The sequence below is a fragment of the Arthrobacter sp. T572 genome (genome assembly GCF_056780115.1).
This window is the reverse complement of the sequence record NZ_JBRAZQ010000002.1, coordinates 3310542-3366410: the sequence shown is the minus strand read 5'-3', so window position 1 is coordinate 3366410 and position 55869 is coordinate 3310542. Positions and strand designations below refer to the sequence as shown.

General features: G+C 64.2%; 52 protein-coding genes (2 of these 52 running past the window's edge). 32 read left to right on the top strand and 20 right to left on the bottom strand.

From position 1 onward, the window contains the following. On the bottom strand, positions 1-1030 hold the start of the coding sequence (locus ACUYMZ_RS16750) for a DEAD/DEAH box helicase (RefSeq protein WP_481604649.1). Its footprint begins 1313 nt before the window's first position; only the first 1030 of its 2343 coding nucleotides appear in the window; it begins with the start codon at positions 1028-1030; the stop codon falls past the left edge of the window. A 79-nt stretch (positions 1031-1109) separates the two neighbouring features. Continuing rightward, entirely contained in the window at positions 1110-1805 is a 696-nt protein-coding gene (locus ACUYMZ_RS16745) for a GNAT family N-acetyltransferase (protein ID WP_426003955.1), read from the bottom strand. 149 nt (positions 1806-1954) lie between these two features. Here ACUYMZ_RS16745 and trhO point away from each other — a divergent pair, with 149 nt between their 5' ends. Then, positions 1955-2851 carry an oxygen-dependent tRNA uridine(34) hydroxylase TrhO gene (gene trhO, locus ACUYMZ_RS16740; protein ID WP_442424695.1) on the top strand — a complete coding sequence of 299 codons (897 nt, stop codon included), beginning with the start codon at positions 1955-1957 and terminating at the stop codon, positions 2849-2851. A 61-nt stretch (positions 2852-2912) separates the two neighbouring features. On the opposite strand, the gene ACUYMZ_RS16735 is transcribed toward trhO, so the two are convergent. Beyond that, positions 2913-3446, bottom strand: a complete 534-nt coding sequence (locus ACUYMZ_RS16735) for a hypothetical protein (protein ID WP_426003953.1) — start codon at positions 3444-3446, stop codon at positions 2913-2915. A 44-nt stretch (positions 3447-3490) separates the two neighbouring features. Then, positions 3491-3937, bottom strand: a complete 447-nt coding sequence (locus ACUYMZ_RS16730) for a hypothetical protein (RefSeq protein ID WP_426003952.1) — start codon at positions 3935-3937, stop codon at positions 3491-3493. A gap of 91 nt (positions 3938-4028) precedes the next feature. Here ACUYMZ_RS16730 and ACUYMZ_RS16725 point away from each other — a divergent pair, with 91 nt between their 5' ends. The 7 genes from ACUYMZ_RS16725 to proC all read left to right on the top strand — a co-directional run bounded on the left by ACUYMZ_RS16725 (position 4029) and on the right by proC (position 12922). Next, on the top strand, positions 4029-5675 hold the full coding sequence (locus tag ACUYMZ_RS16725; protein ID WP_481604646.1) for a DUF7059 domain-containing protein: 1647 nt from the start codon (positions 4029-4031) through the stop codon (positions 5673-5675). 68 nt (positions 5676-5743) lie between these two features. Then, complete coding sequence (locus tag ACUYMZ_RS16720) at positions 5744-6382, top strand: ArsR/SmtB family transcription factor (RefSeq protein ID WP_426003950.1); 639 nt, start codon at positions 5744-5746, stop codon at positions 6380-6382. A gap of 99 nt (positions 6383-6481) precedes the next feature. Then, a complete protein-coding gene (topA, locus tag ACUYMZ_RS16715; protein WP_481604644.1) occupies positions 6482-9205 on the top strand; it encodes a type I DNA topoisomerase in 2724 nt (907 codons plus the stop codon). 86 nt (positions 9206-9291) lie between these two features. Continuing rightward, the gene (locus ACUYMZ_RS16710) at positions 9292-9726 is read left to right on the top strand and encodes an SseB family protein (RefSeq protein WP_426003948.1); all 435 of its coding nucleotides are present in this window, start codon (positions 9292-9294) and stop codon (positions 9724-9726) included. 89 nt (positions 9727-9815) lie between these two features. Continuing rightward, on the top strand, positions 9816-10958 hold the full coding sequence (locus tag ACUYMZ_RS16705; RefSeq protein ID WP_442424697.1) for a Ppx/GppA phosphatase family protein: 1143 nt from the start codon (positions 9816-9818) through the stop codon (positions 10956-10958). Between the two features lies 1 nt (position 10959). Next, positions 10960-11793 carry a sugar phosphate isomerase/epimerase family protein gene (locus ACUYMZ_RS16700; RefSeq protein WP_481604642.1) on the top strand — a complete coding sequence of 278 codons (834 nt, stop codon included), beginning with the start codon at positions 10960-10962 and terminating at the stop codon, positions 11791-11793. A 298-nt stretch (positions 11794-12091) separates the two neighbouring features. Next, a complete protein-coding gene (gene proC, locus ACUYMZ_RS16695) occupies positions 12092-12922 on the top strand; it encodes a pyrroline-5-carboxylate reductase (RefSeq protein WP_426003945.1) in 831 nt (276 codons plus the stop codon). 12 nt (positions 12923-12934) lie between these two features. Here proC and ACUYMZ_RS16690 read toward each other — a convergent pair whose 3' ends face one another. Genes ACUYMZ_RS16690 through ACUYMZ_RS16680 form a run of 3 tightly spaced genes read right to left on the bottom strand, consistent with a single transcriptional unit; the run spans position 12935 to position 15232 of the window. Then, positions 12935-13573 (bottom strand): potassium channel family protein, encoded by a 639-nt coding sequence (locus tag ACUYMZ_RS16690; RefSeq protein ID WP_364164415.1) that lies wholly within the window; start codon positions 13571-13573, stop codon positions 12935-12937. A gap of 43 nt (positions 13574-13616) precedes the next feature. Beyond that, entirely contained in the window at positions 13617-15050 is a 1434-nt protein-coding gene (locus ACUYMZ_RS16685; protein ID WP_426003944.1) for a TrkH family potassium uptake protein, read from the bottom strand. Positions 15051-15094: 44 nt separating this feature from the next. Next, positions 15095-15232 (bottom strand): hypothetical protein, encoded by a 138-nt coding sequence (locus ACUYMZ_RS16680; RefSeq protein ID WP_426007640.1) that lies wholly within the window; start codon positions 15230-15232, stop codon positions 15095-15097. On the opposite strand from ACUYMZ_RS16680, the gene ACUYMZ_RS16675 reads away from it, so the two are divergent. After that, positions 15171-16379, top strand: a complete 1209-nt coding sequence (locus ACUYMZ_RS16675; RefSeq protein ID WP_481605913.1) for an acetoin utilization protein AcuC — start codon at positions 15171-15173, stop codon at positions 16377-16379. The two genes, ACUYMZ_RS16680 and ACUYMZ_RS16675, sit on opposite strands and share 62 nt — an antisense overlap. A 4-nt stretch (positions 16380-16383) precedes the next feature. Here ACUYMZ_RS16675 and ACUYMZ_RS16670 read toward each other — a convergent pair whose 3' ends face one another. After that, positions 16384-16854, bottom strand: a complete 471-nt coding sequence (locus tag ACUYMZ_RS16670; RefSeq protein ID WP_426003943.1) for a hypothetical protein — start codon at positions 16852-16854, stop codon at positions 16384-16386. A gap of 158 nt (positions 16855-17012) precedes the next feature. Here ACUYMZ_RS16670 and ACUYMZ_RS16665 point away from each other — a divergent pair, with 158 nt between their 5' ends. Together ACUYMZ_RS16665 and gdhA are read left to right on the top strand one after the other, a co-directional pair. Next, positions 17013-17561, top strand: coding sequence for an ArsR/SmtB family transcription factor (locus tag ACUYMZ_RS16665; protein ID WP_481604639.1), 549 nt, complete (start codon positions 17013-17015; stop codon positions 17559-17561). Positions 17562-17764: 203 nt separating this feature from the next. Further along, on the top strand, positions 17765-19102 hold the full coding sequence (gene gdhA / locus ACUYMZ_RS16660; protein ID WP_481604637.1) for an NADP-specific glutamate dehydrogenase: 1338 nt from the start codon (positions 17765-17767) through the stop codon (positions 19100-19102). A 77-nt stretch (positions 19103-19179) separates the two neighbouring features. Here the strand turns inward: gdhA and ACUYMZ_RS16655 are convergent, their stop codons facing one another. After that, positions 19180-20511: an alpha-hydroxy acid oxidase gene (locus tag ACUYMZ_RS16655; protein WP_481604635.1), complete on the bottom strand. Its 1332-nt coding sequence runs from the start codon at positions 20509-20511 to the stop codon at positions 19180-19182. Between the two features lie 77 nt (positions 20512-20588). Between ACUYMZ_RS16655 and ACUYMZ_RS16650 the strand changes: the two genes are divergently transcribed. Further along, positions 20589-21287, top strand: a complete 699-nt coding sequence (locus ACUYMZ_RS16650) for a FadR/GntR family transcriptional regulator (RefSeq protein ID WP_481604633.1) — start codon at positions 20589-20591, stop codon at positions 21285-21287. Positions 21288-21342: 55 nt separating this feature from the next. On the opposite strand, the gene ACUYMZ_RS16645 is transcribed toward ACUYMZ_RS16650, so the two are convergent. Beyond that, entirely contained in the window at positions 21343-22371 is a 1029-nt protein-coding gene (locus ACUYMZ_RS16645) for a LacI family DNA-binding transcriptional regulator (RefSeq protein WP_442424701.1), read from the bottom strand. A 180-nt stretch (positions 22372-22551) separates the two neighbouring features. Between ACUYMZ_RS16645 and ACUYMZ_RS16640 the strand changes: the two genes are divergently transcribed. The 5 genes from ACUYMZ_RS16640 to ACUYMZ_RS16620 are packed head-to-tail and all read left to right on the top strand — an operon-like array spanning position 22552 to position 28429. Beyond that, positions 22552-23961: a Gfo/Idh/MocA family protein gene (locus ACUYMZ_RS16640; protein WP_481604631.1), complete on the top strand. Its 1410-nt coding sequence runs from the start codon at positions 22552-22554 to the stop codon at positions 23959-23961. Positions 23962-23990: 29 nt separating this feature from the next. Then, positions 23991-24977 (top strand): NAD-dependent epimerase/dehydratase family protein, encoded by a 987-nt coding sequence (locus ACUYMZ_RS16635; protein ID WP_481604629.1) that lies wholly within the window; start codon positions 23991-23993, stop codon positions 24975-24977. Then, positions 24974-25879 carry a 5-dehydro-4-deoxyglucarate dehydratase gene (locus ACUYMZ_RS16630; RefSeq protein ID WP_481604627.1) on the top strand — a complete coding sequence of 302 codons (906 nt, stop codon included), beginning with the start codon at positions 24974-24976 and terminating at the stop codon, positions 25877-25879. The genes ACUYMZ_RS16635 and ACUYMZ_RS16630 overlap by 4 nt, the downstream gene beginning before the upstream one ends. Beyond that, positions 25879-26997, top strand: coding sequence for a mandelate racemase/muconate lactonizing enzyme family protein (locus tag ACUYMZ_RS16625; RefSeq protein ID WP_481604625.1), 1119 nt, complete (start codon positions 25879-25881; stop codon positions 26995-26997). The genes ACUYMZ_RS16630 and ACUYMZ_RS16625 overlap by 1 nt, the downstream gene beginning before the upstream one ends. After that, the gene (locus ACUYMZ_RS16620) at positions 26978-28429 is read left to right on the top strand and encodes an aldehyde dehydrogenase (NADP(+)) (protein ID WP_481604623.1); all 1452 of its coding nucleotides are present in this window, start codon (positions 26978-26980) and stop codon (positions 28427-28429) included. The genes ACUYMZ_RS16625 and ACUYMZ_RS16620 overlap by 20 nt, the downstream gene beginning before the upstream one ends. Before the next feature lie 149 nt (positions 28430-28578). Here ACUYMZ_RS16620 and ACUYMZ_RS16615 read toward each other — a convergent pair whose 3' ends face one another. The 3 genes from ACUYMZ_RS16615 to ACUYMZ_RS16605 are packed head-to-tail and all read right to left on the bottom strand — an operon-like array spanning position 28579 to position 32941. Beyond that, a complete protein-coding gene (locus tag ACUYMZ_RS16615; protein WP_481604621.1) occupies positions 28579-29694 on the bottom strand; it encodes a M24 family metallopeptidase in 1116 nt (371 codons plus the stop codon). Next, on the bottom strand, positions 29691-31721 hold the full coding sequence (locus ACUYMZ_RS16610) for a DUF6807 family protein (protein ID WP_481604618.1): 2031 nt from the start codon (positions 31719-31721) through the stop codon (positions 29691-29693). Before ACUYMZ_RS16610 ends, ACUYMZ_RS16615 begins: the two co-directional genes overlap by 4 nt. Next, on the bottom strand, positions 31718-32941 hold the full coding sequence (locus ACUYMZ_RS16605; protein WP_481604616.1) for an acetylxylan esterase: 1224 nt from the start codon (positions 32939-32941) through the stop codon (positions 31718-31720). The genes ACUYMZ_RS16610 and ACUYMZ_RS16605 overlap by 4 nt, the downstream gene beginning before the upstream one ends. Positions 32942-33287: 346 nt before the next feature. Here ACUYMZ_RS16605 and ACUYMZ_RS16600 point away from each other — a divergent pair, with 346 nt between their 5' ends. From ACUYMZ_RS16600 to ACUYMZ_RS16590, 3 genes are all read left to right on the top strand, one after another. Beyond that, a complete protein-coding gene (locus ACUYMZ_RS16600) occupies positions 33288-34232 on the top strand; it encodes a carbohydrate ABC transporter permease (protein ID WP_481604614.1) in 945 nt (314 codons plus the stop codon). Further along, positions 34225-35157: a carbohydrate ABC transporter permease gene (locus ACUYMZ_RS16595; protein WP_426003925.1), complete on the top strand. Its 933-nt coding sequence runs from the start codon at positions 34225-34227 to the stop codon at positions 35155-35157. The genes ACUYMZ_RS16600 and ACUYMZ_RS16595 overlap by 8 nt, the downstream gene beginning before the upstream one ends. Before the next feature lie 197 nt (positions 35158-35354). Beyond that, a complete protein-coding gene (locus ACUYMZ_RS16590; protein ID WP_426003924.1) occupies positions 35355-36728 on the top strand; it encodes an ABC transporter substrate-binding protein in 1374 nt (457 codons plus the stop codon). Positions 36729-36912: 184 nt separating this feature from the next. Here ACUYMZ_RS16590 and ACUYMZ_RS16585 read toward each other — a convergent pair whose 3' ends face one another. Next, positions 36913-38937, bottom strand: coding sequence for a beta-galactosidase (locus ACUYMZ_RS16585; protein WP_481604611.1), 2025 nt, complete (start codon positions 38935-38937; stop codon positions 36913-36915). A gap of 206 nt (positions 38938-39143) precedes the next feature. Here ACUYMZ_RS16585 and ACUYMZ_RS16580 point away from each other — a divergent pair, with 206 nt between their 5' ends. Genes ACUYMZ_RS16580 through ACUYMZ_RS16560 form a run of 5 tightly spaced genes read left to right on the top strand, consistent with a single transcriptional unit; the run spans position 39144 to position 44326 of the window. Next, a complete protein-coding gene (locus ACUYMZ_RS16580; RefSeq protein ID WP_426003922.1) occupies positions 39144-40430 on the top strand; it encodes an ABC transporter substrate-binding protein in 1287 nt (428 codons plus the stop codon). Positions 40431-40461: 31 nt separating this feature from the next. Further along, the gene (locus ACUYMZ_RS16575) at positions 40462-41415 is read left to right on the top strand and encodes a carbohydrate ABC transporter permease (protein WP_481604608.1); all 954 of its coding nucleotides are present in this window, start codon (positions 40462-40464) and stop codon (positions 41413-41415) included. Beyond that, positions 41412-42332: a carbohydrate ABC transporter permease gene (locus ACUYMZ_RS16570; RefSeq protein WP_481604606.1), complete on the top strand. Its 921-nt coding sequence runs from the start codon at positions 41412-41414 to the stop codon at positions 42330-42332. Before ACUYMZ_RS16575 ends, ACUYMZ_RS16570 begins: the two co-directional genes overlap by 4 nt. A gap of 13 nt (positions 42333-42345) precedes the next feature. Then, a complete protein-coding gene (locus ACUYMZ_RS16565; RefSeq protein ID WP_481604604.1) occupies positions 42346-43026 on the top strand; it encodes a Poxvirus protein I5 in 681 nt (226 codons plus the stop codon). 13 nt (positions 43027-43039) lie between these two features. Then, complete coding sequence (locus ACUYMZ_RS16560) at positions 43040-44326, top strand: MFS transporter (protein WP_481604602.1); 1287 nt, start codon at positions 43040-43042, stop codon at positions 44324-44326. A gap of 10 nt (positions 44327-44336) precedes the next feature. On the opposite strand, the gene ACUYMZ_RS16555 is transcribed toward ACUYMZ_RS16560, so the two are convergent. After that, positions 44337-46403, bottom strand: a complete 2067-nt coding sequence (locus ACUYMZ_RS16555; RefSeq protein ID WP_481604600.1) for a DUF6807 family protein — start codon at positions 46401-46403, stop codon at positions 44337-44339. A 244-nt stretch (positions 46404-46647) separates the two neighbouring features. On the opposite strand from ACUYMZ_RS16555, the gene ACUYMZ_RS16550 reads away from it, so the two are divergent. The 4 genes from ACUYMZ_RS16550 to ACUYMZ_RS16535 all read left to right on the top strand — a co-directional run bounded on the left by ACUYMZ_RS16550 (position 46648) and on the right by ACUYMZ_RS16535 (position 49643). After that, positions 46648-47655 carry an acetylxylan esterase gene (locus ACUYMZ_RS16550; protein WP_481604598.1) on the top strand — a complete coding sequence of 336 codons (1008 nt, stop codon included), beginning with the start codon at positions 46648-46650 and terminating at the stop codon, positions 47653-47655. Positions 47656-47875: 220 nt separating this feature from the next. Further along, positions 47876-49006 carry a 3-deoxy-7-phosphoheptulonate synthase gene (locus ACUYMZ_RS16545; protein ID WP_481604596.1) on the top strand — a complete coding sequence of 377 codons (1131 nt, stop codon included), beginning with the start codon at positions 47876-47878 and terminating at the stop codon, positions 49004-49006. 152 nt (positions 49007-49158) lie between these two features. Continuing rightward, positions 49159-49371, top strand: coding sequence for a helix-turn-helix domain-containing protein (locus tag ACUYMZ_RS16540; protein ID WP_426003913.1), 213 nt, complete (start codon positions 49159-49161; stop codon positions 49369-49371). A 173-nt stretch (positions 49372-49544) separates the two neighbouring features. Further along, a complete protein-coding gene (locus tag ACUYMZ_RS16535) occupies positions 49545-49643 on the top strand; it encodes a 30S ribosomal protein bS22 (protein ID WP_003792170.1) in 99 nt (32 codons plus the stop codon). 136 nt (positions 49644-49779) lie between these two features. Here ACUYMZ_RS16535 and ACUYMZ_RS16530 read toward each other — a convergent pair whose 3' ends face one another. Both ACUYMZ_RS16530 and ACUYMZ_RS16525 read right to left on the bottom strand, forming a co-directional pair. Then, positions 49780-50742 carry an endonuclease domain-containing protein gene (locus ACUYMZ_RS16530; RefSeq protein WP_481604594.1) on the bottom strand — a complete coding sequence of 321 codons (963 nt, stop codon included), beginning with the start codon at positions 50740-50742 and terminating at the stop codon, positions 49780-49782. Positions 50743-50922: 180 nt separating this feature from the next. Next, positions 50923-51738 carry an HAD family hydrolase gene (locus tag ACUYMZ_RS16525; protein WP_481604592.1) on the bottom strand — a complete coding sequence of 272 codons (816 nt, stop codon included), beginning with the start codon at positions 51736-51738 and terminating at the stop codon, positions 50923-50925. A gap of 100 nt (positions 51739-51838) precedes the next feature. Here ACUYMZ_RS16525 and ACUYMZ_RS16520 point away from each other — a divergent pair, with 100 nt between their 5' ends. Both ACUYMZ_RS16520 and ACUYMZ_RS16515 read left to right on the top strand, forming a co-directional pair. Beyond that, positions 51839-52093 carry a glutaredoxin family protein gene (locus tag ACUYMZ_RS16520; protein WP_481604589.1) on the top strand — a complete coding sequence of 85 codons (255 nt, stop codon included), beginning with the start codon at positions 51839-51841 and terminating at the stop codon, positions 52091-52093. Positions 52094-52166: 73 nt separating this feature from the next. Then, positions 52167-52874 (top strand): redox-sensing transcriptional repressor Rex, encoded by a 708-nt coding sequence (locus ACUYMZ_RS16515; protein ID WP_426003908.1) that lies wholly within the window; start codon positions 52167-52169, stop codon positions 52872-52874. A gap of 32 nt (positions 52875-52906) precedes the next feature. Here ACUYMZ_RS16515 and ACUYMZ_RS16510 read toward each other — a convergent pair whose 3' ends face one another. The 3 genes from ACUYMZ_RS16510 to ACUYMZ_RS16500 all read right to left on the bottom strand — a co-directional run bounded on the left by ACUYMZ_RS16510 (position 52907) and on the right by ACUYMZ_RS16500 (position 55449). Continuing rightward, positions 52907-53719 carry a GtrA domain-containing protein gene (locus ACUYMZ_RS16510; protein ID WP_442424979.1) on the bottom strand — a complete coding sequence of 271 codons (813 nt, stop codon included), beginning with the start codon at positions 53717-53719 and terminating at the stop codon, positions 52907-52909. A 284-nt stretch (positions 53720-54003) separates the two neighbouring features. Then, on the bottom strand, positions 54004-54717 hold the full coding sequence (locus ACUYMZ_RS16505; RefSeq protein ID WP_481604586.1) for a hypothetical protein: 714 nt from the start codon (positions 54715-54717) through the stop codon (positions 54004-54006). A gap of 180 nt (positions 54718-54897) precedes the next feature. Next, positions 54898-55449 (bottom strand): YceI family protein, encoded by a 552-nt coding sequence (locus ACUYMZ_RS16500; protein WP_426007598.1) that lies wholly within the window; start codon positions 55447-55449, stop codon positions 54898-54900. Between the two features lie 199 nt (positions 55450-55648). On the opposite strand from ACUYMZ_RS16500, the gene ACUYMZ_RS16495 reads away from it, so the two are divergent. After that, on the top strand, positions 55649-55869 hold the start of the coding sequence (locus ACUYMZ_RS16495; RefSeq protein WP_426003905.1) for a histidine phosphatase family protein. 445 nt of this gene lie beyond the right edge of the window; 221 of the gene's 666 nt are visible here — the first part of the coding sequence; its start codon is at positions 55649-55651; the stop codon falls past the right edge of the window.

Below are 55869 nucleotides of genomic sequence, written 5' to 3'. Positions count from 1 at the left end.
CCACGCGCCCGGGCAGGCTTGGATTCACGTCATCCAGCAGCCGCTTGGTGATGGAGGAGATGGACTCAGCGCCGCGGCGGGATTTGATGAAGGCTATCGTCCTGACCCGTGCAGATACCAGGTTTGCCAGGATGTCGGCGGTTTCGGCCACTGCGGTCCTGCGCTGCTTGGCGCCGTTCTCCCCTTTGACGTCCGTCAACGAAGGCTCCCACAGCGCAACCGTGGTGGACCCGTGGGGGGACGAATCTTCGGCGACCTCACGCACCGGAGCGCCAATGAGCCGGCCAAAGGAAAGGCCGGGGTCGGAAGCAGTGGCGGAGGCGGCAATGAACACGGGCTCGGGGAAGGAATTACCCGCCCCGTAATAGGCGCAGATCCGTCGCAGCCGCCTCATCAGGTTGGCAACGTGGGATCCGAAAACACCGCGGTAGCTGTGGGCTTCATCCACAATCACGTAGCGGAGCCGGCGGAAGAAGCCAGCCCACCAGGCGTGGTTGGGAAGGATGCCAAAATGCAGCATGTCGGGGTTGGCAAGGACGAAGTTGGCGTGCTCACGGATCCACCGGCGCGACGCCATGTCGGTATCGCCGTCGTAGGTTTCCGCGCGTACGGTAGGAAGCCTGAGCGAGCGGACCGCCGCCAATTGGTCAGCAGCCAAAGCCTTGGTCGGGGAGAGATACAAGGTGACGGCGCCGTCGTCGTGAATTTTCCCCGGTTCTGCCTGGATCCGCAGCTCGGAGCGGTGGATGGCGTCCAGAGCAGGCAGCTGGTACGCCAACGACTTTCCAGAGGCCGTGCCGGTGGCGATCACCACATGCTGTCCGGAGTGGGCAAGGTCGGCGGCCTGGACCTGGTGGCGGTACGGTTCCCGGACACCCAGGGAGCCGTAGGCCTCCACAATGTCGGGGTGCACCCATGCCGGCCAGGGCTCGTTGATTGCTTTGCGGGCAGGGATCGTGTGGACGTGGCGCAGCTGCTCGGGGTCCGGGGTCCGGCCCAGCAGGTTGATCGGGGAAGTTGTTGCAGCCACCTGATCATTGTTTCATTCCGCCGGGCATGCCATCTTCGGCCGGGCGCGAGCCACAGGGGCGCGGTCCGCCGGCACGTGGCTAGGCGACGGAGAGATCCGCGCTGTCGTTGGGGCTCGCGGACATCATCAGTACGTGGCACACCACGTCCCAGCCCAGGTGCGAATACAGTTTTTGGCCGTCCAGCGACGCCAGGAGCAAACCGTTCTGCACGTCGTGTTCGAATGCTTTGGCAGCCAGCGCCTTCATGATGAAGCTGCCAAGGCCCCGGCGCTGGAACGCCGGCTCCGTTACGATCTTGTCGAAAACCGCAGTCCCGTCCACAACGTAGACCCGGCCGCTCGCAGCGACCTGTTCGCCGGAGTGCACCACGGCGTGGTGTACGCCGTTGGATTCCGAGGTTGCCAGTTCCAGGTCGTCGTCGGGAAGCCATGGATCCTCGGAGTCCTGTGTCTCCATATCCACCACCATCATGGTCTGGGAGGCGGAATTGACCGCCAGGCCATGCTGCTCGGCGAGGTATTTGTAGTGCTGGACGTCGTTGGTCAGGATCGTCAGGATGCGGGTCTCCGCTTCCTTCGTTTTCGCGGCCAGGTCAGCAAACTCCTGGTCCGACGGGTCATGGGCGAAATACTCCCAGTCACCCGTCTTGTCGGCGCGCAACGCAGCGGGGAAGCGCCCCTCCTGGCGGGCTTCATAGCCCCGGCAGCCGGTCCAGCCGGCCACCCAGACTTCAAGGAGATGCGCGATGTCTTCAACCAAGGCGTCTGGACTCATGTAGAGAGAGTATGCCAGCGCACCATGAAGCAACAGGGGCCGGTGACCGCAGCAATGGGTGCTTATGGAATTGTGACTTCCCGTACCAGGCTGCCGGGTACCGCGGTGGGCAATCCGGAGGATTTTACTGCACCCAGTACCCTTTAACAGTGGCTTTGAACCGAATTGTGCTTTTCTATGGCTTTACCCCCATCTCCGATCCCGAGGCGGTCCGGCTCTGGCAGCGCGCCTTGTGCGAGAAGCTGGGCCTGACCGGACGCATCCTGATCTCCAAGGACGGTATTAACGCCACGGTCGGCGGCGAACTGAACAACATGAAGCAGTACGTCAAGACCACTCGTGAGTACAAAGGGTTCCGGGACATCGACTTCAAGTGGTCCGAAGGCGGTGCCGACGATTTCCCCCGGCTCAGCGTCAAGGTCCGCGACGAAATCGTCTCTTTCGGCGCCCCGGGCGAACTGAAGGTGGATGACAACGGCGTGGTGGGAGGCGGCAAGCACCTCCAGCCTGAGGAACTTCACGCCCTGCTCGACCAGAAGAAGGCAGGAGGCGAGGACGTTGTCTTCTTCGATGGCCGGAACGCCTTCGAAGCGCAGATCGGCAGGTTCAAGGACGCGGTCGTTCCGGATGTGGCTACCACCCACGACTTCATCAAGGAACTTGATTCCGGGAAGTACGACTCCCTCAAGGACAAGCCGGTCGTTACGTATTGCACCGGCGGGATCCGCTGCGAAGTGTTGTCCAGCCTCATGGTGAACCGCGGGTTCAAGGAGGTGTACCAGTTGGACGGCGGAATCGTCCGGTACGGCGAAACGTTTAAGGACCAGGGGCTCTGGGAAGGCTCCCTGTATGTCTTCGACAAGCGCATGCACGTCGAGTTCAGTGACCAGGCCAAGACGATCGGACAGTGCGTGCGGTGCGAAGCTCCCACCAACAAGTTCGAGAACTGCTCAAATCCAAGTTGCCGCACCCTGACGCTCTACTGCGGCGAATGCGCTGCCAGCCCTGAAACCCTGCGGTGCCCGGAGGGATGCGACGCAGCCTGACACCCTGCAGCCTGGCACTGCCCCTGCAGCCTGGCACCGCCCCTGCAGCCTGGCACCGCCCCTACAGGCGGCTGACCCGGTAGGCGAAGTTGGCGTCCGACCTTGCCCCCACGGTGATCTCCAAGGCACCGTCGACGTCCAGCTGCACCACGCTGACGCGGGCATTTGCGCACCCCAGCGTCAGGTCAACCAGATCATTGCCCGCGAGTTTCACGGCAAAGGACATCCGCCGGGTGCCGCGGCATGCCAACGTCACGGCATAGGTTCCGACCGGCAACTGCATCGTCTGCTCGGTTTTGGACTCGCCCGGGTTGAGGTAGCCGGTACTTGAATAAAACGACTGTCCCTGGGACTGCGGCAAGGCAGCCGTTGCCCATTCCTCAAGTTCCTCGCCGCTGACAGTTTCTTCCAAAGCCGGGTCCGGTGGAAGGACGACGTTGTTGCCCGCTGTCGCGGAGGGACTGGAGCCGGCGCGCGCGCCGTCGTCGTAGGTGTATTCGCAACCTGCCAGAGTGCAGCCCGCTACCAGATAAAGCACGACGGCGGTCCTCACCGGCCGCCGTGGCCTCACCGAGCCAGCCGCTGTGCCGCCCATGATCCGACTTTACGCCGGTGCGGCGGCCGCCAATAGGGGGCCGGTCAGTTCCCTGCTGCGGCGAGGTGGTAGGCGTACATCAAGGGGGCGTCCACGCTGCTGGTGGAGATGCTCACCGGGCCCGGAACAGGGACGTTGATCTTCACCACGTCGCGGTTCCCGTTGCATGCGGCAGCAGCATCCGCGAGGTTCTTCCCGGCCGACGAAACCGCAAAGTAGGCCTTGCCTCCGCCATCACAGACCATGGTGAGCGTGTACGTACCGGCTGCCACCGGCGCCGCGTCCTTGACCAGGGGGTCGCGGTTCAGGATTTTGCCCGAGTCTTCCAAGGCAACGTCGCCTTGGGCCACGGGAAGTACTGAGTCCCTCCACGTCGGCACGTCGGCGTCCTCGATGTTGACCGGTGCCTGGCAAGCTGCGGCTGTGACAAGCACCAGCGCAGCTGCGGCCAGGGAGCACGCACGGCGTCCTGTGAAGGTTGAGTAGAGCATGGTTCCACGCTACCGGTTCCGTCGCGGCTGCTTTTCCACATACGAGGATCCGCGATCGGTGCACCGGAAGCAGCGCCCCTAGACTTGCAGGGTGACTCAGACCGCTACAGACTTCACCACCGGCAATGTCCCTGATGCTCCCCGCAGCGACCTCCCGGAGCTCCTCCTGGCTTTGTCCCGGGATCTGCGCGCCATTTCCTACACCGTGGACGGCGTCGCTGAAGCCCTGGGTCCGTCAGCCCATGCCGCCCTGGGCAGGGACCAGCTGATCCCGGCCCTGTTGGTCAGCGGGAGGTTGGCCGGATCGGATGACACATCAGTCCGGGCCTTGGCGGCAGTCGTCCAGTTGTGGTTGTTGGCTGTACCGCAAAGCGTCGATGCCATCGATGCCGCGTTGCCGCATGTCCGGACCCAGGGCCTGGCCGATCTGGGGCTCGTGGCGGTGGAATCCGGCATGGTGGCGGCCAAGGTGGATCTCCGCCCCTATGGCTGGGATCCCAACCAGGACGGCAGCGGAGGGGCTGAACTGTGGGTCGCCAGTGATCTCGCCGCCCACCAGGCCCCGGGAGTCCTGCGGCACGATCACGTCCTGGGTATTGGCCAGGCTTCCACAACCTTGGTGCAGGTGACGGTTCGCAAGCACAGCCGCCGGGCGTTGGACCTCGGTACCGGCTGCGGTATCCAGACTTTCCACTTGCTGCACCACTGCGAGCATGTCACCGCTACGGACATTTCCGAGCGGGCGTTGGCTTTCACCCGTTTCAACTTGTTGCTCAATGCGCCCCAACTCAACCTGGACCCCGCTAACCTGGAGGACCGGGTCAGCCTCCGTCTGGGATCGCTGCTGGAACCTGTGGCGGGCGAGCGCTTCGACCTTGTCGTGTCCAACCCGCCGTTCGTCATTACGCCCCGTACCAGTGGAGAAACCCCGTCCGGGCAGTTCACCTACCGCGATGGCGGACTGCCCGGCGATGAAATCGTGGCGTCCTTGGTCCGGACAATGTCCGGCGTCCTTGAGCCCGGGGGCACAACGCAAATGCTCGGAAACTGGGAAGTTGTCTCCGGCTCGGAATGGCACGACCGTCCAGCAGCCTGGCTTGAGGGCCAGGACGTCGACTCCTGGTTCATTCAGCGGGAGCAGGTGGGGCCGGAGCAATATGCGGAAACGTGGTTGCAGGACGCCTCGGAAAACAGGGACCGCGCCCACTACCGGGAGTCCTATGCTGCCTACCTGGACGACTTCGCGTCCAGGGATGTGGGGGGCATTGGTTTCGGCATGATCTGGATGCGCCGCAGGGACGCGGCGCAGGCCGCCATCAAACGCTTCGAAGAGATCACCTACCCTATCGAACAGCCCATCGGACCGCATCTGGGGGCCGCTGTCGACCGTGCTGACTGGCTGGTGGGAGCCAGCCTTCCGGACACGCGGCTCGTGGTTGCCGGTGATGTCACTGAAGAACGCCACCAACGGCCCGGAGCGCTGCATCCAGGAGTGATCCTCCTGCGGCAGGGAGCCGGACTCCGCCGCACCAACCTCCTGAGCACCGAACTGGCCGGCTTCGTCTCTGCATGCGATGGTGAGCTGACTGTCCGCCAACTCGCCGGTGCCCTGGAGGCCATCCTCGGAAATGCCGAAGACATCGATCCCGCCACGTTCCGTGAAGGGTTGCTGGCAGGGGTGGAGAATCTCGTCCTTGACGGTTTCCTCATCCCGGCCCAGGAAAAGGAGACGCCGTGACTGCCCTGTACCCGCCGCGCCCCCTGCATGCGGGCCTCCGGCCAAGTGACGCTGATTACACTGAGGAAATGACTGCGAACAACGCGCCTTCCCCTTCGGCTGACGGCACCCCACGGCGCAAGCGGGCGGAAAAGACGGTGGTCATCACCGACCCCAAGGCCATCCGCGCCCTGGCACACTCTGCCCGGCTCGAAGTCATTTCGGAGCTCTATGCCACCCAGGTCAGCCACACGGCAACGGAACTGGCCGCGCGAACGGGCCTTACCCCCAGCGCCATGAGCTACCACCTGCGTGCCCTCCAGAAGTGGGGGATCGTGGCCCCCGCAGAGAACGCCGGGGACGCCCGGGAACGCCGGTGGAAAGCCGCCGGCACCGACTTCACCATCTCCGGCGGCACTGTGGCAAGCCCGGAGATCGCGGTGGTGGATCTTGAACTCGATGCTTTCAGGCGGCGGGCCTCTGCCTTTGCCAGGGCCAGGGGAGAACGGCGCCAACGCGGCGAAACAGCGGAGGAACCGGCATCGGTGGTTCTGGCCAGTAACCTGTTGTACCTGACCAACCAGCAACGCAAGGAGCTTTCCGACCGGATCCGGGAGGTCCTGCGCGAGTACGAGCTCGAGGACCCCACCCGGATACCGCCCGGAGCCGAGCGGGTTGCTACCCTGTGGTCGATGATTCCTGACGACCGCCAGGCGCCCGGGCAGTAAGGTTCCCGCTGACCCGGCAGAACGCAGGATTCTGCAATCTATGGTGAACTAAGCCAAGATGGGCACAAGCCCAATACACATTTTTTCTGTAGGAGCACCGTGCCCAGCAAGGCAAAAACCGGCAAGAAACTCGTGATCGTGGAGTCTCCGGCCAAGAGCAAGACCATCGCCAAGTACCTTGGCGAGGGCTTCATCGTCGAGGCATCCATCGGCCACATCCGTGACCTCCCGCAGCCGTCAGACCTCCCTGCAGAACTGAAGAAGACGTCGCTGGGCAAGTTCGCCGTCGATATCGAGAACGACTTCAAGCCGTACTACGTGGTTTCGCCGGATAAGAAGAAAAAGGTTGCCGAACTCAAAGCCCAGCTGAAAGACGCTGATGCGCTTTACCTCGCAACCGATGGGGACCGCGAAGGCGAGGCCATCGCGTGGCACCTCCTGGAGGTCCTGAAGCCCAAAGTCCCCGTGTACCGGATGACCTTTGGCGAAATCACCAAAGAGGCCATTCACCGCGCCATGGACAATCTGCGCGACGTCGACACCGCACTGGTCGATGCCCAGGAGACCCGTCGTATCCTTGACCGTCTCTACGGCTATGAAATTTCCCCTGTCCTGTGGCGAAAGGTGGCCAAGGGCCTTTCGGCAGGCCGTGTGCAGTCCGTGGTGACCCGCATGGTGGTGGACCGTGAGCGCGAACGCATGGCGTTCCGTGCCGCTTCCTACTGGGACCTGACGGGCCAGTTCGGCGCGGATGCCGGATCCTTCAAGGCAAAGCTGGCCGCCGTGGACGGTGCCAAGGTTGCCAGCGGCAGGGACTTCAACGACAACGGCCAGCTCACCTCCTCCAACGTGGTGCATCTCAATGAGGAACTGGCCACCTCTCTCGCGGCAAACCTGGAGAAGTCGGACTTCCGTGTACGGTCCGTCGACACCAAACCGTACACGCGGCGGCCGGCTGCGCCGTTCACCACCTCCACGCTGCAGCAGGAGGCCGGACGAAAGCTGCGCTTCTCGTCCAAGAGCACCATGCAGGTAGCGCAGCGCCTCTACGAAAACGGCTACATCACGTATATGCGTACCGACTCGTCCGCCCTGAGCGACGAGGCAGTCACGGCTGCCCGGCGCCAGGCGGCAGAGCTGTACGGCCCGGAATACGTTCCGCAGAGCCCCCGCATCTACGCCAACAAGTCGGCCAATGCCCAGGAAGCCCACGAGGCCATCAGGCCTGCAGGAGACTCCTTCCGCACTCCGGCCCAGGTGGCGCAGCAGTTGAGCGGAGATGAGTTCCGTTTGTACGAGCTCATTTGGAAGCGGACCGTGGCCTCCCAGATGGCCGATGCCAAGGGTTCCACGGCCACCATCCGGCTTGGCGCGGTCTCCGCAGATGGCCGGGACGCGGAATTCTCCGCTTCGGGTACCGTCATCACCTTCCCCGGCTTCCTCGCTGCCTACGAAGAAGGCAAGGACGAGAGCCGCGGCGACGATGATTCCGATGAAGCCCGCCGCCTGCCCAACGTAGCCAAGGATGATCAACTGTCGGCCTCGGAAATTGTTGCAGTAGGCCACGAGACATCGCCGCCCCCGCGGTACACGGAAGCCTCCCTGACGGCAGAGCTGGAAAAGAAGGGCATTGGACGCCCGTCCACCTACGCGTCCACGATTTCCACTATCCAGGACCGCGGCTACGTGAGGAAGCAGGGCTCTGCCCTGGTCCCCAGTTGGATCGCGTTCTCGGTGATCCGCCTGCTCGAGCAGCACTTCACCGATTATGTCGATTACGAATTCACGGCCGACATGGAAGGTGACCTGGACAAGATTGCCAACGGCCAGGAGGCCGGTGCAGCGTGGTTGCGCCACTTCTACTACGGCGAGGACGCCGACCCCGGCTTGCTGAGCATCGTGAACAACCTCGGCGAGATTGATGCCCGCGAGATCAACTCCGTGCCGATCGCCGAGGGCATCACGCTCCGCGTGGGCAAGTTCGGTCCCTACCTGGAAAGCAGCATCCCCACGGTTGATGAGAAGACCGGCGAGGTGGTCGAGTCGGCACGTGCCAACGTCCCCGAGGAACTGGCACCCGATGAACTGACGGCCGCCAAGGCTATTGAACTCATGGAAACTGCGGCCCCGGAGGAACGCGTCCTCGGCACCGATCCGCACACGGGCCACACCATTGTGGCCAAGAACGGCCGCTACGGCGCTTACGTCACCGAGATCATCCCCGAGATGACCGAGGAACAACTGGCTGCGCAGCCGGTGGAGTACTACAAGAACGGCAAGCCCAAGCCCCCCAAGAAGCCCGTCAAGGCAAAGCCGCGCACGGGTTCCCTCTTCAAGTCCATGTCCGTGGACACCGTGACCCTGGACGAGGCCCTGCAGTTGATGAGCCTGCCCCGGGTTCTGGGCGAAGACGCCGAGGGCACGCCGATCACCGTCCAGAACGGCCGCTTCGGTCCGTACCTGAAGAAGGGCACGGACTCCCGGTCCATCGGGTCGGAGGAGGAAATCTTCACCATCACCCTGGACCAGGCGTTGGAAATCTACTCACAGCCCAAGCAGCGCGGAGCCCGTGCCGCCGTTCCGCCGTTGGCTGAGTTCGGACCGGATCCCGTCTCCGAGAAGAACATCGTGGTCAAGGAGGGCCGCTTCGGTCCGTACATCACCGACGGCATCACCAACATCACGGTCCCGCGCTCGACGTCACTGGAGGAACTCACCCGGGAACGCGCCGTCGAGCTTCTTGCCGAGAAGCGGGCCAAGGGACCGGTGAAGCGGACCACCACGCGCAAGGCGCCTGCCAGGAAGGCCGCTGCCAAAAAGTAGCACGCCGGCTGTCCGGACCCGGCATTCGTGCCGGGACGCCATTCCGGTGAATTGCGTCCCGGCCGGCATCATGGTCGAGTAGAAGCATGACTGAACAGACGGCTACGCCGGACAACCAGCCCCTGAACGACCTCGAGGCCAAGCTCGCCTTGGCTGACAACCCCGACGCCAATCCGGTGGACGTTATCCTCGCCTTCCTGAACAACGAGGTTTACCTGGTCAGCCCGGAAGCAGTAGAGGGACCCGATTCCTCCGTGGAGCCTCTGGTGCTTTCCAACGCCGACGGCAACCCCGTCCTTGCAGTCTTCAGCCACCCGAGCCGGGTGGACGCCCGTTTCCTGGAAGCGGCCCCGAACGTGCTCGGCACCATGGGCTCGGCCATCCTGGGCAACATCGGGGACGAACTGGGCCTGGTCATCAATCCGGGCAGCGAATACGGCTTCGAAATCGACCCCGAGGGCATCGCCAACATCCGACGCGATTTCAAGCGGGCGGACGAGGTCGGGGAGTCCGGGGAATAACCGGAACGCAGGCGGAGCGACATGCGCAACAGCGCGAAACGTCCAAGCCAAGTTGCTTCGCAGGCTTCGAATCGGTGAATAATGGCAGAATGCGTCTTGGCGTTCTAGACATCGGTTCCAACACCGTCCATCTGCTGCTTGTGGATGCGCATCCCGGCGCGCGCCCTGTGGCGTTCGCCTCGCACAAGAGGCCCCTGTCCCTGGTCCAGTACCTCGACGGCGACGGCAATATCAACGATGCCGGACAAAACGAACTCATCGAATTCGTCCTTGAGGCGTGGGAGTTTGCCGCCCGCCACAAAGCCGAAGACCTGCTCGCGTTCTGTACCTCGGCCATCAGGGAAGCGACCAACGGTGCCGAGGTCCTGGCGAGGGTCAAGCACGAAACCACCGTGACCTTGCAGGAACTGACGGGCAGCGAGGAGGCGTCCATGACGTTCTTCGCAGTGCGTCGTTGGTACGGCTGGGGTGCGGGTCCCATTCTGGACCTGGACATCGGCGGCGGGTCGTTTGAAATGGCTTTTGGAACGGACGAACTGCCGGAAATTGCCACGTCAGTTCCCTTGGGTGCCAGCCGCCTGACCAGGGACTGGCTGCACGACGATCCGCCAACGGCGAAAAGCGTCAAGGAACTCCGCCGCTACATCCGATCCACGCTGAAGCCCGTGGTTCCGACGTTCCACCAGCTGGGCAGGGCCAACCTGGTGGCGGGTACTTCCAAGACATTCCGGTCGCTGGCCCGTATCGCTGGGGCAGCACCCAGTGCCGCCGGCCCTTATGTGAAGCGGGAACTGCACGCCGCCGACCTTGGCCTCTGGGCGCAGCGCATCTCGGCCATGACGGTGGAGGACCGGCTGTACCTACCGGGGGTTTCCGACGCCCGGGCCCGCCAACTGCTGGCTGGCGCCCTGGTGGCCGAGGCCGCCCTGGAGCTCTTCGAGTTCCCCAAGATGGAGATCTGCCCGTGGGCGCTCCGGGAGGGGCTGATCCTGCGACGACTGGATCAATTGGTCTTCGAGGAAGCACTCGACCCGGCGCCGCACGTCGGTAAACGCAAGAAGGACAAGGCGAAAAAGAAAGCAGGCAAGCACACGGACACGCCAGCCACGGAGGAGAACCCGGTGCCGGTGAATACTCCGGCCCCCACGCCCATTCCGGTCCCGGTGAACAATACCGCGGTGGATACCACCGCCGTTGAGGCCACCCCGGTGGCAGGCGGGGTGGCCTCCTGAGATGAGTGCCGACGTCGAGCCCCAAGCAAACGGCCACCGCATCCCTGTGGCGCTGTCCAGCGCGTCCGTCTACCCGTTGAGCGTCCACGACGCCTTCGCCGTCGCGCAGGACCTCGGCTATGACGGCGTGGAGGTCATGGTCACCAACAATGCCGTGAGCCAGAATCCTGACGCGCTGGTGCAGTTGAGCCATCGGTACAAGCAACCGATCGTTTCCATCCACGCGCCCACCCTCCTGCTGACCCAGCAGGTGTGGGGCTCGGCCTGGAACAAGATCGAGCGGTCCTGCCAGATGGCCACGGAGGTAGGTTGTGACACCGTGGTGGTTCACCCGCCGTTCCGCTGGCAGTCCAATTACGCAGAGAACTTTGCCCAGGGCGTCCGCGATATTGCTGCCACCTACCAGGTGCATATCGCGGTGGAGAACATGTACCCCTGGCGGGTCCGGGGACGGGAGGCGGTGGCGTACCTTCCGCACTGGGACCCCTTGAACCAGGATTACGACGCCGTCACGTGGGATTTCTCGCACGCCGCCACTGCGGGGGCCAACAGTTTGGAAGCAGTCCAGGCCCTGGGCAGCAAGCTGCGGCACGTCCACCTGACGGACGGCTCAGGCTCCGGCAAGGATGAACACCTGGTTCCCGGAACAGGAACGCAGCAGTGCGCCGATGTCCTGCAGCACTTGGCTTCGAACGGGTTCAATGGCGCCGTGGTGGCTGAGATTTCCACCCGGAAAGCCAAGGTGACAGGGGAGCGTGAGGAGATGCTCGCGGAAACCTTGCGGTTTGCGCGCCAGCATCTGAGCGTTCCGCTGGTGCGCAGCCTGGACAGCTAAGGGCAGTTGGCCTTAAGACGGGCCCCATCGCCTTCAGGATTGCGGGGTCCGTCCGGGCTGTCCATTAAAAGCGAAAGCACCGGCGGCCGGATCGGGAAATGGGGGAAAACCCGCCCCGGCCACCGGTGCTGCTGGCGGACATCCCCATGCCCGCCTCATCACTCGCACCCTCAATGAGGTACTTACCAAGTTACAAAGCAAGGTTGGGTGCCGCCTGCAATAATCTTGGGAACTGGCTGGGAATCCGTCATCCGGAAGGCGTTAGACCGCCCCGACAGCCAACTGCAATGATGGATCCATGACCAACCGAATCGCATTCCTTGGCTGTGGATCCATGAACGAGGCAATTCTGGGCGGCCTGGTGGCCGCCGGAACGGACCCGTCCGACATCGTTGCCACCGTCCGCCGCGCAGAGCGGGCGGACGAACTCGCCCAGCGGCACGGCGTGATGGCGATCGCCGGCGAAGAAGATCCGGACAACAACAAGCTCGCTGCCAAAGGCTCCAGCCTGGTCATCCTGGGAGTGAAGCCGGTGGGCATCGCTGACCTTGCGCGCGAAATCAGCCCGGCCCTGTCCAAGGACACAATCGTGGTCAGCGTCGCCGCTGCCGTCTCCATCGCCCAGCTCGAAGCAGCGCTTCCGGAAGGGCAGCCGGTGATCCGCACCATGCCGAACACGCCCGCAAAGCTGGGCCGCGGCGTCGTATCCGTCACGCCTGGTTCATCCTGCACTCCGGAGCAGCTGGAGAAGGCCAAGGCCGTCCTGGCCGGTGCCGGCAAGGTGGTGGAGGTTCCCGAGGACCAGGTTGATGCGTTGTCCGCGATCAGCGGTTCCGGACCGGCGTACGCGTTCTACCTGGCCGAGGCCATGGCCGCGGCCGGCGTCGAGCTCGGCCTGGACGCTGAACTGTCCGTGATGCTCGCCCGCGAGACCGTTGCCGGTGCAGGCTTCATGCTCGCCGAGCCGGGAGCAGACCCCACCTCGCTGCGTGTCGCCGTCACCAGCCCCAACGGCACCACTGAGCGCGCCATCGCGACTTTCGACGACGGCGGGATCCCCAGGATCATCGCCGACGGCGCCCGCGCCGCAGCCGCCCGGGCAGCCGAAATCACCAAGCAGCTCGGCTAGCCAGGCACCACGTCAGGGGCGTGCGGCGAAGCGCTCCAGCAGGTCCACGTGTCCGGACACGATCAGCATGTCGTGCCCGGACACTTTGGTTTCCGGACGGGCATAGGTGAAGTCCTCACCCGGGGTCTTCACGCCCACGATCGTCACGCCGTACTTGGACCGCACCTTGGATTCCTCCAGCGTGAAGCCGACCGTCTCCTTGGGCGGGTACATTTTGACGATCGCGTAGTCGTCGTCGAACTCGATGAAGTCCAGCATGCGCCCGGACACCAGGTGCGCCGCACGGACTCCGGCATCGGCCTCGGGGTAGATCACGTGGTTGGCGCCGATGCGGCTGAGGATCTTGCCGTGGGAGGGCGTGATGGCCTTGACCCACAGGTGCTGGATACCCAGGTCCACCAGATTGACCGTAATGAGCACGGAGGATTCGATCGACGTGCCGACACCCACCACAGCCGAGCTGAACTCCTGCGCGCCCAGCTGCCGCAGGGCATCGATGTTGGTGGCGTCGGCTTCCACCACGTGGGTCAGCACGGGTGCCCACTTCTGGACCAGCGACCTGTCCCGTTCGATCGCGAGGACTTCCCGGCCCTGCTTGACCAGCTGTTCGGCCGTTGCCGACCCGAAACGGCCCAGGCCGATCACCAGCACTGGCGCATTGTGGGCTGGCCGGTTGGGGGCAGCCCCTGTGTTACTAGCCAATGATTGGCCTCTCTTCCGGGTAGTGGTACAGCTGGCTGCGTTGGTGCAGGGCCAGGCCTGCGGCCAGGGTGACGGTGCCCAGGCGGCCGGCGAACATGAGTGCGGTCAGGACGTAAACGCCCGACGGCGGCAGCTCGGCACTGAGGTTGGTGCTCAGTCCCACGGTTGCAAAGGCGGAGATAGTCTCGAAGAGCACCCGGTCCAGTGAGGCGCCGCTGATGGACAGGAGCAGGAAAGCGGCGACGGAAACCAACGTGGCTCCGGCGACGATGACCGAGATGGCCACCCGCATGGTGCCCTGTGGGATGGTGCGGCCATAGACCTTGACGTCGGCGTCGCCGCGGGCTTCGGCCACGATGGCGAGGAACATGACGGCGATGGTGGTCACCTTGATTCCGCCGGCGGTCGACGCCGAGCCGCCGCCGGCAAACATCAAGGCATCGGTCAGCAGCATGGTGGTTGATTCCATGTGGTTCTGGTCCACCAGATTGAAACCGCCGGAGCGGGTCATGACCGATGCGAAAAGGGAGTGGATGATCTTATCGCCCAGGCTCATATGCCCGATGGTCCGCAGGTTGTCCCACTCCATGAGCCCCCACAGGACTGTTCCCGCCACCAGCAGGATGAACGACACCTGGATGGTGAGCTTGGTGTGGAGGTTCCACTTCTTCCAGTTCAGGCCGTTCTGCTGCAGGACCATGACCACCGGAAAGCCCAGGCTGCCCAGGAAGACTCCGAGCATCAAGGGGACCAGGATCCACAGGTCGGTCTCGTACGGCACGATACCGTCCGAATGCGGGGTGAACCCTGCGTTGTTGAAGGCCGAAATCGAATAGAAGACTCCGTGCCACACCGCCTGCCAGAAAGGTTCGCCCAGGACCATGAACCGTGGAATGAGGGCCAGGGCCAGGGCGGCTTCGATGACCACAGAGGTGATGATCACGATCCTCAGCAGGGTACCGACTTCGCCGAGCCTGCCGGCGTTGTTCATGGCTTCCTGCGCGATGAGCTTACCCCGGACACCCAGCCGTTTGCTCACCATGAGGGCCAGCAGCGAGGCCAGGGTCAGTGTGCCAAGGCCGCCCACGAAGATGCCCACCAGGATCACCAGCTGCCCAAAGAAGGACCAGTGCGTGGCCGTTGACACCACGGTCAGCCCCGTGACGCACACACTGGATACGGCGGTGAACATGGATTGGTGCAGGGGGGTTGTTTCACCCGATGCCGCCGAGGCGGGGAGGGACAGAAGCCCGGTGAAGAGCAGGATGACCATGGAGAAGGCCACCAGCGCCAGGCGTGCAGGGGAGGAATTGGCGATGTTGTCGATGAAATCCCGGGCGCGGGTGAAGATCCACAGACCCTCACGCTCGGGCTGGCCGGGTTGCCAGTTGGCCGGGGTCCGGGACCGCGACTGGCTTTGGGACATGGCGATCTTCCTCGGTTGAACATACTTTCCTACGTAGTAAACCACTATTCGCCCGGCGTAACCCGGCGCTGGGGCCGCACGGGCTCGGGTAGCCTGTTCAGGGTGAACTCCAGGCCTGGGATGACTGCTTCCAGCATTACCCGTTCCGCACTGCCAACGACGGTGGTGTGGGATCCGGCCATGACTGCCTACAATTTCGGTCCAGGGCACCCCATGGCTCCGCAACGGCTGGAGCTGACGGCCCGCCTGGCCGGGTCCCTGGGACTCTTCGACCACAGCCACGTGGCGGTCGAGGCACCCAGGGTGGCTTCCGACGTCGAGCTTTTCACTGTCCACAGCCGCGCCTATGTGGAGGCTGTGCGCCGTGTCAGCGATGATCCGCTGGAACCTGAAGAGGACCGCGGACTGGGGACCGAGGACGATCCCGCGTTCGCGGGCATGCATGAAGCCAGCGCGCGGTTGGCCGGCGGCTCGCTGGTGGCGGCCGAGTCGATCCTGGACGGCACGGCCGTGCGGGCCGTCAACTTTGGCGGCGGAATGCACCATGCGTCGCGGGAGCGGGCCAGCGGCTTCTGCGTCTACAACGACGTCGCGCTTGCGATCCAGCGATTGCTCGACGGCGGTGTGCAGCGGATCGTCAGCATCGACGTCGACGCTCATCACGGTGACGGGACACAAAGCATTTTCTGGAACGATCCCCGGGTCATGACCATATCGCTGCACGAATCCGGGCTCACCCTCTTCCCCGGGACGGGCTTCGCCAACGAAACCGGCGGCCCCGATGCGCCGGGAACGGCGGTCAACGTGGCACTTCCGGCGTTCACCGGTGACGCTGCGTGGCTGCGGGCTTTCCACGCGGTGGTGCCACAGCTCGTGTCGGCGTTCGCTCCGGAAGTGATCGTCAGCCAGCACGGCTGCGATTCACACCGTCTTGATCCGCTGACGCACCTCAACCTGAGTGTTGACGGACAGCGGGAGGCGGCTGCCGCCGTCGGGGGCTTGGCCGCAAAGCACTGCGATAACCGGTGGATCGCCACCGGCGGCGGTGGCTACGACATCACGGGAGTCGTCCCCAGGGCGTGGACCCACCTGATAGGTATGGTGACGCAGCGTCCGGTTCCCCTGAAGACACCGGTTCCACAGGCCTGGCGCGACTACGTCCGGGAAGCCTACGGCGCCCAGACCCCGGAGCTGATGGGTGACGACGTGGACATCTGGTGGCGTTCCTGGGAGGTCGGCTATGACCCGGCGGACCAGGTTGACCGGACCGTGATGGCCACGCGCAAGGAAGTCTTCCCGCTGTACGGACTGGACCCCTGGTTCGACTGAGCGCCTAGCTTTCCTCGGTTTGGAACACCACCCCGGCTGCGCCCACCAGCCAGCCCAGGAGCGAGAGGGCGAACGCCCCGATCAGGTCGGTCGATGCTTGTCCCTTGAAAAGCCACACCACCAGCACGAGCATCCCCATGGTCATGTAGACCATGATGGCGAAGATCACCCTGCCTGAAAGCCGGGTTGCCACGGCGCCCGGACTGACCAGCTGGTTCGGCTCGCCGGCCGCGGCGCTGTCCCTTTTGACTTCCGAGATCGTGAAGCCCAGTGCCGACGCCGTCAGCGAACTCAGGGATGTCGACAGGACCCCCGCTGCCGTGACCAGGGCGCCGTTCAGTTCCGGCCGTTCTGCGCCACCGGAAGGTACCCAGGTGCCCACACGGATCAGGACGGTGGCCCACACCAGGACAAACAGGGCCAGGAACACTGCGGCGATGATGTTGAAGATGTGGCGCCGGAACAAGTCAGTCATTGCCATGCACCCCGTGCGTTGGGCGGCCGGGGCCTGGGAGCCCGGACAGACCGTGTTTTCGTTGTAGCACCGGCCGGGGGAGTGGTCAACGATCCTTTGCTTCGTCGCCGACGGAAACAGTGATGCCTTTTGGCGTATATGTCGCTAGGGTGGGAGGCATGGTGACTGACGACGTATTTGCCGTCATTGCTGAGGCAACCAGGCGCGAGATCCTGGTCTCCCTCCGCTCTGGGGACAAAGCAGTAGGCGAACTGGTGGCGGAACTGGAGGCCAGCCAGCCCACGATCTCCAAGCACCTCAAAGTGCTTCGCGAGGCCGACCTCGTGAGCATGCGGGCCCAGGGCCAGAAGCGCTACTACGCGTTGAATCCCAAGCCCCTTGCCGGCGTCGCCTCCTGGCTGGAAACGTTCGACGTCGGACCCAAGCCTCCCGCCGCCGTCGCGCCTGTTGCAGGGGCTGCTTCCGATATCCATCCGGCAGCCCCGGCGCTTGCGAACCAACCGTCCGCCCAAGCTGCCGACGTTCGTCCGGAAGCGTTGAGCCAGGCGGTCGTAGCGCAGGCCGGTGAGACCCCCGTTTCCTTGGAATTGCAGTCGGACGACACTGTGCCGCAGCAGATCGGACGCACGGTAGGCCGGGCAGCCACCAGGGCCGCGGACCTGCTGGCCAACCTTCCCAACCTCCCCAAATTTGGACGGAAGCGATAGCGTCCTAACGTGATCCTCACCACATTGTGAGGTTTTGTTAACTTCCTGTTTCCTTGTGTTTCCGGGGTTCTTGGACAGTTGTGTTAACTCCCCGGGCCGGGGTCACAAAGCCATCGGATGGAGATCCTACCTTCGTTGGTGCAACCATGAGCGGGACTGGATCGTCTCGCCGCGGGTCGGCGCACTAGTGGATAGGAAAAGTCATGGATTCGAGGCTGGAAGCCGTCCGGGACACCGTATTGGCGCGGAACCCGGGCGAAAAGGAATTCCACCAGGCCGTCACCGAGGTCTTCGAAAGCCTGGGGCCGGTCCATGACCGCCATCCCGAGTTCCTGGAGGGCGCGGTCCTGGAGCGCCTGTGCGAGCCGGAGCGCCAGATCATCTTCCGCGTCCCGTGGACCGACGACGCCGGACGTGTCCACGTCAACCGCGGTTTCCGTGTGGAGTTCAATTCCGCGCTCGGACCCTACAAGGGCGGGCTGCGGTTCCACCCGTCCGTCTACCTGGGCATCGTGAAGTTCCTCGGCTTTGAGCAGATCTTCAAGAACGCTTTGACCGGCATGCCGATCGGCGGGGGCAAAGGTGGTTCCGACTTCGATCCCCGTGGCCGTTCGGACGCCGAAATCATGCGGTTCTGCCAGTCGTTCATGACTGAGCTGTACCGCCACATCGGCGAATACACCGACGTTCCTGCCGGTGACATCGGGGTGGGCGGCCGCGAGATCGGCTACTTGTTCGGCCAGTACAAGCGCATCACCAACCGGTACGAATCCGGTGTCCTCACGGGCAAGGGAATTTCCTGGGGCGGTTCGCTGGTCCGGCCGGAGGCTACCGGCTACGGCACGGTGATTTTCGCGCAGGAGATGCTGAAGACCCGCGGGACGTCTTTCGATGGCCAGCGTGTTGTGGTGTCCGGTTCGGGCAACGTGGCCATCCACGCAATTGCCAAGGCACAGTCGCTCGGGGCGACCGTGGTGGCCTGCTCCGACTCGGCCGGCTACATCGTGGACGAGGCGGGGATCGACGTCGGGCTCTTGAGTCAGGTCAAGGAAGTTGAGCGCGCCCGCCTGACCGAGTACGCCGCCCGACGCCAGGGGTCCAGCTACGTCGCCGGTGGTTCCGTCTGGGACGTCAACGGCACCGTTGCGCTCCCTTGCGCGACGCAGAACGAGCTCGACGGCGATGCTGCCGCGAAGCTGGTCAGCAACGGGCTGATCGCCGTGGCCGAAGGCGCGAACATGCCTTCGACACAGATGGCCGTGTCGATCTTCCAGGACGCAGGCATCCTGTTCGGGCCGGGCAAAGCCGCCAACGCGGGCGGCGTTGCAACCTCCGCGTTGGAGATGCAGCAGAACGCCAGCCGTGATTCCTGGACCTTTGAACACACTGAGCAGCGGCTCACCGAGATCATGGTGGGCATCCACGACCGTTGCGCAGAGACGGCCGAAGAATATGGTGCCCCTGGCAACTACGTGGTGGGTGCCAACATCGGTGGCTTCGTGAAGGTTGCCGACGCGATGCTGGCGCAGGGCCTCATCTAACGCTCCTGGCACCCAACTGGGTCGCAGTTAAGCGCGTTTAGAGCCGTCTAAACGCGCTTAACTGCGACCTGGTTGGGCTAGCGCTGGAGCAGGCGGACGTGATCCGGGGTAAGGTCCGCTACCTTGCTGACTCCGAGCAGTGCCATGGTCCGCGTCATGTCCTTTTCGAGGATCTGGATGGTCCGGTCCACACCCTCACGCCCGCCGGCCATGAGCCCATAAAGATAGGCCCGGCCGATCAAGGCGAAGTCCGCGCCCAAGGCCAGGGCTGCCACGATGTCGGCGCCGCTCATGATGCCTGTGTCCAGCATGACCGCGGCCTTGCTGTTGTCCGCCTTCAGCGCAGCCGAGACCTCGGGCAGCAGGTGGAACGGAATGGGGGCGCGGTCCAACTGACGGCCACCGTGGTTGGACAGCACGATCCCGTCCGCGCCGTGGTCCACCACCTTCCGCGCATCCTCGACGGTCTGGATGCCCTTGACCACGAGCTTGCCCTTCCAGGTTTCGCGCAGCCAGTCGAGGTCTTCATAGGTCAGGGTGGGGTCGAACATGGAGTTGATCAGGTCGGCCACGGTGCCCGTGTAACGCGACAGCGAAGCAAAGGTCAGGGGTTCGTGGGTCAGGAAGTTGAACCACCAGGCCGGCCGGTAGGACGCATCCAGCACGGTCTTCAGCGTCAGCGCCGGTGGGATGGTCATGCCGTTGCGGACATCGCGCAGGCGGGCACCGGCCACTGCCGTATCCACTGTGACCATCAAGGTGTCGTTGCCCGCTTTAGCGGCCCGCTCGATCAGTTCCAGGGAGCGGTCCCGGTCCGTCCACAGATAGAGCTGGAACCAATTGCGGCCATTCGGCGCCGCCGCGGCGACGTCTTCGATCGAGGCCGTGCCCATGGTGGACAGGGTGTAGGGAATGCCGGCAGCCTCGGCGGCCTGCGAGCCTGCGTACTCACCTTCGGACTGCATCATGCGCGTGAACCCGGTGGGTGCGATGCCGAACGGGAGTTTGGATTCCTGACCGAGGATCTCCGTGCGGAGGTCGATCCTGGAGACGTTGCGCAGGATTCCCGGCCGGAATTCGATGTCCTGGAAAGCCTGGCGTGCCCGGCGCAGGGTGATTTCCTCTTCCGCTGCACCGTCCGTGTAGTCGAAGGGCGCTTGCGGGGTCCTGCGCTTTGCCATATCCCGCAGGTCCCAGATGGTGCTTGCCCGCTTGAGCCGCGCAGCCTTGCTGAATTCGGGCTTCTTGAATTGCATCAAGGGGGCCAGGTCCGACACCTTGGGAACGCGCCGCTTCAGGGCCGGAGGCTGTACGACGGCGGGACCCGGCTGCGGCGCGCGGCTGACGTTCTGGTCGCTGCCGGCGTCGGCGGGGGCTGCGGTGATTTTGGGATCGAGGGTGTCGGTCATGCGGTTCTCCCTTGAATTCGTGTGGTCTAACCACACTGTAGGCCATGTGGTCTGACCACATCAACTACTATTTCGGTATGCGTACGCACGAACTTGTCCTCGAATGGATCGAGAAGCAGCTGTCCAGCGGCGAACTGGCCCTCGGAGGGCGCTTGCCCGGCGAAAGGACCATGGCCGAACAGTTGCAGGTTTCCCGGACCTCTGTCCGCGAGGCCGTCCGGATCCTTGAGGCGATGGGTGTGGTCCGGGCCGGGGTGGGCTCGGGAAAGGACGCAGGCACCATCGTTATTGCCGAACCGGGGTCGGCCCTGGGGTCCACGCTCCGACTGCACGTGGCCACCAGGCACTTCCCGGTCGCAGACATCGTGGAAACCCGCGTCCTCCTGGAATCGTGGGCTGCCGAACGTGCGCAGGCCGGCGGGCCCGCGCTGGACGAGGCTGCGGACATGCTGGCGCAGATGGAGGAGGCTTCGGACATTGAGTCGTTCCTGGCTCTCGATGCGCGGTTCCATGTGGCCCTGGCCCGGGCGGCAGGCAATGCGGTGGTCAGTGCCATGATGGCCTCCCTTCGCGGGGCCATTGAGAACTATGCCGGGGAACTCACGGGCAACCTGCCGGACTGGAGCGCCACGTCAGGAAGGCTTCGGGCTGAGCACCGCGCCATCCTCGCTGCCGTCAACGCAAACGACGGCGGCAAGGCAGCGGAGCTTGTGGCCGCCCACATCCGGGGCTTCTACACGGAGGCCGGAGTGGATGCCAATCCCTCGCCGAGATGACACTTGATGACAATGTTCCACGTGGGCATTGCCATTAAGTGCCAACTCGCTGGGTTCAAACTGACTTCAATGCCGGGGCGGCAGTGCTCTTGCGGATTTCCATCCGGGGAGCGAACTCATCCTGCTGCAGGGCGGGAGTTTCGCCGCCCTGCTGGATCTGTTCCCGCATCCTGCGCCAAGCCAGGCTGCCGAGCTCGTTGATGGGGACCGCTGCCGTGGTGAGCGGGGGAGTGGTGTATTTGGCGAACGGGATATCGTCGAAGCCCGTGACGGAGATGTCCTCCGGCACCCTGATGCCACGCTCATGCAGGCCGCTGAGGAGGCCCATGGCCACCAGGTCGTTGAATGCCAGGATGCCTGTGGCACCGCTGGCGATGATGGCTTCCGTGGAGTCGTGGCCTGAATCGAAGTTCGAGCCGCCATGCAGCATCTGGAGCTCAATGTCCGGATGGTCCGAGCGGAACTGCGCCAGCCCCACCAGCCGCTGGCGGTTGGAGGCGCTGTGTTCCGGGCCTGACAGGTATGCCAGCCGTTGGTGGCCCAGGGATACCAGGTGTTGGGCGAGTTCCTGGATGCCTTGCCCATAATCGACGCTCAGGCTCGGGGTGGTGGTGTTGATGGTGGTCCGGTTGATCAGGACCAGCGGGTGGAGAGTGGGTGCCAGTTCTTCAAGTTCGGCATCGGGCATGCGGGGTGCGCAGAGCACCACGCCGTCACAGCGCCGCCGTGCCTCTCCGGCCAGGATCGCTTCTTCGCTGGTCACTTCGGAGGAGTCTGCGATCAGTACGCGGTAGCCGTCCTGGGCGGCAGCGATGCTCAAGCCGCGCAGAATGGCCTGGAAGGTGGGATTGGCCAGGTCCGGCACCACAATGCCGATGGTGTCCGTCTTGCCCAGCGCCAAACTGCGGCCCACAGGATTGGGCTGGTACTTCAACTCGGCGGCAGCTGCACGCACGCGCTCGGCAATGCCGGGGTCCACCGCGGCGTTGCCGTTCATGACGCGCGACACGGTGGCGTGCGACACGCCCGCTTTCTCCGCGACGTCGGCGATGCCAACGCGCCTGTTGGTATTCCTGCGTGCCATCCTGCCCCTTCCAATTGGCTTGTCCCGTGCTGCCCCGCCCTTGGGGTGATGGTTGACGCGACCGCCAGAGTCTTGATACAAAGCTTATAACGCTCTGAGAAAACGCTTTCTCATGATTCTTCCCAGAACAAGCCGGGCCGTCAAGCGGTTCACTCCTGCCTTTGGAAAGGGGCATCCTCCATGGTCAACGTCGACACCGCCGAGACCCACCCAACCGCCACCACAGCCACCCCTGGGACCGCCGGCCAGCGCACAAGGATTGCGCTTATCGGCACCGGCGGACGTTCGGAAATGTACATCCGGGCCATCTTCGGCCAGCACGCCGACGTCGCCGAACTCATCGCGTTGTCCGACGTCAACCCGGGCCGTGTGGAGTTCTACCAGGGACTCATCCAGGAACTCGGCGCACCGGGCCCGGTGGCCACCTTTGAGCCGGGCAAGCTGACAGAGTTCATCCAGGACAACGGCATCGAGCGGGTCATCGTGACCACTCCTGACTACACGCATGCGGACTACATCGTTGAAGCGCTCGAGGCCGGTGCCGACGTCGTGGTTGAAAAGCCTCTGACCATCGACGTTGAAGGTTGCCGCCGCATCACCGCAGCCGTGGCCGAAACCGGCCGCAACGTGGTGGTCACGTTCAACTACCGCTATTCGCCGCGTAACTCGGCCCTCAAGGAGGTCATCCAGAACGGTGTGATCGGCAAGGTGACCTCCATCGACTTCAGCTGGGTGCTGGATACGGTCCATGGAGCCGACTACTTCCGCCGCTGGCACCGCGACAAGAAAAACTCAGGCGGCCTGCTCATCCACAAGGCGTCCCATCACTTCGACCTGGTCAACTGGTGGATCAACGACGTTCCGGAGCGCGTTTTCGCCTCGGGCGGGTTACGGTTCTACGGCGACAAGAACGCCAGCGAACGCGGCCTGGGCGCACGCCCTGAGCGCGGCACCGTGGACGGCCTGGAACGGGATCCGTTCCGCTTGGACCTGCGCGACGACGAACGCTTGAAAGCCTTGTACTACGACAACGAGAAGTTCGACGGATACCGCCGTGACCAGGACGTCTTCACCGAGGGAATCACCATTGAAGACAATCTGGCCCTCGTGGTGGATTACCAGGGTGGCCCCACGCTGAGCTACTCGCTGAACGCCCACAGCCCGTGGGAGGGCTACCGCGTCACCGTGAACGGAACGGAGGGCCGCGCCGAACTCGAGGTGGTGGAGCGCGCCGCCGTCGAATTCAGTACGGACAAGAAGACGGTCGTCGACCCCAGCGCCACTCCCATCGAGGAAGAAGACGCCGTGCGCCGCAACGGTGAGCGGCTCGTGGTGCAGCGCCACTGGGAAGCAGCCTACGAGGTACCGATCATCAACGGGGAGGGTGGACACGGCGGCGGCGACAACCTGCTGCTTTCGGACCTCTTCAATGGCCCCGGTGTCGACCCACTGGGCCGTCCCTCCGGCTACATCGACGGGCTCCGTTCCGTCTCGGTGGGCATCGCCGGAAACCAGTCCCTGGAATCAGACGTGCCGGTCCGCATCAGCGGACTGGGACTCGGCGTCGACCTCGGCCGCGGCCAGGCATAGCCGCAGTCCCGTAGACGAAGGAACATCATATGAGCACGATTTTTGTCACCGGCGGGTCCGGACGGCTCGGCCGCAGTGTGGTGGCTGGCCTGGCCGCCGCAGGACACGGAGTGATCTCCGTGGACCGCGACGCCATCCCCGCAGACCAGCTGCCGGCCGGCGCCACACAGCGGACCGCAGACCTGCTGGCGCCGGGCGAGGCGGCGCGGCTGATCCAGGAAACAACCCCCGACGCCGTCATCCACCTCGCTGCTATCGCGGTACCCTTCAGCGCGCCGGAGGATGTCATCTTCAGCACGAACACACGGCTCGCCTATGCGGTGATCAGTGCTGCCACCGACGCCGGGGTCCCGAAGATCGTGACGGCAAGCAGCCCCACCGCCCTCGGTTACGGCTCACCGGCAGGTTGGCTGCCGCCGTCGTTCCCTTTGGACGAGCAGACGCCGCCCAAGCCGTGGAACGCCTACGCACTGTCCAAGCTCATCGCCGAGCAGACGGTCCAAATGTTTGCCGCCGCGCAAGGGGACAAGATCCGGTACGCGGCCTTCCGTCCCTGCTACGTGATCTCGCCCGAGGAATGGGAAGGTGCGCCGACCCAGCAGGGCCACACGGTCCACGAACGCCTGGACGATCCCGCGCTGTCCGCCCCGGCGTTGTTCAACTACGTGGATGCCCGGGACGTTGCGGAATTCCTGGACGTGCTCCTGGCCAAGATGGACACCATTCCCAACGGGCAGACCTTTTTCGTCGGCGCCAAGGACGCCTTGGCTACCGCACCGCTGGCCGAATTGTTCCCGCGGTTCCTGCCGGGCAGCGGTCCTCTGACGGAACACCTCACGGGCACCAGCCCTGCCTTCTCCGTGGACAAGGCGCGCGAACTCCTGGGCTGGGAACCGAAGCGCAGTTGGCGCACCGAACTTACCCCGGCCTATGAGGGCGAAGACACAGCATTACTCAATGACGAGACCCACCGCGGCCTGGTGCCTGCGGGAGCAACCAGCAAGGAGACAGCATGAATTTCGACGGCGTACTTTTCTTCCCCGTCACACCCTTCACCGAGGACGGCTCGGTGGATGTCGCCCTCCTGAAGGAGCACATCGCATCGCGCCTGCCGTTCGGTCCGGGCGGGGTGTTCCCGGCCTGTGGAACGGGTGAGTTCCACGCCCTGTCCCTCGACGAAATCCGCACCGTGGTGACTGCCGCCGTCGAAGTCGTTGCAGGTGCCGTGCCGGTCGTTGCCGGCGCCGGTGGCCCCTTGGGCCACGCGATCGCCGCCGCCAGGGTTGCCGAGGAAGCGGGCGCCGATGCCCTTCTGGTCCTTCCGCCGTATCTCGTCACCGGGCCCACCGACGGCGTAGTCGCCTATGTTGAAGCCGTTGCCGCAGCCAGCAGTTTGCCCGTGATCGTGTACCACCGCGGCACGGCCAAGTTCACGGCCGCTGCCATGACCCGCCTGACGGCCAACCCCAAGGTGGTGGGCTTCAAGGACGGAATCGGAGACGTCGGCCTTGCCCAGGAAATCGTCTCCGCCATCAACGCGAGCGGCCGCACGGATTTCGCACTGTTCAACGGCCTCCTGACCGCCGAACTGACGCAGGGCGCCTACCGTGGCCTGGGCATCCCGCTGTACTCCTCGGCAGCGTTCGCCATGGCTCCCGAGATCGCGAAGGCCTACTACGACGCCTACGTTTCCGGTGATGAGGAACGCCGCAACGCCCTGCTTGAGGGTTTCTACGGACCGCTGGTCAGGCTCCGCGACCAAACACCCGGCTTCGGCGTCTCGCTCATCAAGGCGGGTCTGCGGCTGTCGGGACTGCCCGTTGGCTCCGTGCGTCCGCCGCTGGTGGACCCCACCGAGGAACAGCTGCTGGAGCTCAAGGCAATCCTCGCCAAGGGCCACGAGCTGGCCGGCAACTGATGACCAGCCGAATCACCGGGCTCTCCACGCGCCTCATCACGGTCCCGCTGCTGCGCAGCTGGGGTGTGGAGGCGCCGGAGAACCACGTGATTGTCACCGAACTGACTACCGACGACGGCGGTACCGGCCACGGTTTCTCCTGGACGCCGACCATTGGCCCCCAGGCGGTACAGGCCCTCCTGGACCACGACATCGCCCCTTTCATTGCCGGACTCGAAGCCAACCCGGAGATCGTGTGGGACCAATTGTGGAAGCGCCTGCATGAGGCCGGCGGGGGAGGGCTGACCACCATTGCGATGGCCGGCGTGGACCTGGCCTTATGGGACCTCAAAGCCCGACTGGCCGGCACGTCCGTCACAGGGCTCCTGGGGCAGCGGCAGGAATCCGTTGAAGTCTACGGTTCCGGCGTAAACCTGCATTACACCTTGGACGAACTCGTGGAGCAAGCCCGGCGATGGGTCGCTGGAGGACACCACGCCGTGAAGATCAAGGTGGGCAAGCCGGAACTCCGTGAAGACGCCGAACGCGTGGCCGCCGTCCGCGAGGTCATTGGACCGGACCGGCTGCTCATGATCGACGCCAACCAGCGCTGGGACCTTGCACATACTTTCCGTGCACTGGATGTCCTGGCCGGCTACGGGCTGGAATGGTTGGAAGAACCGATCCGTGCGGATGATCTATGGGCCTACCGGAGGCTGCGCAAGCACTCGCCGGTGCCCATCGCGTTGGGGGAGAACGTCCACACCATTTACCGGTTCCGCGACTTCATCGAGGCAGAAGCCGTGGACATCATCCAGCCCAACATCGTCCGGGTCGGTGGCATTACCCCGTTCCGGCGGATTGTTGAGCTGGCCAGGGCCAACAGCATCAGGGTCGCTCCGCACCTCCTTCCCGAACTGTCCGGGCAGCTGGCTCTGACCTTGGCCGAGGCCGTCAGCGTGGAAGACGTGGAGGACGCCTCCTTCCAGGCACTCGGCATTCTTGAGGGCCCATCACCGATCAGGATCCGCAACAGCCGCCTCAGCAGTACCGGACGCCCGGGCATGGGCTTCGAATTCTCTGCCGGCCGTCCGGCACCCACGACCGAAGGACACCACATTGAGTACAGCAACTCTTGACCTGACGGCAGTAACTGCTGCCGCGGCGGCCGCCGCCAAAGTCACCGCAGCAGCGTCCGACGCCGATCGCGCAGCCTGGCTGACCGCCGTCGCGGACGCCTTGGACGCCAACGTGACGGAGCTCGTTGCCATTGCAGACTCCGAGACCAACCTGGGGACGGTCAGGCTCACCGGCGAAGTTGCACGGACCAGCGGCCAGCTGCGTTTGTTCGCGCGCGTCATCACCGAAGGTTCGTACCTCGAAGCCGTGATCGACCACGCCGATCCCCAAGCCACCCCGCCCAAGCCCGACCTGCGCCGCATCCTTAGGCCCGTTGGCCCGGTAGCTGTGTTCTCGGCGTCGAACTTTCCGTTCGCGTTCTCTGTGGCCGGCGGCGATACCGCTTCCGCGCTCGCTGTCGGATGCCCGGTGATCGTCAAGGCCCATTCCGGGCACCTCCGTCTGTCCGAGCGAACGGCGGAAATCGTCAGCGAGGCCTTGGCCGAGGCGGGCGCCCCGGAGGGCATTTTTGCTTTGGTGAGCGGTCGCGAGGCAGGTACGGCGCTGGTCCAGGACCCGGCCATCAAGGCGGTAGGCTTCACCGGTTCCATTCCCGGCGGCCGTGCCCTGTTCGATCTTGCGGTCTCACGGCCCGAGCCCATCCCGTTCTACGGCGAGCTTGGCAGCCTGAACCCCGTGGTCATCACGGCTGCGGCCCTGGCGGAACGTGGACGGGAACTCGCCGCGGGGCTCGCAGCTTCCTTCACCATGGGCGCGGGACAGTTCTGCACCAAGCCCGGCCTCATCTTCATCCCCGCCGGGACGGACTTCGCTGCGGACCTGGCCGAGGCGGGCAAGGACAAGCCAGCGGCTGCCATGCTCACCGAACGCATCGCCGAGGCCTACCCCCATGGGCTCCGCAACGTGGCCGGCCAGCCCGGTGTCACCGTGGTCAGCGGCACGCCGGACCAGGACGCCTTGGCCGATGGCGCAGCGCCCGTGGTCTTTTCCACCACAGCGGCCAACGTGCTGGAGCGGCCGGAAGAGCTCTTGGAGGAGTGCTTCGGCCCGACGACGCTGCTCATTGAGTACGCCGACCAAGCTGAGTTGTCCCAGGCCCTTGCGAAGGTCCCGGGAAGCCTGACTGCGACCATCCATGCCCAGCCCGGCGAGGACATCGGGGCGCTTGTTGAGCAGCTCAGCGGCCTGGCCGGACGCGTGCTGTTCGCCGGCTGGCCGACCGGCGTCGCAGTGAACTGGGCCCAGCAGCACGGCGGTCCGTACCCGGCCACGACCTCGCTCTTCACATCGGTGGGAGCGACGGCGGTCCGCAGGTTCCAACGCCCCGTGGCGTACCAGGACGCGCCCGAAAGCATCCTGCACCCGGCACTGCACGAAGCCAACCCGCTGGGTATCCCGCGCCGCGTCGACGGTACACTAACCCTCCCCTAACCCACACGCCGGCACCCAACTGGGTCGCAGTTAAGCGCGTTTTGAGCCGTCAAAAACGCGCTTAACTGCGACCTACTTGGGTGGGGGGACGCGAAAGGGACGGGTCACCGTGAAGGTGACCCGCCCCTTTCGTTTGTTCGGGATGAGGGCTACGGACGCAGCGTCAGAGGACGACGGCGGCCGTCCACTTCCGCTGCAGGCCACCGATCGTCAAGGCTGAGGACCTGAATGCCGCCCTCCGTGAGCAGCACAGTGTCCTCGATCTTCACCCCCGGCCCGGAGGGGTTCCACGTGAAGGGTTGGTTGAGGACGATCGTGTCTGTCACGTCGGCGGTGACCCGGGGATCCCGTCCTGCGTAACCCGCAGGGCCGCCCTGGTGGTGCTGCTTCCATTGGTCGGCGCCGAAGCCGTGCCGTTCGTAGGCTGTCTGGATCTCTGCGAAGACATCGTTGAGCCGTGCACCCGGCACGGTGGCCCGGAAGATGTCCGCCTCCACTGCAGCGATGCGGGCCTCAGCGTCCAGTTCCTGGCGGGTGCCGGCGTCGAACGCCACCCAACGGGTCACGTTGGCAACCAGGCCGTCGCGCCGGGCGCAGACCACGGCCATGGCCCGGCGGCCAAGGGGAGCATGCGTTGCCAACGGGTGGCGGAAGTCGCTGCGGCCTGAGCCGTTGCAGAGCAGGACCAGGGGCTCGGCCCCGACCGACACGATCCGGGCAGCAAGCCCGGCAACCAGCTCAAACTCGGTGGTCTCCGGTGTTGCCCCATAAAGGACATCCGTCATGGCCGCAGCTGCATCTGCGGACAGCTGCGCGTACCGGGCTGCCTCCGCAGGGAGCAGTTGCTGCCGGGCTGCACGGAGTTCGGCTGTCACCGCGGATTCGAACAGGGGGTTGCCGTCGCCTGCCAAGGCTGCCGCAGCGGCGTGCAAAGGACCGTGCCAGGGAACCGTGTGGAGGCTGACTCCTTGGGGCAGTTCCTCGGCGGCAATCCGGCCGGCCTCATTGTTGAAGGTCACAAGGTGGTCGCCTTCCCGGTCCACGAGCAAAGCCGCAATGGGATCGCCTGCCAGGCTGATGTGGACGCGGCTGCCATCGAGGTACCAGGTGAGCGCCGTGTGCGTGGTCAGCAGCAGCGAATCACGTCCTGCGGCATCGAGGATGTCCAGCACCCGGCGGCGTTTTACCTCGCGGTCGCCGGCGTTGCCGGGCGCGGTCCGCGGTGCGGCGCCGGACACGGTTGTGGACTGAGCTGGAGCGGTCATGCCGATTCCCCCATGTGAGTGATGAGCTGTTCTATGTCTTGTGTTGCCAGGAAGCCGTCAGCGATGAGGACGGTGACCGTGCGGCGGACGGGATTGCCGGGTTCGGCCTGGACCGGTTTGTCCCAGGCCAGGGACAGTCCGACGCCCGGATAGCCCGAATGCCGCACGAACCATGGGTCAGGGGCCTGCGGCGCAGCAAGGAAAACGAGCGTTGCGGGGTGGCCAAGGTGCCCACTGCCGGCGTCGAACGTTCCCGACCATGCCAGCCACGGCGCGACGCTCCCATGCACGGCGTCCTCACCGCGGGCGTCTACGGTCCAGATGGTGGCGTCTGCGACCTTCGGCAGCCGCCAGAAGAAGCCGCCGTAGCCGCCCTGCGGCCTGCCGTTCGAACCGGGGCTGCCGAGCAGCACCGTCCGGTTTACGGCCGGTTCGAGGCTGAAGTCCAAGGTCAGCGTCCACGCGGAATGCCCGACGGCGGACCACCGCCACTCGCGCTGTTCGCTGAGTAGCCGGGTGCCGTCCGGGCCGATCCAGCCGAGCTGTTCCACCCTTCTCCCGGCCAGATGTTCGGCGGCTTCCGTCACGATGCGTCCGTGGTCCTTGCGCCAGACGTAGGCCCCGGCGTCGCGGGTGTAAGTGCGGCCACCCCAGAAGTTGATGCCATCGACGTCCTGCAACGCGACGCCGGCGCCCAAGTGCCATACGTGGTCCTCGGGAACGTGATCGGTGACCACGGTTCCGGCCAAGGTGCGGATGGGGTGCAGGTAGGGCCGTGGGGATGACGTGGGCCTGATCTCGGATCCATCCCGGACAGTGGCGACCGTGGTTCCGCCCAGGCCCATGACCGGGGTTTCCGGACCGGAAGTCCACGGTGCTCCCAGTTCCTGGAATGTGGCCTGGCCCAGGGCTGCCCGTTGGATCCACGATTCGATGCCGTGCACCACCGCGTGTGCCTGGTCCCCTTCGCCCACCCAGCTCACGTGGCCGGCGCCGATGGGCTTAGGATCCTCGGCCGTGCGGATCGCCTCGAGCACCGAAACGTAGGCGCCCGCGCTGCAGAGCGGGCTCAGGAGATCCTCTTTGGACTGCGCGGTGAGGAGATTCTCCAGAAGATCTGTCCTGGCGAAACTTTCGCTCCTGGTGCCTGCTGGGGTGGTGATGTCCAAACGGTCTTCAGTGTAGGAGAAGGTGACCTGGCCCAAGGTGCCGTAGACCGTGACAAGCGGGGCAGTCTGCACGGGGGCGCACAGCGTCAGGGCACACGTCAGGACCGTTCCATTGGTTGTACGCACCCGGACCACTGAGGTGTCGTCGCTTTCGGTGTTATTGGCCCGGTAAAGGTCCGTGTCCACCTGCTCCACATTGGCCACGGTCCTGGCACCCGCAAGGCGCAGGCCGGTTGCGACGGCGTGGGCCAAGGCATTGGTTGCGACGCCGTCAACGACGTCCGTCCCGTTCAGGCTCCGTTTTCCGGCCCATCGGGATCGTGTGAAGTACCCCCGCGTGCGAAGCCACTGTCCTGTTGCACTGATCCCGCGGACCTCGCCGATCCCGCCGGAATCCACGATGTCCTGGATCGCCGGGATGGCGTGTGAACCCAGGCTCTGGAATCCGAGCTGCACCAGCTTGCCGGCTTGTGTCGCCGCGGCCAGGACGTCCTCGTACTGCGCCATGGAGGCTACCGGCGGTTTCTCCAGGTACACGTTGGCCCCGGCGGCAAGTGCTGCGAGGGCAAGCGGTGCGTGCGTCTGGATCGGCGTGGAGATGATGACCACGTCCGGGGTCTCTCCGGCTGCCAACAGATCGTCGAGGGAACCAAATACGGCAACATCTGCCGGGAGTTGGCCCTCTGCCGGCGGTACGGGATCCGCTACGGCCACGAGGTGCAGCTTTCCTGCCGTGCCCAGGCGTCGGAGGTTCTCCAGATGGCGTTCCCCGAAGCCATGCACGCCAACCAGAGCCACCGTGGGAAGGGCCGCGGGTTCGGCTGCGGTCAGTGTTTGCGTCGTTGCAAGATGGGTCATGAGGCGGTCCTAGCTGAAGCTGTTGAGGGTTGTTCTGCCATGAGATGCGAGGCGAGAAAGGCTGCCGCTTCTTCCTGCATGGCCGGCGTGAAAACGTGCCCTTCGTTCCAGAAGCTGCCGCTGTACCGGCCCGGCGCTGCGGCCAGAAGGCGCGCATCGGCGTCGCGCATTCCGTCTTCGGGGAGCAGCTCATCACGCAGGCCGTACTGCAGCAGGAAGGCATCGGCCGTGGACCGCGCCGCGAGGTCCGGCAACCCGCCCAGGCGGGGGAGTCCGGACGAGTGAAGCAGCCACGAATGGGCGTCCACGTATGCGGGAAGGAGCGATTCGAAGGTGGTCATCATGCACGCCACCACGTAGCTGCGGATCTGTGGGCTGAGCGCGGCGAGCACCATGGCCCGGCCACCGCCACCGGAGAAACCGATGCAACCAAGACGCCCCGCGTCCACTCCGGGCAGGGAAGCCAGGACGCCCAAGGCAGTGAGATCATCGTGCGCCACCGTGCCGGCGATCGTCGAGCCAAGCAGGGTGGCGGCCTTCGCCACGGTTTCTTCGTGTGCGGCCGCTGCTGCGTTGTACCTCTCCGCCGGAGAAGGTACGACGCCGGCCTCCCGCCACAGTGCCTCCTGGCCATCCAGCCAGTGGGCAGTCCGGTAGGGCAGGGCGTCCAGGTGGAATCGCCGGCTTCCCCACATGAAGGCATCGTGGGCCAGTACGGCAAATCCTTGCCGGGCCAACCAGGTAGCCAGCGGCCGCCCACCGTAGAGTTTTGCCTGCAGGCCGGGAGGAAGCGGACCGAGCCCGGGCCGGGAGGTTGTACCGCCGTCGTGCCTCGCTGCCTCACCAGGGATCCCGACCAAGCGCTCTGCGCCGTGTGACTTGATGCCGCCATGGCAGTGCAGGGCCAGCAGGCCGGGGAGCGGCCCGGCGATGCTGGTTGGCCGGACGAGCCAGGCCGACGTCCTGGGACCGAAACCCGTTTGCCAGGAAAGGCGGGACGTCACCACATTGTTGTCTTCGACTTCCCAGTCCACCGTGATTGCAGTACCAGGCGTAACGGCCGGAACACCGAGAGCGCCGGCGAGCAGCCTCGCGACTTTGGAAGCGGGCCTGTACGGGTTGTCGGCGGCGTAGCCGGGCCAATCCTCGTAGCCGGCAATCGCGCTGGGGCGTCGCTGCCTCCCGGCGATGCCAGCCGTCGTGGCTGTCTGTGGGAACAATGAGTCCTGCTTTGCTGGGGCGGATGGGTGTGCAGGACCGCACGCCGGACTTCTTCAGCGTGGGCTCGATCTGCAGTTGCGCGTTCTTAAGAAAACGCTTTCTCAAAAATTAGCAAAAGGCTGTACATGGGTCAAGAAAACGTTTACTTTGGTACGGAGCCGCTGAACGCCGGGACCCTGATCCTGGAGAATCAGGTGGTAGCGCCGGAGTACCCGGCGGTCCCGGACGGCAGCATTTCCCAGCAAGAATTCCGTGGAAGGCCACGATGACCAAAGGAGACCACATGGCCGCACAGCATCACCCCGCAACGCCGCAGGGCGTCCGGGGTCACGCAGGGAGGACGCAATGAGCGCTATTGGCGAACTCTCCACCATGACCCGCCGCAAGGGGCCCATGAGCAAGGAGGAGAAGAAGGCCAACGGCCGCGATAACAAGGCCGCCTACATCTTCCTCCTTCCGTGGCTGATTGGCCTGCTGGTCATCACCGTGGGACCCATGCTGATGTCGTTGTACTTGTCCTTCACGGATTACAACCTCCTGCAGCCGCCGGCCTGGGTGGGACTGGACAACTTTGTCCGGATGTTCAGTGATGCCCGTCTGCACAATTCGCTGGGCGTGACCTTCACCTACGTGCTGGTGGGTGTTCCGTTGCAGCTGGCCGTCGCGCTCCTGATTGCGTTGGTCCTGGACAAGGGCCTGCGCGGGTTGCCGTTCTACCGGTCCATCTTCTACTTGCCGTCGCTGCTGGGCGGCTCCGTTGCCGTCGCCATCCTCTGGAAGCAGATCTTCGGCACCACGGGCCTGGTCAACCAGGTCCTGGCCATGGTCGGCATCCAGGGGCCGGGCTGGATTTCCGATCCCAACACGGCTTTGGGCTCCATCATCCTTTTGCACGTGTGGACCTTCGGCAGCCCCATGATCATCTTCCTGGCGGGCCTGCGCCAGATCCCGCACATGTACTACGAGGCGGCCAAGGTTGACGGTGCCACCACGCTGCAGCAGTTCTGGCGGATCACGCTGCCGATGCTGAGCCCCATCATCTTCTTCAACCTGGTGCTCCAGATCATCGGATCGTTCCAGTCGTTCACGCAGGCGTTTATTGTCTCGGGCGGCAACGGCGGGCCTTCAGACTCCACCATGTTCTTCACGCTGTACCTGTACCAGAAGGGCTTCGGCCAGTTCGACATGGGTTATGCGTCAGCGATGGCCTGGTTCCTGTTGGTCATCATCGGTGCCTTTACGGCCATCAACTTCATCGCTTCAAAGTATTGGGTGTTCTACGATGACTAAAACTCAGACCCTGCCCGCCGCCTCCGGTTCTTCTTCCGACAAGCCGGGCAAGAGCCCCCGCCGCCGCGAATCACCGGGAAACCTCGCTTTCAGCCGCAGCGCCCGCATCAAGGGACTCATCAAGCACGCCATCCTGATTATTGTGGGCGGCGTCATGATCTACCCGCTCCTGTGGATGGTCGTCTCATCGCTGCGCCCGAACGACCTCATCTTCCGTGAACCCGGCCTCTGGCTCCAGAACCTCGAGATGAGCAACTACACCGACGGCTGGTCCGCCTTGACCCATCCGTTCGGGCACTACATGATCAACTCCGCGATCGTGGTCCTCGGATCCATCTTGGGAAACCTGATCTCCTGCTCCATGGCCGCCTACGCCTTCGCGCGGCTCCAGTTCACGGGCAAGAAGCTCTTCTTCGGCATCATGCTGTTGACCATCATGCTGCCGTTCCACGTGGTGATCGTGCCGCAGTACATCCTGTTCTCCCAGATCGGCTGGGTGAATACTTTCTGGCCGTTGATCGTGCCCAAGCTCCTGGCTACCGACGCGTTCTTCGTCTTCCTCATGGTCCAGTTCATCCGCGGCATTCCGAAAGACCTGGACGAGGCCGCCCGCATTGACGGTGCAGGCCACCCGCGGATATTCCTCCGCGTCATTCTTCCCCTGATGGTGCCGGCCCTGGCCACCACCACCATCTTCACCTTCATCTGGACCTGGAACGACTTCTTCAGCGCGCTCATCTACCTCACCGACCCGGACATGTTCACGGTCCCGGTGGCACTGCGCGCCTTCGTTGACTCACAGTCGGCCACCAGTTGGGGATCGCTGTTCGCGATGTCCATCGTGTCCTTGCTGCCCGTGTTCCTGGTCTTCCTGTTCGGCCAGCGGTTCCTCATCAAGGGCATTGCTACCACCGGCATCAAATAGGCAATACGGGCGTTCCGGTGGGGTCGGTCCATTCCGACCCCACCGGCCGGTCGTGACGAGCGCCAAAATGCGGGCTCGTCTCAAACCAACAACTAATACAAGCAAGGGTCTTGTCACACAAGATTGTGACTTGTACCATCAATCCAATGAGAAAACGCTTTCTCACGCATCAGGATCAAAGAAGATCGGAGACAACAGTGCCGGTAATTCCCAAGGGTGAAGCCACCGCCCCGGCAGGAGCAGCAGCTCCCGCGATGGAACCCAAGGCCAAGCGAACCAGGCGCAAGCTGCGGGCTTCCGCCATCATAGCTGCCACGGCCGCAGCCGTTCTGGCCCTCAGCGCCTGCGGCGGAGGGTCCGAGGCCAAGAGCGCCGACGGTAAGGTCGAGCTTCGCTTCTCCTGGTGGGGTGGCGACAAGCGGGCCCAGCTGACGCAGGAAGCCATCAAGGCCTTCGAAGCTGAAAATCCCAACATCACCATCAAGGCCGAGTACGGCGACTGGTCCGGGTATTGGGACAAGCTGGCTACGCAGGTTGCCGCAAACGATGCTCCGGACATCATCCAGATGGACGAGAAGTACATCACGGAGTATTCCACGCGCGGTGCCCTGCTGGACCTGTCCAAGTACCAGATCGATACGTCCAAGCTGGACGAAGCTGCCTTGAACGCGGGCAAGGGCGCCAAAGGCCTCACCGGCATTCCGGCAGGCATCAATGCCGCAACCATCCTTGCCAACCCGGCGGTCTTCCAGGCAGCAGGTGTTCCGTTGCCGGATGACAAGACCTGGACGTGGGATGACTTTGAGCGGATTGCCCGCGAGGTCACGGAGAAGTCGCCCAAGGGCACTTACGGCGCCGCCGCCTACGGAACGGACGAGGCATCTTTGGGTGTCTGGCTCCGCCAGAATGGGAAGTCCCTGTACACGGAGGACGGCAAGCTTGGCTTTGAGCCCAACGACATCAAGGGCTACTGGGAGTTCCTGAAGCAGCTCAGCGAGAACAAGGCTGTTCCCACGGCCTCGGAGATCGTGGAAGCGGAAGCCGCGCCGTTGGACCAGAGTGGCCTGGCAACGGGAAAGAACGGCATGGCCTTCTGGTGGTCCAACCAGCTTCCGGCCCTGGAGAAGGCGGCCGGCGGAGAGCTGCAGATCCTGCGCTTCCCGTCCAAGACGGGCAAGGCCGCTGACTCGCAGCTCTGGTACAAGGCCTCGCAGTTTTGGTCCGCCTCGTCCCGGACCAAGCACCCTGAAGAGACGGCGAAGTTCATCAACTTCCTCACCAATAATGTGAAGGCCGGCGAGATCCTCCTGGCTGACCGTGGTGTCTACCCGAACTCCGAGGTCCGCGAAGCCATCGCTTCCAAGCTGGCACCTGCCGATACCAAGGTTGTGACCTTCATCGACCAGATCAAGGAGGAGCTCGGCGAAGCTCCCGCAGCTCCGCCCAAGGGCGCGGGGGCCATCCAGGAGATCATCAAGCGGTACACCTCAGAGGTCCTGTTCAACAGGCTCACCGCGGAGGAAGCAGGCAAGAAGGCTGTGGATGAAATGAAATCGGCCATCGGGGCCTAGTCTCGGTCGAAACCCAAGCGCCCCGGGCGAACCACAAGGTTCGTCCGGGGCGCTTTTTTCGCGCCTAACTCCCTCCCTGTCGCGGCACCACTCTCCCGACGCGCCGCCACCCCCTGCGGGCCTGGCGCCCAACTGGGTAGCATTTGTGCGCGTTTTGAGCGCTCAAAACGCGCACAAATGCTACTTAGTTGGGGTGGTCTTCCGCGATCACGGCCACTGCTCCGGCGGGGACGATGCCGCTGAAGCGCAGCCCGCTGAGGAGTTCGTCGCCGTCGGACTTGACCGTGACGTCTTCCCTGCTGTGGTTGATGGCGAACAGGAAGCTGCTGCCGTTGGCGGTGCGGCGCCGGGTCAGTTCGACGCCGGGAGCTGCCTCGGCAGCGGACGTCACTTTGGCTTCGGCCAGGAGCCGTTCGGTGAGTGCTTCAATGCCGTCGGCGTCGGGAAGCGTGGCGAGGTACCAAGCGGATCCTGCGCCCACGGAGCGGCGCGTGACGGCGGGGACGCCGTCCAGCGGGTAGCCGTTAAAGGTGGAGACGACTTGGGCGTCGGTCGCGTGGACATGTTCACTCCATCGCGTGCCCGTTGTTCCGTCGCTGAGGGTGACGGTGGTGCCCGGAAAGAGGGGGTGGAATTCCTCGCTGCGGATGCCAAGCAGTTCGCGGAAAGCGCCGGGATAGCCGCCCAGCCGTACGTGGTCGCGTTCGTCCACGATCCCGCTGAAGTAGCTGATGAGCACGGTGGCTCCGGCTTCGGCAGCAGCTGCGATGGATGCGGCATCGTGGTCGGTCACGGCGTACAGCGTGCACACGAGGACCAGGCTGTAACCGGAGAGGTCCGCCGACGGATGGACGAAGTCGGCGGTGACACCCTGGAGGTACAGCGCGCGGTGGAAGGCCCGCATCGTCTCGAGGTACTTCAGGCTCTGGCTCGGGTGGGAGTCCAGTTCGGAGGCCCACCACGACTCATAGTCGAACACGATGGCCACGCGGGATTCCACGCGTGAACCCTTCACCGGCGCGAGTTTGCCCAGGGCTTCCCCGAGTTCCACGACGTTCCGCCACACCTGGGTGTCGCGCCCACCGTGCGGAACCATGGCGGAGTGGAACTTTTCCGATCCTGCCTTGCTTTGGCGCCACTGGAAGAACATCACGGCGTCAGCGCCCCTGGCTACGTGTCCCAGGGAATTACGGAGCATCTCGCCGGGCATCTTGGGCTGGTTGTGGGGTTGCCAGTTGACCGCCGAGGTTGAGTGTTCCATGAGGATCCAGGGCCGGCCGCCGGCGACGCCGCGGGTGAGGTCTGCGCTGAAGGCGAGTTCAATGTCCCGTTCGGGGTCGGCGGCTACAAGGTAGTGGTCGTTGGCGATGACGTCCATGTCCTTGGACCAGTCAAAATAGTCCAGGTTCTTGGTGGCACTGGAGACCATGAAGTTGGTGGTGGCAGGGACGTCGGGGGTGACCTCGCGGATGACGGCCAGGAGCATGCGGTAGTAGTCGATGAACGCCCACGAGTTGAACCGGGCAAAGTCCAGTTGCTGGCCCGGGTTGAGCGTGGTGGGCGAGGCGCCAGGCGGAATGATTTCGTCGAACGACGCATAGTGCTGGGACCAGAATGCCGTTCCCCAGGCGTCGTTCAATTCCTCGATGGAACCATAGCGGCGCTCCAGCCAAGCGCGGAAGGCCTGGGCGTCTTCCTCTCCGTGGAACTCGCCCACATGGCACCCGAGTTCGTTGTCCACGTGCCAGAGCGCCAGTGCGGGGTGGTCCTTATAGCGTTCGGCCAGGGCCCGCGTCATGCCGGCGGCATAGCGGCGGTAAACAGCGGACGACGGCGTGTAGTGGCGTCGTGAGCCGCGCTCCAGTCTGATGCCTTCCGCAGTGACGGGGAGGATTTCGGGGTATTTGCGGGCGAGCCAGGCGGGAGGCGATGCCGTTGCGGTCGCGAGAGCAACTTTGATCCCGGCGCCGTGGAGGTTGTCCATGACCTCGTCCAGCCACGCGAAGTCGTACTGTCCTTCCGCGGGTTCCAAAAGCCCCCACGAGAAGATCGCCACACTCAGCAGGTTGACCCCCGCCTCCTTCATCAGCCCGATGTCTTCGAGCCGGATGTCGCGGGGCCATTGTTCGGGGTTGTAATCACCTCCGTAGCCCAGTCCGTTGATGGCCTTCCATATGGCTGCGTGGTGCTGGTTTTCGGGGGAGGACAAGGGAACTCCTTCGTAGTGCGGGCAGAGGTGCAGACGGATGGTAGCCGGGGTGGTGCGTCCGCGATGTGAGAAAACGCGTTCTTGGAAAACGCTTGCCCACATGTGGGATTAGAGCTATTGTATCGATTCAGAACGAGTGTAAGCGAGATCACTGCCACGTTGTAGAGGCGCTGAAGAAGCTGCACCAACCGAGCAAGGAGGCTCTCATGATCAATCGAAGGAATTTCCTTACCACGCTGGCTCTCGGCACCGCATCGGCCGCGTTCCTCTCAGCGTGCGGCCAATCGTCGTCCTCGGGGCAGACGGGTTCCGCGGAGAACCCGGTGACCATCACCTATACCTGGTGGGGCAACGACGACCGTGCCGAACGCACCCGGAAAGCAATTGCCCTTTTCGAATCCAAAAACCCTGACATCAAGGTCAACGGGAACTTCACCGACTTCGCCGGATACTGGCAGAAGCGTGCCACCGAAGCAGCCGGCGGTGGCCTCCCGGATGTCATGCAATGGGACCTTTCCTACCTCCGGGACTACGGCCAGCGAAACCAGCTCCTTGACCTCGGCACCGTGAAAATCAATACGGAAGCTTTCGACAAGTCGCTGCTGCCGTCCGGCCAGGTGCGCGGCAAGACGTACGGCATTCCTACAAGCACCAATGCCTTCGCCATCTACTATGACCCCGCCAAACTTGCTTCCATGGGCATCGCCGAGCCGGACGGAACCTGGAACTACAAGGAATACAACGCGTTCCTTGCCGAGGTGGGACAGAAAGGCAATGGCGCCGTCTTCGGTGGCACTGACTACACGGGCGTGTGGTGGATGTTCAACATCTGGCTGCGCCAGAACAACATCGAGGCCTTCACCGACGAAGGCAAGCTGGGCTTCTCCAAGGACGACATGAAGAAGTGGTGGAACCTCACGTCGGATCTTCGCGGCACAGGTGCGATCGTCCCGGAGGACAAGGTCACGCAGTTGCTGCCCAAATCGCCGTTCGGGTCCAACGTCACCGCTACGGAAGCCACGTGGGACAACTTCATGGCCGGCTACCTCGGAGACAGCGGCGCCAAGGAACTCAAGCTTGTCCCCGTCCCTTCGGACGATCCCGACAACCTTGGCCTGTTCCTCAAGCCGTCCATGCTGATGGTCGCCAGCGCCAAGACCAAGTACAAGGATGCAGCTGCCAGGTTCATCGACTTCATGGTCAACGACCCCGAGGTCGGCCAGATCTTCAAGACCTCCCGCGGCGTTCCGGCGTCGAAGACCCAGCGGGACGGAACCACCTTCGAAGGTACGGACAAAGTGGTGGTCGATTACGAAAAGTCGATCGAGAAGTACCTCAAGGATGCCCCGGAACCGCCCATCGTCGGCTTCGGCACGCTTGAATCGTCATTCAAGCGCATCAGTTCGGAACTGAACTACGGCAAGCTGACGGTGGACGCCGCGGCGGACGCCTGGTTCAAGGAAGCCGAAGACCTCATCAAGCAGAACGCCTGATACAGGCTTTCCCGACCGACGGAATGATCCCGTGACTCAAAGCCCAACCCTGAGCAGGCGTCCCCGGACGTCCCCGGCCCCGCTGTCGCGCAAGCCGCGGCAGCAAGGTGCGGACGCACGCGCCGGCTACACCTTCCTGTTGCCCTGGCTGTTGGGGTTCATTGCCCTGACGGTAGGGCCAATGATCTCCTCGCTGTACCTGTCCTTTACCAACTACAACCTGTTCGATCCACCCAAGTGGATCGGCCTGGACAACTACGTGTCACTGTTCCAGGACGAGCGCTTCCTGCAGTCGGTGGGCGTGACCTTGAACTACGTGATCCTGGGGACGCCGTTGAAGCTCGCGGCCGCCTTGGCCGTGGCCATGCTGCTCAACAGCAAGCGCAAGGGCCAGGGTTTCTACCGCTCGGCGTTCTACGCCCCCTCGCTGATCGGGGCCTCCGTTTCCATCGCCATTGTCTGGAAGGCGATGTTCGGCGACTCCGGTCCCGTGGACCAAGGGTTGTCCTTTTTCGGCATCAACCTTGGCGGTTGGGTTGGCAACCCATCCATGACCATGCCCATGTTCATCCTGCTGACCGTGTGGCAGTTCGGCGCTCCGATGGTGATCTTCCTGGCTGGTTTGAAGCAGATTCCGGCTGACCTGTACGAGGCTGCATCGATGGACGGGGCCGGTCCGGTGCGGAAGTTCTTCAACATCACCTGGCCCATGTTGTCGCCGGTGATTTTCTTCAACCTCCTCATGGAGACCATCCACGCTTTCCAGATCTTCAACTCCGCTTACATCATCTCCAACGGTGAAGGCGGCCCGGCCGGCTCCACGCTCTTCTACACCCTCTACCTCTACCTGCGCGGTTTCAGCGACTTCCGGATGGGCTACGCCTCGGCGATGGCCTGGCTCCTGCTGATCGTGGTGGGCATCCTGACCCTGATCATCTTCCGGACGTCCAAGTCCTGGGTCCACTACAGCGGTGATTCGAAATGACAACCATGGCACCTTCAACCCAGCCCGCGCCGGCGCCGGCCCAGGCCCCGGAGTACAACCCGAAGTCTGAATCCGCCGTGGCGAAACGGGCCAAGAGCATCATCTTCCACGCCGCGGCGCTGGTCCTCACCGGAATCGTGCTGTACCCGGCCCTCTGGATGATCGCGTCGTCGTTCAAGCCGAATTCCGAGATCGGCGGGGCAAACACCTCGCTGTGGTCCGACAACTTCAGCTTCGACAACTTCGTCACCGCCATGGATGGTATTGGCGGGGTCTCAACCCTGACGTTCTTCACCAACTCCCTGATTCTTGCCGTGGGCGCCGTGGTGGGAACCGTGCTCTCTGCGTCGGTTTCGGCCTACGCTTTCGCCAGGATCAAGTTCCCCGGCCGCAGCCTGTTCTTCGGCATGATGATCGCCACCTTGCTGCTGCCCTTCCACGTGGTGATCATTCCGCAGTACATCGTGTTCCAGCAGCTCGGGCTGGTGGACACCTACATCCCGCTGTTGATCGGGAAGTTCCTGGCAGCGGACGCGTTCTTCGTGTTCCTCATGGTCCAGTTCATGCGTGGCCTCCCGGCCGAACTGGACGAGGCCGCCCGCATCGACGGCGCCGGACACGTCCGGATCTTCGGGTCCATCATGCTCCCGTTGATGAAACCGGCCCTGATCTCCACGTCGATCTTCTCCTTCATCTGGAGCTGGAACGATTTCCTGGGCCCGCTCCTTTACCTGAACACCCCCGAAAAGTACCCGCTTCCCCTGGCGCTGCGCCTCTTCGTGGACCAGACCCAGTCCTCGGATTACGGCGCCATGATCGCCATGTCCGTCCTGGCCCTGCTGCCGGTGCTGGTCTTTTTCCTCGTCTTCCAGCGCTACATCGTCGAAGGCGTCTCCACGCAGGGCCTCAAGGGCTAGAAGGGTACGGACAATGAGCATCCTGGACACCACGGGCGAGTCCGCGGGAAAACCGGGCCTTCCGGTCAGCCGCTTCGCCCTGTTTTCCGAGACGATCCTGGCCGGCGTCATCGTGCTGTTGTTGTCACTGCCCGTGGTGACGGCGCCGGCTGCCTACGCGGCCGGCGTCGAGCACCTCGACAGGCACCTCAGCGGCAGGGATGATTCCCTGCGAAGCCTGTGGGGCACTTTCCGCCGTGCGCTGCCGGGCAGCTGGCGTACGGGAATCACGACGGCGGTCGCCGCCGTCGTGATTGTCCTGAACCTGCTGCTCGCTATGGTGGGGCAGCTTCCCGGGCGGGAAGTGGTCCTTCCTGCCACGCTCCTGCTCGCGGGCGCGGGTGCAGTGCTCTTCCTGCGCGTCGCCGGAAGCTGGGGCGGAGAGGCCAAGGCGCTGCCGGGGCGCCAGCGGTGGCAGGCGGCATGGGCACGAGGTAAGGATGATGCGTTGCGTGACTGGAGCGGAACACTGCTCCTGCTGGCCGCGGTGTTCATGGCCGTGGTGTTTGTGTGGATGCTGCAGGCACTGTTCGTGATCGTTCCCGGCACCCTTGTCCTTGCCGTCGCCGCCGTCAAGGTGCGGGACGCGTCACGCCGCACCGACGGCCAGCCACGCTCATCGGAAACCCAGCCCGTCAAAAACCCCTCGAAATGAGCTGACCGCCCCCGTGTCACCGCGCCCGCAGTCCCAGCGCTCCACGCAGAACACCCCGGGCACACCCCGGACCCCCTCAACAGACACCTGGCACTACCCTCTGCGGCATCACAACTACCGCATGTTCGTGGTGCTGTCGCTGGTGGGGAGCGGGGGAGTGTGGATGCAGCGCCTGGCCCAGGACTGGTTGGTACTGCAGTTGACCGGCAGTCCGGCGGCCGTGGGTCTTGCCGTTGCCCTGCAATTCCTGCCGATGCTGGTGGTGGGTCCCGTGGCAGGGGTGTTGGTGGACCTGTTCCCGAAGCGGCGGATCCTCCTGCTGTGCCAGTCGGTCGCTGTTGTTCTGGCGGCCGGGTTGGCCGCGTGGAATGCCGCGGGCGGAACGGATGTGTGGGTGGTCTACGCATCCTGCGTCGCTTTGGGAATCACCAGCGCCATCGATGGCCCCGCCCGCCAGGTGTTCGTCAACGAAGTGGTGGGCGACGCCGGACTTCCCGCAGCGATCGGGCTTAACAGCGCGATCGGGCAACTGGGTGCCATGGCCGGTCCGGCTTTGGCCGGCGTAGTCATTGCCCAGGCTGGTGCTGCAGCAGCATTTGCCGCCAACTCGGTGATCGGGGTGGCGGTGATCCTGATGATCATCGCGATCCGGCCCGGCGAACTCCATCACCCACCGGAACAGATCCTTACGGAACGACGTGGGCGGATCCTGGCCGGGTTCCACTTTGTGAGGGCCCGCCCACCCCTTGCGCTCATCATGCTTCTGGCCGGCCTTCTGGGAGCCTTTGGGATGAACGGTCCCGTGGTCCTGGCGGCTTTTGCGGACCGGGTCTGGCACAGCGGCCCCGCGGGGTTTGGCCTGTTCAACACCGTGAGCGCCCTGGGTGCATTGGCCGGTGCCTTGCTGGCACCGCGGATCAAGCGTTTTGGACGGAAGGGGATCGTGGCGAGCGCCGGGCTTTTCGGGCTCAGCCAATTGGTGGCCGCCCTGATGCCCCACCAGGAACTGTTCACCGTGATGCTGGTGGTGGTGGGTTTCATGACCCTGATGTTCCTGACCAGCGCAGCAACCGCCGTGCAGCTGGAAGCAGGGGCAGCCGTACGCGGGAGGGTCCTGGCCTTGTACTTCCCGTTGCTCCTGGGCGGCCACGCTCTGGGTGGCCTGCTGGCCGGTTGGCTCACGGAGGACTTTGGCGTGAGGGCCGGGTTGGTGGTCACCGGCGCGCTGGGCATGGCGTCCGCCGGCATCATCGGCTTGCTGCTGTGGCGCCATTCGCGGCGGTCGCGTCACACGATCTGAGACCTGGTGGTTATGTCCCGGACACCAGGTTTTCCACCTCTGCGGCGGGAAGGATGCCGTCGCTGATCCAGACGGCGTTGGTGCGGGAGAGGGAAATGCCACGGGCCAGCGACACCGGCTCCTCCCAGGCGAGCGCGGACCCGACTGCCGGGTAGCCCTCACACCGGACAAACCACGGGTCGGCAGACTCGGACGGTGCGGCGAACACCAAAGTGGCAGGGCCGCCGTCGAACTCTCCTGTCCAGGCCAGCCACGGCGCAACGGAACCGTGCACGTCTGGTTCGCCCTCAGCCGTGGAGGAGAAGACGCGCGGGGACCCATGGGCGGGAAGCCGCCAGAAGAACCCGCCGTAGCCGCTCCCGGCGGCGCCATGGGAGCCGGGGCTGCCCAGGGAGACATCCACGACGGCGGTCAGTTGCGTCCGGAAGCCAAGTCGCCAGGTGCGGGTGTCAAGGCGGGTCCGCTCGTAGCTGCGCTGTTCATGCATCAGCGGCTCGCCATCGGCTGTAAGCCATTCGAGGTGAAGGGTGGTGTTGTTGCTTCCACGGTGCACGTGACGGACTTCGATGCGGCCGTGGTCATCAAGATCCACATATTTGCCGGCAGTCCTGCGGTAACTGCGGCCACCCCAGAAATTCCAGCCGTTCACATCCTGGAGGGCGAAACCTGCGCCAAGATGCCACACATGGTCCGTCGGGAGGTGGTCTGTCACCGTGATACCGCCGGGCGTCCGCGCCGGGTGCACGTACGGCCTGGGGGAGAGGCCCTTCTCCAATGTCGCGCCGGTGCGCAGTACTGCTTCCGCGGCGGCGTGCGCGCCGGGATCCGCGCCCGGCGGGGCGGCGTGCGCGCCGGGGGAGAAGAGGTCCTGGGAGCCGTCAACGGCGGGGCGGGCCCAAGGCAGCCCGAGCCCGGAGAACGTGGCATGCGCCGATGTTGCGCGCTGGAGGGCGTCCTCGATCCCGCGGATCACTGCGCGCGCCTGGTCTCCCGAACCGACCCACTCAATGTACCGGGGGTCAATGGTGGCGGGATCTTCTGCTGTGCGGATCGCCTCCAGGACCTGCATGAATGCGCCGCTGTCCTCCAGGGGACTGAGCAGCGGCGTACCCTCCTTCAGGTGCTGCAGGAGGTTCTCCGTCAGGTCCTCGCGCCCGAAGTCGTGGGTGGTTTCGCCGGCCTCCGTGGTCACCGTGACGCGGTCCCCGGTGTAATGGAAAACTGCAGTTCCTTCCGTTCCCTGCAACGTGACGTAGGGCTCCACGGACTCCGACGCGCACAAGGTCAGTGCGCAGGTGATGGGCAGTCCGGCCGCTGTGCGGAGCTTGATGACTGAGGTGTCGTCCGATTCAATGTCGTTGGCGCGGTAGAGATCCGTTTCAACCGACGCGAGGTCATCTACGCTGCGGGCACCGGCAATCCGCAGGGCAGTGGCAATGGCGTGTGCCAGCGGATTCGTGGCCACTCCGTCCACGACGTCCACGCCGTCGAGGCTCCGCTTGCCTGCCCAACGCGATCTCTTGTAATAGGCGCGGTCCCGTACCCAGCGGCCGGTGGCGGAAATCCCCTTGAGTGTTCCGATGGCCGGAAGTTCCTCCGATGCACGGCCTTGGGCCAGGTGCGCCAGTGCGGCCAGGGCTTTTGATCCGAGGCTTTGAAAACCGACCTGGACGCTTCGGCCGGAGACCGCGGCTGCCTGTTGGAGTCGTTCGAAGTCCGCCATGGAGGCTACGGGTGGCTTTTCCAGGTAAAGATGGGCCGAAGATGCCAGGACGTCGAGGGCCAAAGGGGCGTGGGTCTGGATGGGGGTGGCCACAATAATGATGTCCGGGCGGTGGTTACCGCGCAGCAGGCCGCGAAGGTCCTGATGGATGGCAGTGGTCTCCGGCAGGCTGCCCGGCGCCGGCGGGTTGGGGTCGGCGACGGCAACCAGGTCCACTGTGCCATGGGCGCTGAGCCGTTCCAGGTTGCCCAGGTGGTGGGCGCCGAAGCCATGGACCCCCACCAAAGCAATCCGTACCGGCACCACGGGGTCGGGGGCCGGCTGGTGTGCGGACTCTGTGGAAGCGGTCTCCATGGGTCTCTCCTCTGGGGCGGGCAGGCGAGGGCGGCGGTTGGCACTTCCTTGGGCAAGCGCTTTCCGCGTGTCAGTGACAGTGTAGCGCGGACGGTCTGGAATGTAACGATTCAAGTCGAGCCCGGTTCCGCCCGCGCCACGTTGTCCTCAGATTAAGGGTCTGTGACAAGCGCCACTCCTTTATGACATAGGATGTCCTCAAGCTCCGCCCGACGTCACACCTCTTCTCTCCCTGGAACGGACCATGCCACTCTTCGACCTTCCCTTGGAACAGCTCAGCAATTACACCTCCAGTGCGGTCCCGCCCGCTGACCTCAACGCCTTTTGGGACCGGACCATCGCCGAAGCGCGCGACATCCCGCTCGACGCCGTTTTCGAACCGGTAGAGAACTACCTCAGCGTCATCGATACCTTCGATGTCACCTTCTCCGGCTTCGGCGGCGACCGGATCAAGGGATGGTTGCACGTACCGGCACACCTTGAGGCCGGGGAGCGCCTTCCGGTAGTGGTGGAGTACATCGGCTACTCCGGTGGTCGCGGGCTGGTGAACCAGAACACCCGCTGGGCGCAGGCCGGCTACGCGCACTTCATCATGGACACCCGGGGCCAGGGATACGGTGGCGTGTCCGGTGATACTCCGGATCCGCACCCGTCCGCCGGGGGCGTCAACTATGCCGGGCTCATGACCCGCGGGTCCGCCCACCAGGATGAGTACTACTACCGACGCGTCTATACCGACGCCTTCCGTGCGGTGGAAGCGGCACAGCACCATCCCGCCGTCGACCCTTCCAAAGTGGTCCTGACCGGCATCAGCCAGGGCGGCGGCATCACCGTCGCCGCTGCCGGGCTGGCGGCCGGAAGGCTCGACGGCGTGATCGCCGCCTTGCCCGACGTCCCCTTCCTGCAGGACTTCCCACGGGCGATCGACATCGCACCCCGCGGGCCCTACCCGGAAATCGCCTCGTTCCTCGGGCGGCACCGGGACCGGTACGAGTCCACGCTCGCCGTGCTGAATTACTTTGACGGGGTGCACCTTGGGCGTTTGGCCACTGTCCCGGCGCTGTTCTCCGCCGCCCAGATGGACGATATCTGCCCGCCTTCCACCGTGTTTGCCAGCTACAACAACTACGGTGCGTTGGGCGGATCCCCTGGGAAGGACATTGAGGTGTACCGCTTCAACAACCACGAAGGCGGCCAGGAACACCACTGGATCGCGCAGCTGCAGTTCCTGCGCAAAATATTGTCATCATGACGGACACGATTTGGCGGGTGTGAACCTGCGCGGTTATGGTGTGGCTATGACTAAGCGTTGGTATGCGTATTTTTCGTTGGCTCTGGAGGGGCCCGCGTCTAACTGACACGCATCCAACTTTCCTTCAGAGCCAACAGGGCAGAGATGATTCTCTGCCCTTCGCCATATCCGGCGGGTTCTGAAAAGGGGCCCGCTCCGTTTCCCGGACAGGACCCAGAACATGACCAGCATCGCCCCTGAATCTTCGTTGACCTCGGACAACGCCCAGCCCGCAACCTCCAATCTCCGCGTCGCCCGGTTCGAGCCGCTTCCGGCACCCCAGGACCTCATCGCTGAGTTGCCGTTGGACGCCCGCTCAGCAGCCGTCGTCGACCGTGGCCGTGATCAGGTCCGCGCCATCATGGACGGCGTGGACGACCGCCTCCTGGTGATCGTGGGTCCGTGCTCCATCCACGATCCCAAGGCCGGCCTGGAATACGCCCGCCGGCTTGTCAGCCAGGCCGAGAAGCACAAGGAAGACCTGCTGATCGTCATGCGGACCTACTTCGAAAAGCCGCGCACCACGGTTGGCTGGAAGGGCCTCATCAACGATCCGCACCTGGACGGCAGCCACGACATCGCCGCCGGACTGCGCGCGGCCCGCGGCTTCCTCAAGCAGGTCACCGCCCTGGGGTTGCCCACCGCCACGGAGTTCCTGGAACCCATCAGCCCGCAGTACATGGCGGACCTCGTCTCCTGGGGAGCGATCGGTGCCCGCACCACCGAGAGCCAGATCCACCGCCAGCTCGCCTCGGGCCTGTCCATGCCCATCGGCTTCAAGAACGGAACCGATGGCGACCTGCAGGTGGCCATTGATGCGTGCGGCGCCTCTGCCGCTGAGCAGGCCTTCCTGGGAATCGACGACGACGGCCGGGCGGCTTTGGTGGCCACCGCCGGCAACCCGGATACCCACGTGATCCTCCGCGGCGGACGCAAGGGGCCGAACTACTCTGCCGCTGACGTGGCGGCGGCCTCATCCAAGCTCGCCGCGAAGGGACTCAATCCGCGCCTGATCGTGGATGCCAGCCACGCCAACAGCGGAAAGAGCCACCACCGCCAGGCGGAAGTTGCACTGGAGATCGGCGCGCAGCTCGAAGCCGGGGCGTCCTCTCCCATTGCCGGTGTGATGCTGGAGAGCTTCCTGGTGGGCGGTGCCCAAAACCTGGATGTGGCAAAGCAGCTCGCGGGGGAGCAGGAACTGGTGTACGGGCAGAGTGTTACGGACGCCTGCATGGAGTGGGACGTCACGGCTTCCGTCCTGGAGCAGTTGGCTGCCTCGGCCCGGAAACGTCGGTTGGCAGTCGGGGAATAAGCGGGGAGTGCGGTCCCACTTTCCTGGAAGTGCTTTCACATTGGCCCCATCAGCCACTAGAGTATCCAGCACATGGTTGTTTGATGGCTCAGCATCGGCACACCGTTCTTTCTGGGGGTGTCTTACTGTCTGAGAGCAAAGGAATATGGGAAATGTCCGCAGAGACTAACTTCTCGAAGGCACGTTTCATGACGGTGGCTGAAGTGGCCGACGTCTTGCGTGTTTCCAAAATGACCGTGTACCGCCTGGTCCACTCAGGGGAAATGCCCGCCGTCAGGTTTGGCCGTTCCTTCCGGGTTCCGGAAGAGGCCGTGGCCCAGTACCTCAAAGGTGCCGTGGTGGACGGGCAGACGGAGACCGCCTGAGGCCTCCCATGGCCCGCTCCGTGGGCCGTGGTCACAGGGTGCCTCTTTGAAGCGGTACCCTGTTAAGGAACGTTTTACGTCATTGTAAGAATCTGTCAGTTGTACTGTCTGCTGCTTTGTCCGCGGATCCGTTCCAACAGACAGGACCTTCATCTAGTTTGTAAGGAACTTTCGTGGGTTCAGTTATCAAGAAGCGCCGCAAGCGTATGGCCAAGAAGAAGCACCGTAAGCTGCTTCGCAAGACCCGCCACCAGCGCCGCAATAAGAAGTAGAGATACTTCGCCAAGCGTGAATGCCCGTTGCCTGTCCAGGCGGCGGGCATTTTTGCATCCTCGGACGCTCTCTCACCGATCGTCCGGTTTGTCGGGACGCTCTCTTACCGATGGTCCGGTTTGTCGGGACGCTCTCTCACCGATCGTCGCGGAATCCCGACGCGACGGCTGGGTCGATCCAGCTGTTCCTCAGGGCCTTCTTGATTTTCGAGATTGCCTTTGCGAACCCATCTGCCAGATCCTCTTTTCCAAAGATGAGGACCGTCCAACCGGCCGCCGCAAAGGCTTTGTCCCGCCGTCGATCGCTGAAGTACTGTTCCTCCTCGAGGTGATGGCCGCCGTCGTACTGAATTGCCAGGCGCCGGGCACGGAAGCCGAGGTCCGCTGACGGAGAGAAAGGGTCGTCATCGCGGAGGCGTATCTGCAACTCGGGTTCGGCAAGGCCGGCGTCGAGCATGGCGAGACGGAGCATGGACTCCGGCGCCGAGTCGGCACCGACGCGCAGAAGGTTCAACGCTTCCCGCGCGCGGACCACTCCCTGGAGATTCTTGTGCCGGGACACCATGGTTCGTAATTCGGGGATTGAGGCGAAGGGGACGCTCCGGCCCTCAAATTCCGGTCGTGGGACCCGAATGAGCTGATCACCGATGCAGACAAGATCCTTCAACGGCAGTTGGCGTGCCAAGTCCAGCCATGTCCTGGAGCGGGTGCTCATCCACATGCCCTGCGTGAACTCGATCTCGGACTTGTCCAGGACCAGCGTGTGTCCGATGATGCCACGTCTTCGGACGGACGGCAGACTTCGCGGCTTGCTGAGGTGCAGTTCATTGGAATCGGCAAGCCAAGGAGGAAGCCAGAGGCCATGAAGTCGGGCAGCAGTTACATGGGATATCCAAGCACCAGGACTCGCGGCAGAGAGCGACCGTGCCGCAGCCGCCAGGTTGAAGTCCCAGTCGGCGGGACGATAGATCCCTTGACTGACACCCTCGATAGTGGCCTCTTTCCTGAGCTGCCTTTGTTCCAGGCCCGCAGCTCGCGCCTCTTTGAGGGTGAAGGGAGCAGAAGTCACCAGGGTAGGAAGGGGCGACGGTTTTTGCATACCGGCATTGTTTCCCAGGAAGGCCGATGCGTGCAGAAGTTATCCACAGGCTGCTGCCGCCAACCATGAAGGGGTGAGAGAGGGTTGGGGTGGGTGGGGGTTTTGGTGAGAGAGGGTTGGGGTGGGTGGGGGTTTTGGTGAGAGAGGGTTGGGGTGGGTGGGGGTTTTGGTGAGAGAGGGTCAGCGCCGGGTGCGGAAGCGGCTGAATCCCCGCCATAAGCCGTAGATGGCGCCGCCGACTGTGGCGGCCTTGAGGCCGAGGGTTGCGGCCCGGCGACCTGAACGGAAGTCATACACAGGCCAGTTGTTCTCCCGGGCGTGCCTGCGCAGGCGTGAGTCGGGGTTAATAACGACGGGGTGGCCCACCATGGTGAGGAGGGGGATGTCGTTGGCGGAGTCGCTGTAAGCCCAGCAGTGGTCCAGATCCAGACCTTCCTGCTCAGCCACCAGTTGGACCGCGACGGCCTTGGCGGGGCCGTGCAGGATGTCGCCGACGAGCCGCCCGGTGTACATGCCACCTTCGATCTCGCCCACCGTTCCCAGAGCGCCAGTCAAACCCAGCCTGGTGGAGATGACCGTGGCAACTTCGATGGGCGTTGCCGTCACCAGCCATACCGGCCGGCCCACCCGAAGATGTTGCTCCGCCAAGGCTTTGGTGCCCGGCCAAATCCTGGACTCGATCATCTCGTCGTAGACCTCTTCGCCAAGGGCCTTGATGTCATCGACCGTGATCCCTGCCGCGAGCGTCAAGGCGGAATCGCGAACCGCGTGGACATCGTCCATGTTCTCGCCCCGCAGGACAAACTTGAATTGCTTCCAGGCAAACCCCGCCGCCTGTGACAGCGTGAAAGCCTTGCGTTCGTACATTTTGCGCGCAACGTGGAAGAGGCTGGCGCCCTTCATCAACGTATTGTCGACGTCGAAGAAGGCAGCTTCGCCGGTGTGCAACTGTGCTCGGGCAGTCGCGGCGACAGCGGCGTTCTTCTCCTCGGGCATGCCTCGAGTCTAGTCAATTGCCGGTGTCCTGCGCTGAGGGCACACAAAAGGCGATGCCGGGGGTGGGATGTGAGAGAGGAGACGGGGTTAATGTGGAGTCATGGCTGCTCCCGACATCGTTCTCCTCACCAAAGCTGACTGCCACCTGTGCACCGAGGCGCGTGCCGCCGTCGGGCGTGTTACGACCGCCTTGGGGATCGAATGGACCGAGCGCGGGATCGACGGCGACCCCGACCTCCGGGACCGGTTCGCCGAGGAGATCCCGGTGGTTTTGGTCAACGGCGTGCAGCGCGACTTCTGGAAGATCGACGAGCAACGGTTGGAGCGCACCATCAGGAAAGTCATGGAAGCCTGAGCCTGTTAGGTTGCATGCGGCCGCTTTGGTTGAGCCCGGCAATGAGCCATAGAGTGGAACAACAAGCGACGCAATGGAGAACACCGTGACTGCGCTGGAACCGTCCCCGGGAGCTACAACCGGAGACAACGAACCTGCGGCAAAGCAGATCCCGCCCGCGGCCGTGGCCCGGATGACCCTCTATTTGCGCGCGCTCAATTCGTTGCTGGCCGAGGGCGTGGAGCGTGTCTCCTCGGAGGCGCTGGCCGAGGCATCCGGCGTCAGTTCATCGACGCTCAGGAAGGACCTCTCCTACGTGGGCTCCTACGGGACCCGGGGCGTGGGCTATGAGGTCCAATACCTGAGCCGCCATATTGCCGCCGCGCTCGGACTGACCCATGACTGGAAAGTGGCGATCGTCGGCGCCGGAAACCTGGGCAAGGCGCTGGCGCGGTACGGGGGGTTCGAATCCCGTGGTTTTGACGTTGTTGCGATCTTTGACGCCGATCCTATGGTGATCGGCAACGAGGTTGGGTGGCTGCGCGTCAGCGACTCCGCTGAACTGGAACGCGTCCTGGAACGCACCCATACCAACATGGTGGTCCTGGCACTGCCGGCCACGGTGGCGCAGGAAGTATGCGACCGGGTCATCGCTGCCGGCATCCGCAGCATCCTCAGTTTCGCCCCGGTCCTCCTCCAGGTTCCGCCCCACGTGAATCTCCGCAAGGTGGATATGGCCACCGAACTCCAGATCCTGGCTTACCACGCACAAAGGGCGCAGACACCGGGTCAAGCTGTGTAGCTCTACCGGGTCCGCGCCCTGTGCGTGATTCTTTAGCGGCCGTAGGGGTTCTGGTACGGGTTGCCGAACGCTTGCTGCTTCCGGAAGTACGGAGCCGACGCCGGCAGGTACAGCAGAACAATGGCCGCAACTCCCAGCAGGATCACCACCAGCTGGAGGAAGCCGTAGGTGGGACCGAGGGTAAACACGCTGGTCAAGCCGAAGACGGAAATCGCAGCGAAGACGGTGCCCAGGATGCGGGCCCAGTTCTTGCCCTTGCGGACCGGGAAGGCGACCAGTGCGTAAAGACCCAGGGAGATGATGGCTCCGATGACGCCGCTGACGGCAAAGAGGCCCTGCATGCCCTCGAAGGCCTCCGGCGGGAATTCCTGTCCCTGCCGTTCGGCCTCGGCAACCATCAGGTCAATCATCGGCTGCGCGCCGGAGAAGGCCAGGACCAGGGAGCTGATGGCGGAGAGGACGCCGGCGGCAATGATCATCCAGAAAGCGGTGTTGACCAACTGGGGAACACTGCTGGGCCCGGGCTGCTGGCTGGGCCAGTTGGTGTCCTGGCCGTACTGGGGCGCCTGCTGGCCGTAGGGGGAGGGCTGCTGGCCATACGGCGATTGCTGCCCGTACTGCGGGGCCTGTTGGCCGTACTGGGGCGATTGCTGTCCGTACTGCGGGGCCTGCTGCCCATACTGGGGCGCCTGCTGTCCGTACTGGGGAGCCGAAGGCTGTCCGGACTGCGGTGCCTGCTGCCCGTACTGGGGCGTCTGTCCATACTGGGGAGTGGACGGCTGGGAGCCCTGCTGCTCAGGCTGGGAATCGCCGGGGTTGGACGGCGGGTATGGAGGGTTGCTCATGGCATTCCTTTGCTTGGGTGGACTGCTGGTACCTCTGCCGGGAAAAGCAAAACCCTGCCCCCAGCGTGGTTCTGGTTCCACCGTACCTCCACGGTCCGGCGCGGGGGAGAATCACACGCTGGATTTCGCCCCTGAGCACCGCAAATCATCACGCGGGCGTACTCCTTGATGATGAAAGCCGCGGCCGGTCCAGTGGACCAGCCGCGGCTCCCGGCACTGTTTCGGTGCGAACCACGCATGCGGATGAATGCACGACGGCGGCAGCGCACCTGCCGTCGAATAGTTCAGGCGGTGCCCTTGACCGCCTTGAACCACAGCTGCGAGTTGGGCAGCCACATGAGGACGACGGCCACGGCGCTGACGAGGAAGCCGAACAGGTTGCTGCCCAGTCCGGAGCCTGCTGCGCCGAGGTTGGCCGCACCGAAGATGGCAAGGAGCAGGGAGATTCCTGCGATGACGGTCAGGGCCAAACGGGCCCATTCCTTTCCTTCCTTCATTTTCATGGCCAGGATTACCTGCGCCACAGCCACGGCGAGGCTGATGAGGAGCAGGACCAGGCCGATTGCGGCGAGCCCTGGCGCGAAGGCGAAGGCAGCAATGAGGGCGAAGAATCCGATCAACCCGAACAACAGGCCGAGAAGCCCCGAGATCACCCAGATGAAGTAGGAGACCTTCAGTTCCGTGGGAAGTCCCTGGGTCTTGAAGAGCCCGGAGAAGCCTCCCTGCGGCAGGACATCGTTGAAGTTCCTGGGACCGTCCGTGGGCATTTCAAAATGGAAGCCGCCGGACTGGCCTGGTTGCTGGTACCCGCCGCCCTGCTGGCCGGGCTGGTTGTGGGGACCCGGCTGCTGGTGCTGGCCGGGCGGGGACGAGGGCTGGTAGCCCTGGGGCGGTTGGTAGCCCTGCGGGGGCTGGTAACCCGCAGGCGGAACATTGCCGGGCTGCGGAGGCTGGGCGCCGGGCTGCTGTGGCTGTGGTGTTTCATCCGGGGTACTCATGGCATCACTTTAGACCGCAGGGTGCAGTAAACATAGGCAATTTGGCGGGTACTGGAGGCAACTTGCGCGGGCCGGACCGGTGCACCCGGGAGGGCCCTCCCGCCAAAGCCGGCTTAAAGCAGAACGGCGCCCCTGGCCGAAGCCAAAAGGGACGCCGTTCAGGCAGGGGTTGCCGGGAACTTAGGCAGCAGCCGGAGCGATGAAGGCGAGTTCGAGGTTGATGACAACCTTGTCGCTGACCAGCACGCCGCCGGCCTCGAGGACGGCGTTCCAGGTAAGGCCGAACTCCTTGCGGCTAATGGTGGTTTCGCCGGAGACGCCGGCGCGGGTGTTGCCGAAGGGGTCCACGGCCACGCCATTGAATTCGGTCTCGATGGCAACTTCCTTCGTGACACCCTTGATGGTGAGATCGCCCACAAGGTCGAAGCCGTCGCCGTTTGCCTTGACGTGGCGGGAGACGAAGGTGATCTCCGGGAACTTCTCCACATCGAAGAAGTCCTCGCCCTTGACGTGGCCGTCACGGTTGGCGTCTCCGGAGTCGAAGCTGGCGGTCTGGATGGAGGCGGTGACCTTGGAGTCGGTGAGGGTCTCGCCGACCTCGAGGGTTGCCTCGGCTTCCTTGAACTGGCCGCGGACCTTGCTGATGCCGGCGTGGCGCACGGTGAAGGCGATTTCGCTGTGCGAGTTGTCCAGGGTCCAGGTGCCGGTGGTGACGTTGGCGGGAAGGGTCATCATGCTTGTTGCTCCTCTTAGTGGAAGGTTCCGGTGCTACCCCGGGTGATTACTTGAAGCGTCAACCGAGGTTCGTATCCAGTATAAACATGCATATGCATCTTTTATTCCAACGTGACGGAACTTTTTGGGAAATCTTTGAGTTCTACTCTCGGTAGAAGATTTCAGATCGCTACGTATCTTTGAGAAACTGGTAAACATGCCCCAAGCAACTGTCCATCTGCTTCGCCATGGCGAGGTTCATAATCCCGATGGCGTCCTGTATGGCCGGCTGCCCGAGTTCCACCTCTCCGAGCGGGGCCGGGAGATGGCCCGCATGCTCGCCAACCACTTCGCCGAACGAGCCCGCCAAGGGTCCAATATCGTCCATCTCGTGGCGTCGCCCCTGACGCGCGCGCAGGAAACCGCGATGCCTACGGC

What these genes read in the sequence shown, in the direction of transcription:
- ACUYMZ_RS16665 (WP_481604639.1), top strand. Translation starts at nt 17,013, where the DNA reads ATGGTGACTGACGACGTATTTGCCGTCATTGCTGAGGCAACCAGGCGC.
- ACUYMZ_RS16735 (WP_426003953.1), bottom strand. Translation starts at nt 3,446, where the DNA reads ATGGGCGGCACAGCGGCTGGCTCGGTGAGGCCACGGCGGCCGGTGAGG.
- ACUYMZ_RS16730 (WP_426003952.1), bottom strand. Translation starts at nt 3,937, where the DNA reads ATGCTCTACTCAACCTTCACAGGACGCCGTGCGTGCTCCCTGGCCGCA.
- ACUYMZ_RS16530 (WP_481604594.1), bottom strand. Translation starts at nt 50,742, where the DNA reads ATGCAAAAACCGTCGCCCCTTCCTACCCTGGTGACTTCTGCTCCCTTC.
- ACUYMZ_RS16580 (WP_426003922.1), top strand. Translation starts at nt 39,144, where the DNA reads ATGATCAATCGAAGGAATTTCCTTACCACGCTGGCTCTCGGCACCGCA.
- ACUYMZ_RS16650 (WP_481604633.1), top strand. Translation starts at nt 20,589, where the DNA reads ATGCGTACGCACGAACTTGTCCTCGAATGGATCGAGAAGCAGCTGTCC.
- ACUYMZ_RS16555 (WP_481604600.1), bottom strand. Translation starts at nt 46,403, where the DNA reads ATGGAGACCGCTTCCACAGAGTCCGCACACCAGCCGGCCCCCGACCCC.
- ACUYMZ_RS16670 (WP_426003943.1), bottom strand. Translation starts at nt 16,854, where the DNA reads ATGACTGACTTGTTCCGGCGCCACATCTTCAACATCATCGCCGCAGTG.
- ACUYMZ_RS16595 (WP_426003925.1), top strand. Translation starts at nt 34,225, where the DNA reads ATGACTAAAACTCAGACCCTGCCCGCCGCCTCCGGTTCTTCTTCCGAC.
- ACUYMZ_RS16610 (WP_481604618.1), bottom strand. Translation starts at nt 31,721, where the DNA reads ATGACCCATCTTGCAACGACGCAAACACTGACCGCAGCCGAACCCGCG.
- ACUYMZ_RS16630 (WP_481604627.1), top strand. Translation starts at nt 24,974, where the DNA reads ATGAATTTCGACGGCGTACTTTTCTTCCCCGTCACACCCTTCACCGAG.
- ACUYMZ_RS16545 (WP_481604596.1), top strand. Translation starts at nt 47,876, where the DNA reads ATGACCAGCATCGCCCCTGAATCTTCGTTGACCTCGGACAACGCCCAG.
- ACUYMZ_RS16680 (WP_426007640.1), bottom strand. Translation starts at nt 15,232, where the DNA reads ATGGCCGGATCCCACACCACCGTCGTTGGCAGTGCGGAACGGGTAATG.
- ACUYMZ_RS16565 (WP_481604604.1), top strand. Translation starts at nt 42,346, where the DNA reads ATGAGCATCCTGGACACCACGGGCGAGTCCGCGGGAAAACCGGGCCTT.
- ACUYMZ_RS16645 (WP_442424701.1), bottom strand. Translation starts at nt 22,371, where the DNA reads ATGGCACGCAGGAATACCAACAGGCGCGTTGGCATCGCCGACGTCGCG.
- ACUYMZ_RS16615 (WP_481604621.1), bottom strand. Translation starts at nt 29,694, where the DNA reads ATGACCGCTCCAGCTCAGTCCACAACCGTGTCCGGCGCCGCACCGCGG.
- ACUYMZ_RS16600 (WP_481604614.1), top strand. Translation starts at nt 33,288, where the DNA reads ATGAGCGCTATTGGCGAACTCTCCACCATGACCCGCCGCAAGGGGCCC.
- ACUYMZ_RS16745 (WP_426003955.1), bottom strand. Translation starts at nt 1,805, where the DNA reads ATGAGTCCAGACGCCTTGGTTGAAGACATCGCGCATCTCCTTGAAGTC.
- ACUYMZ_RS16700 (WP_481604642.1), top strand. Translation starts at nt 10,960, where the DNA reads ATGAGTGCCGACGTCGAGCCCCAAGCAAACGGCCACCGCATCCCTGTG.
- ACUYMZ_RS16625 (WP_481604625.1), top strand. Translation starts at nt 25,879, where the DNA reads ATGACCAGCCGAATCACCGGGCTCTCCACGCGCCTCATCACGGTCCCG.
- ACUYMZ_RS16520 (WP_481604589.1), top strand. Translation starts at nt 51,839, where the DNA reads ATGGCTGCTCCCGACATCGTTCTCCTCACCAAAGCTGACTGCCACCTG.
- ACUYMZ_RS16655 (WP_481604635.1), bottom strand. Translation starts at nt 20,511, where the DNA reads ATGACCGACACCCTCGATCCCAAAATCACCGCAGCCCCCGCCGACGCC.
- ACUYMZ_RS16500 (WP_426007598.1), bottom strand. Translation starts at nt 55,449, where the DNA reads ATGACCCTTCCCGCCAACGTCACCACCGGCACCTGGACCCTGGACAAC.
- gdhA (WP_481604637.1), top strand. Translation starts at nt 17,765, where the DNA reads ATGGATTCGAGGCTGGAAGCCGTCCGGGACACCGTATTGGCGCGGAAC.
- ACUYMZ_RS16635 (WP_481604629.1), top strand. Translation starts at nt 23,991, where the DNA reads ATGAGCACGATTTTTGTCACCGGCGGGTCCGGACGGCTCGGCCGCAGT.
- ACUYMZ_RS16505 (WP_481604586.1), bottom strand. Translation starts at nt 54,717, where the DNA reads ATGAGTACCCCGGATGAAACACCACAGCCACAGCAGCCCGGCGCCCAG.
- ACUYMZ_RS16685 (WP_426003944.1), bottom strand. Translation starts at nt 15,050, where the DNA reads ATGTCCCAAAGCCAGTCGCGGTCCCGGACCCCGGCCAACTGGCAACCC.
- ACUYMZ_RS16720 (WP_426003950.1), top strand. Translation starts at nt 5,744, where the DNA reads ATGACTGCGAACAACGCGCCTTCCCCTTCGGCTGACGGCACCCCACGG.
- ACUYMZ_RS16510 (WP_442424979.1), bottom strand. Translation starts at nt 53,719, where the DNA reads ATGAGCAACCCTCCATACCCGCCGTCCAACCCCGGCGATTCCCAGCCT.
- ACUYMZ_RS16710 (WP_426003948.1), top strand. Translation starts at nt 9,292, where the DNA reads ATGACTGAACAGACGGCTACGCCGGACAACCAGCCCCTGAACGACCTC.
- ACUYMZ_RS16675 (WP_481605913.1), top strand. Translation starts at nt 15,171, where the DNA reads ATGACTGCTTCCAGCATTACCCGTTCCGCACTGCCAACGACGGTGGTG.
- ACUYMZ_RS16640 (WP_481604631.1), top strand. Translation starts at nt 22,552, where the DNA reads ATGGTCAACGTCGACACCGCCGAGACCCACCCAACCGCCACCACAGCC.
- ACUYMZ_RS16570 (WP_481604606.1), top strand. Translation starts at nt 41,412, where the DNA reads ATGACAACCATGGCACCTTCAACCCAGCCCGCGCCGGCGCCGGCCCAG.
- ACUYMZ_RS16515 (WP_426003908.1), top strand. Translation starts at nt 52,167, where the DNA reads ATGGAGAACACCGTGACTGCGCTGGAACCGTCCCCGGGAGCTACAACC.
- proC (WP_426003945.1), top strand. Translation starts at nt 12,092, where the DNA reads ATGACCAACCGAATCGCATTCCTTGGCTGTGGATCCATGAACGAGGCA.
- ACUYMZ_RS16550 (WP_481604598.1), top strand. Translation starts at nt 46,648, where the DNA reads ATGCCACTCTTCGACCTTCCCTTGGAACAGCTCAGCAATTACACCTCC.
- ACUYMZ_RS16525 (WP_481604592.1), bottom strand. Translation starts at nt 51,738, where the DNA reads ATGCCCGAGGAGAAGAACGCCGCTGTCGCCGCGACTGCCCGAGCACAG.
- ACUYMZ_RS16540 (WP_426003913.1), top strand. Translation starts at nt 49,159, where the DNA reads ATGTCCGCAGAGACTAACTTCTCGAAGGCACGTTTCATGACGGTGGCT.
- ACUYMZ_RS16705 (WP_442424697.1), top strand. Translation starts at nt 9,816, where the DNA reads ATGCGTCTTGGCGTTCTAGACATCGGTTCCAACACCGTCCATCTGCTG.